Annotated in this window: 35 protein-coding genes (1 of these 35 running past the window's edge); 24 read left to right on the top strand and 11 right to left on the bottom strand. The window is 58.6% G+C overall.

The genetic code is table 11. The annotated features are described in order from the left end of the window. Positions 1–72: 72 nt before the first annotated feature. Complete coding sequence (locus PY649_RS17090; protein ID WP_285869760.1) at positions 73–1,680, bottom strand: fumarate hydratase; 1,608 nt, start codon at positions 1,678–1,680, stop codon at positions 73–75. Between the two features lie 235 nt (positions 1,681–1,915). Between PY649_RS17090 and PY649_RS17085 the strand changes: the two genes are divergently transcribed. Further along, positions 1,916–2,152 carry a hypothetical protein gene (locus PY649_RS17085; RefSeq protein WP_285869759.1) on the top strand — a complete coding sequence of 79 codons (237 nt, stop codon included), beginning with the start codon at positions 1,916–1,918 and terminating at the stop codon, positions 2,150–2,152. A 58-nt stretch (positions 2,153–2,210) separates the two neighbouring features. On the opposite strand, the gene fumC is transcribed toward PY649_RS17085, so the two are convergent. After that, complete coding sequence (fumC, locus tag PY649_RS17080) at positions 2,211–3,602, bottom strand: class II fumarate hydratase (protein WP_285869758.1); 1,392 nt, start codon at positions 3,600–3,602, stop codon at positions 2,211–2,213. A gap of 418 nt (positions 3,603–4,020) precedes the next feature. Here fumC and PY649_RS17075 point away from each other — a divergent pair, with 418 nt between their 5' ends. After that, positions 4,021–5,919 carry a L,D-transpeptidase family protein gene (locus tag PY649_RS17075; RefSeq protein ID WP_285869757.1) on the top strand — a complete coding sequence of 633 codons (1,899 nt, stop codon included), beginning with the start codon at positions 4,021–4,023 and terminating at the stop codon, positions 5,917–5,919. Positions 5,920–6,052: 133 nt separating this feature from the next. On the opposite strand, the gene PY649_RS17070 is transcribed toward PY649_RS17075, so the two are convergent. Together PY649_RS17070 and PY649_RS17065 are read right to left on the bottom strand one after the other, a co-directional pair. Then, positions 6,053–7,222, bottom strand: a complete 1,170-nt coding sequence (locus PY649_RS17070) for a retroviral-like aspartic protease family protein (RefSeq protein WP_285869756.1) — start codon at positions 7,220–7,222, stop codon at positions 6,053–6,055. A 186-nt stretch (positions 7,223–7,408) separates the two neighbouring features. Beyond that, a complete protein-coding gene (locus tag PY649_RS17065) occupies positions 7,409–8,083 on the bottom strand; it encodes an HAD family hydrolase (RefSeq protein ID WP_285869755.1) in 675 nt (224 codons plus the stop codon). A 196-nt stretch (positions 8,084–8,279) separates the two neighbouring features. Here PY649_RS17065 and rpiA point away from each other — a divergent pair, with 196 nt between their 5' ends. The 5 genes from rpiA to PY649_RS17040 all read left to right on the top strand — a co-directional run bounded on the left by rpiA (position 8,280) and on the right by PY649_RS17040 (position 13,257). Next, a complete protein-coding gene (gene rpiA, locus PY649_RS17060; protein WP_285869754.1) occupies positions 8,280–8,981 on the top strand; it encodes a ribose-5-phosphate isomerase RpiA in 702 nt (233 codons plus the stop codon). Between the two features lie 13 nt (positions 8,982–8,994). Next, on the top strand, positions 8,995–9,582 hold the full coding sequence (locus PY649_RS17055; protein ID WP_285869753.1) for a DUF2059 domain-containing protein: 588 nt from the start codon (positions 8,995–8,997) through the stop codon (positions 9,580–9,582). Positions 9,583–9,765: 183 nt separating this feature from the next. Next, positions 9,766–11,151 carry a glutathione-disulfide reductase gene (gor, locus tag PY649_RS17050; RefSeq protein ID WP_285869752.1) on the top strand — a complete coding sequence of 462 codons (1,386 nt, stop codon included), beginning with the start codon at positions 9,766–9,768 and terminating at the stop codon, positions 11,149–11,151. Between the two features lie 145 nt (positions 11,152–11,296). Then, positions 11,297–12,670 (top strand): class II 3-deoxy-7-phosphoheptulonate synthase, encoded by a 1,374-nt coding sequence (locus PY649_RS17045; protein WP_285869751.1) that lies wholly within the window; start codon positions 11,297–11,299, stop codon positions 12,668–12,670. Positions 12,671–12,831: 161 nt separating this feature from the next. After that, a complete protein-coding gene (locus tag PY649_RS17040; protein WP_285869750.1) occupies positions 12,832–13,257 on the top strand; it encodes a GFA family protein in 426 nt (141 codons plus the stop codon). Positions 13,258–13,327: 70 nt separating this feature from the next. On the opposite strand, the gene PY649_RS17035 is transcribed toward PY649_RS17040, so the two are convergent. After that, the gene (locus PY649_RS17035) at positions 13,328–13,519 is read right to left on the bottom strand and encodes a hypothetical protein (protein ID WP_285869749.1); all 192 of its coding nucleotides are present in this window, start codon (positions 13,517–13,519) and stop codon (positions 13,328–13,330) included. Between the two features lie 98 nt (positions 13,520–13,617). On the opposite strand from PY649_RS17035, the gene PY649_RS17030 reads away from it, so the two are divergent. Further along, positions 13,618–14,208, top strand: a complete 591-nt coding sequence (locus PY649_RS17030; protein WP_285869748.1) for an IMPACT family protein — start codon at positions 13,618–13,620, stop codon at positions 14,206–14,208. A 1-nt stretch (position 14,209) separates the two neighbouring features. On the opposite strand, the gene PY649_RS17025 is transcribed toward PY649_RS17030, so the two are convergent. Both PY649_RS17025 and PY649_RS17020 read right to left on the bottom strand, forming a co-directional pair. Further along, a complete protein-coding gene (locus PY649_RS17025; RefSeq protein WP_285869747.1) occupies positions 14,210–14,758 on the bottom strand; it encodes a DUF1003 domain-containing protein in 549 nt (182 codons plus the stop codon). Between the two features lie 81 nt (positions 14,759–14,839). Then, positions 14,840–16,768: an LTA synthase family protein gene (locus tag PY649_RS17020; protein WP_285869746.1), complete on the bottom strand. Its 1,929-nt coding sequence runs from the start codon at positions 16,766–16,768 to the stop codon at positions 14,840–14,842. A gap of 188 nt (positions 16,769–16,956) precedes the next feature. On the opposite strand from PY649_RS17020, the gene PY649_RS17015 reads away from it, so the two are divergent. The 3 genes from PY649_RS17015 to PY649_RS17005 all read left to right on the top strand — a co-directional run bounded on the left by PY649_RS17015 (position 16,957) and on the right by PY649_RS17005 (position 21,418). Next, positions 16,957–18,636 (top strand): NAD+ synthase, encoded by a 1,680-nt coding sequence (locus tag PY649_RS17015; RefSeq protein ID WP_285869745.1) that lies wholly within the window; start codon positions 16,957–16,959, stop codon positions 18,634–18,636. A 30-nt stretch (positions 18,637–18,666) separates the two neighbouring features. Beyond that, positions 18,667–19,494: a TolB family protein gene (locus PY649_RS17010; RefSeq protein WP_285869744.1), complete on the top strand. Its 828-nt coding sequence runs from the start codon at positions 18,667–18,669 to the stop codon at positions 19,492–19,494. A gap of 166 nt (positions 19,495–19,660) precedes the next feature. Then, entirely contained in the window at positions 19,661–21,418 is a 1,758-nt protein-coding gene (locus PY649_RS17005; RefSeq protein ID WP_285869743.1) for an ankyrin repeat domain-containing protein, read from the top strand. Here the strand turns inward: PY649_RS17005 and PY649_RS17000 are convergent. Further along, a complete protein-coding gene (locus tag PY649_RS17000) occupies positions 21,378–22,139 on the bottom strand; it encodes a hypothetical protein (RefSeq protein WP_285869742.1) in 762 nt (253 codons plus the stop codon). The two genes, PY649_RS17005 and PY649_RS17000, sit on opposite strands and share 41 nt — an antisense overlap. Before the next feature lie 265 nt (positions 22,140–22,404). After that, on the bottom strand, positions 22,405–24,717 hold the full coding sequence (locus PY649_RS16995) for an NADP-dependent malic enzyme (RefSeq protein ID WP_285869741.1): 2,313 nt from the start codon (positions 24,715–24,717) through the stop codon (positions 22,405–22,407). A gap of 231 nt (positions 24,718–24,948) precedes the next feature. On the opposite strand from PY649_RS16995, the gene PY649_RS16990 reads away from it, so the two are divergent. From PY649_RS16990 to PY649_RS16960, 7 genes are all read left to right on the top strand, one after another. Next, positions 24,949–25,704, top strand: a complete 756-nt coding sequence (locus PY649_RS16990; RefSeq protein ID WP_285869740.1) for a glycerophosphodiester phosphodiesterase — start codon at positions 24,949–24,951, stop codon at positions 25,702–25,704. A 112-nt stretch (positions 25,705–25,816) separates the two neighbouring features. After that, positions 25,817–26,623 (top strand): UDP-2,3-diacylglucosamine diphosphatase, encoded by an 807-nt coding sequence (locus tag PY649_RS16985; RefSeq protein WP_285869739.1) that lies wholly within the window; start codon positions 25,817–25,819, stop codon positions 26,621–26,623. 168 nt (positions 26,624–26,791) lie between these two features. Next, positions 26,792–28,012, top strand: coding sequence for an MFS transporter (locus tag PY649_RS16980; protein WP_285869738.1), 1,221 nt, complete (start codon positions 26,792–26,794; stop codon positions 28,010–28,012). A 153-nt stretch (positions 28,013–28,165) separates the two neighbouring features. Continuing rightward, positions 28,166–29,326 carry an ABC transporter permease gene (locus PY649_RS16975; RefSeq protein ID WP_285869737.1) on the top strand — a complete coding sequence of 387 codons (1,161 nt, stop codon included), beginning with the start codon at positions 28,166–28,168 and terminating at the stop codon, positions 29,324–29,326. A 12-nt stretch (positions 29,327–29,338) separates the two neighbouring features. Next, positions 29,339–30,202, top strand: a complete 864-nt coding sequence (locus PY649_RS16970; RefSeq protein WP_285869736.1) for an ABC transporter ATP-binding protein — start codon at positions 29,339–29,341, stop codon at positions 30,200–30,202. An 8-nt stretch (positions 30,203–30,210) separates the two neighbouring features. Then, positions 30,211–31,581: an MlaD family protein gene (locus PY649_RS16965; RefSeq protein ID WP_285869735.1), complete on the top strand. Its 1,371-nt coding sequence runs from the start codon at positions 30,211–30,213 to the stop codon at positions 31,579–31,581. 38 nt (positions 31,582–31,619) lie between these two features. Continuing rightward, positions 31,620–32,237, top strand: a complete 618-nt coding sequence (locus PY649_RS16960; protein WP_285869769.1) for an ABC-type transport auxiliary lipoprotein family protein — start codon at positions 31,620–31,622, stop codon at positions 32,235–32,237. Positions 32,238–32,346: 109 nt separating this feature from the next. Here PY649_RS16960 and PY649_RS16955 read toward each other — a convergent pair whose 3' ends face one another. Continuing rightward, on the bottom strand, positions 32,347–32,745 hold the full coding sequence (locus tag PY649_RS16955; RefSeq protein ID WP_285869734.1) for an SRPBCC family protein: 399 nt from the start codon (positions 32,743–32,745) through the stop codon (positions 32,347–32,349). Positions 32,746–33,042: 297 nt separating this feature from the next. Between PY649_RS16955 and gnd the strand changes: the two genes are divergently transcribed. Beyond that, a complete protein-coding gene (gene gnd, locus PY649_RS16950) occupies positions 33,043–34,470 on the top strand; it encodes an NADP-dependent phosphogluconate dehydrogenase (protein ID WP_285869733.1) in 1,428 nt (475 codons plus the stop codon). A gap of 56 nt (positions 34,471–34,526) precedes the next feature. On the opposite strand, the gene PY649_RS16945 is transcribed toward gnd, so the two are convergent. Beyond that, a complete protein-coding gene (locus PY649_RS16945; protein WP_285869732.1) occupies positions 34,527–35,564 on the bottom strand; it encodes a LacI family transcriptional regulator in 1,038 nt (345 codons plus the stop codon). 460 nt (positions 35,565–36,024) lie between these two features. Here PY649_RS16945 and PY649_RS16940 point away from each other — a divergent pair, with 460 nt between their 5' ends. From PY649_RS16940 to PY649_RS16920, 5 genes are all read left to right on the top strand, one after another. Further along, positions 36,025–37,260, top strand: a complete 1,236-nt coding sequence (locus tag PY649_RS16940) for an ABC transporter substrate-binding protein (RefSeq protein ID WP_285869731.1) — start codon at positions 36,025–36,027, stop codon at positions 37,258–37,260. A gap of 215 nt (positions 37,261–37,475) precedes the next feature. Beyond that, the gene (locus PY649_RS16935) at positions 37,476–38,381 is read left to right on the top strand and encodes a carbohydrate ABC transporter permease (protein ID WP_285869729.1); all 906 of its coding nucleotides are present in this window, start codon (positions 37,476–37,478) and stop codon (positions 38,379–38,381) included. Further along, positions 38,374–39,315: a carbohydrate ABC transporter permease gene (locus PY649_RS16930; RefSeq protein ID WP_285869728.1), complete on the top strand. Its 942-nt coding sequence runs from the start codon at positions 38,374–38,376 to the stop codon at positions 39,313–39,315. The genes PY649_RS16935 and PY649_RS16930 overlap by 8 nt, the downstream gene beginning before the upstream one ends. Before the next feature lie 3 nt (positions 39,316–39,318). Next, on the top strand, positions 39,319–40,410 hold the full coding sequence (locus PY649_RS16925; protein WP_285869726.1) for an ABC transporter ATP-binding protein: 1,092 nt from the start codon (positions 39,319–39,321) through the stop codon (positions 40,408–40,410). Positions 40,411–40,466: 56 nt separating this feature from the next. After that, positions 40,467–41,083, top strand: the start of a protein-coding gene (locus tag PY649_RS16920; RefSeq protein WP_285869725.1) for a beta-mannosidase. The gene runs 1,846 nt beyond the window's last position; only the first 617 of its 2,463 coding nucleotides appear in the window; the start codon lies at positions 40,467–40,469; its stop codon lies off the right edge, out of view.

Raw genomic sequence — 41,083 nt, 5'->3', positions numbered from 1 at the left:
AATTTCATTATAATAAACACTTACAAGGAAGGCGCCAAGGCGCCTTCCTTTTGTCTGTTCTGGCGACAAAGTTCAGCCGAGATTGAGTTCCTGGAAGAAGTCGTTGCCCTTGTCGTCGATGACGATGAAGGCAGGGAAGTCTTCGACTTCGATTTTCCAGACCGCTTCCATGCCGAATTCCTGATATTCCAACACTTCGACCTTTTTGATGCAGTCCTGAGCGAGGCGCGCGGCCGGGCCGCCGATCGAGCCAAGATAGAAGCCGCCATGTGCCTTGCAGGCCTCGCGCACCGCACGCGAGCGATTGCCCTTGGCGAGCATCACCATCGAGCCTCCGAAGGACTGGAACTGGTCAACGTAGCTGTCCATGCGTCCAGCCGTCGTCGGGCCGAACGAGCCGGAGGCGTAGCCGGCCGGCGTCTTGGCCGGGCCGGCATAGTAGACGGGATGGTTTTTCAGATAATCCGGCATGCCCTGACCTTTTTCCAGGCGGTCGCGGATTTTTGCATGCGCCAGGTCGCGGGCGACGATGATGGTGCCGGTCAGCGACAGCCGGGTCTTGACCGGATGCCGGGACAGTTCCGCCAGGATGTCGGCCATCGGCCGGTTGAGGTCGACACGGATCACCGATTCGGAAAGCTTGGCCTCGTCGATTTCGGGCATGTATTTCGACGGATTGGTTTCAAGCTGCTCGATGAAGATGCCGTCGCGGGTGATTTTGCCCTTGGCCTGCCGATCGGCGGAACAGGAGACTCCAAGGCCGATCGGCAGCGAAGCGCCATGGCGAGGCAGGCGGATGACGCGGACATCATGGCAGAAATATTTGCCGCCGAACTGCGCGCCGACACCGAGGCTCTGCGTAAGCTTGTGGATTTCCTTTTCCATCTCGATATCGCGGAAGGCATGCCCGTTTTCGGAGCCCTCCGTGGGAAGACAGTCGAGATAACGCGTCGAGGCGAGCTTGACGGTCTTGAGGTTCATCTCCGCTGAGGTGCCGCCGACGACGATCGCCAGATGGTAGGGAGGACAGGCCGCCGTGCCCAGTGTCAGGATCTTCTCCTTGAGGAAATCCAGCATGCGGTCATGGGTGAGTAGCGACGGCGTACCCTGATAGAGGAAGGTCTTGTTGGCCGAGCCGCCGCCCTTGGCGACGAAGAGGAATTCGTAGGCGTCGGTGCCTTCCTCATAGATGTCGATTTGGGCTGGGAGATTGTTCTTGGTGTTCTTTTCCTCGAACATCTTGATGGGCGCGAGCTGCGAGTAGCGCAGGTTTTTCTTTTCGTAGGCGTCGAGCACACCCTTTGCCAGAGCCGCGCTATCGCCGCCTTCGGTCCAGACGCGGCGGCCTTTCTTGCCCATGATGATCGCCGTGCCGGTATCCTGGCACATGGGCAGCACTCCGCCTGCGGCGATATTGGCATTTTTCAGCAGGTCGTAGGCGACGAAGCGGTCGTTATCGGTCGCCTCCGGGTCCTCGAGGATGGAAGCAAGCTGCTGCAGATGACCGGGGCGAAGCAGGTGGTTGATATCGGCAAAGGCCGTCTCCGCAAGCAGTCGGATGCCCTCGGGATCGACGGTCAGGATGTCCTGGCCCTTGAACGTATCAACGGAAACATAGTCGCCGGAGATTTTGCGGTAGGGGGTGGCGTCGTCGCCGAGGGGAAAGAGATCGTCAGCCATGCGGGACCTTTCAATGCCTTGATGTGGCGGGAGAGACGTTTGCGAACGGTCTAAATCCGGCAAGGTCCAAATGCAATTGGCTGGATGTCACAACTGAATTTCAAGAGATGTGATTGTCAATGTCCTGTAGACAATTGGTGCTCAAAACCGCTCTTGAGAGAACGACCAGCAAGGAGCACATTTCAACCATACAGGCAGGGCAGGTGCCCAAACAGCCCTGGGACAGGTTGAGATCATGGATATCTCCCACAATCATCATCACCACATCTCTCCGCTAGCGGTTGCCGCAGCGGTCGTCGGAGTGAGCATGCTGGCACTCAGTCACAATGGCTATTTGCAGCATGCTTTTCACAAGGAAATCATGGCGTCGATCAACCCGGCTGACGTCCTGACCGCCGCCGACATGATCCCGGAACATCCGAGCGACCGCGCACCGCTGCACTACAAGCCGATCACCGCGTCGGTACACTAATCATTACAGACAAAGCACTTCCGGCAGATACCGGAAGTGCTTTCTTACTGGGCCGAATTCACTTCGGCCCGATCATCGTCTCCGGTCGAACGATGGCGTCATAATCTTCCGCCGAAACCAGACCGCTCGCCAAAGCCTCTTCCTTCAAGGTCGTACCGTTCTTGTGCGCCGTCTTGGCGATCTTCGCGGCATTGTCGTAGCCGATTTTCGGGGCCAGCGCCGTCACGAGCATCAGTGAGCGCTCCAGACCAGCCTTGATATTGTCCTCGCGTGCCTCGATGCCGACGACGCAATTGTCGGTGAAAGAGACGGCTGCGTCGCCGAGCAATTGTACCGACTGCAGGAAGTTATAGGCCATCATCGGATTGTAGACGTTCAGTTCGAAATGACCCTGGCTGTCGGCGAAAGTCAGTGCGGCGTTGTTGCCGAAGATGTGGATGCAAACCTGCGTCATGGCTTCGCATTGGGTCGGATTGACCTTCCCCGGCATGATCGACGAACCCGGTTCGTTTTCCGGCAGGGCCAGCTCACCAAGGCCGGACCGGGGACCGGAGCCGAGCAGGCGGATATCATTGGCAATCTTGAAGAGAGCGGCGGCCGCGGCATTGATGGCGCCATGGCTGAAGACCATGGAGTCATGGGCGGCCAGCGCCTCGAACTTGTTCGGCGCGGTGACGAAGGGCAGGCCGGTGATCCCGGCGATTTCGTGGGCCACCTTTTCCGCAAAGCCGATCGGCGCGTTTAGGCCGGTTCCGACGGCTGTGCCGCCCTGGGCGAGTTCGCAAAGGCCCGGCAGCGTCAGTTCGATGCGCTTGATAGCCGAGGCGACCTGCGCGGCGTAGCCGGAAAACTCCTGGCCGAGGGTCAACGGCGTGGCATCCTGGGTATGGGTGCGGCCGATCTTGATGATATGGGCGAAGTCGGCAACTTTCTTTTCCAGCGCCGCGTGCAGATGTTTGAGGCTCGGCAGCAGGTGATGAACGATCTGCTCGGCGCAGGCGATGTGCATTGCCGTCGGGTAGGTGTCGTTCGACGACTGGCTCATATTGACGTGGTCGTTCGGATGCACCGGCTTCTTGGAGCCCATGACGCCGCCTAGCATTTCGATCGCCCGGTTCGAGATCACCTCATTGGCATTCATGTTCGACTGCGTGCCGGAGCCCGTCTGCCAGACGACCAGCGGGAAATGCTCATTGAGCTTGCCGTCAATGACTTCCTGGGCCGCCTCGACGATCACTTTTCCGAGAGCAGGGTCCAACTGACCAAGTTCCATGTTGGCACGCGCCGCCGCCTGCTTGACGATACCGAGGGCGCGTACGATCGATAGCGGCTGCTTTTCCCAGCCGATCTTGAAGTTGCCCAGCGAGCGCTGCGCTTGTGCGCCCCAATAGCGGTCGCTTGCTACTTCGATCGGGCCAAAAGTGTCGGTTTCAGTGCGGGTGGCGGTCATTCTGTCTGATCCTGCTTTTCCGTTGAAAAGGATAGCCGTCATATAGGTCCGAACGACGCTCAAGAAAACAGCGAACGAGGGATTTTATGAGTATTCTCATCATGTTTTCCGGACGGTAAGGAGGGCCGTGTTCTTTTTAACACGCTCGATAGATATTCTTCAGAGCGTCTTTATTGCCACTCAAAAACCGCGCGAAACTTCAATAAAAAATTAACTAATAATTTCATAATTTTGTTCGAACTAAACCGCGAAGGATGCTTCCGCTTTGTCACACAAAGTTGAGGCATTGAACGAAAGGCGGGGTCTGGCCGTTTTAATTCTAATGGTTAAACGGTGTTTTGAACATCGTGGCCGAGTTGAACTGAAAACAGCGCCGTCTGCCTCGAGGCTACCGCATGACACGGGGACTGATTAGAGAATGAAACTTGTCACTAAAGCCGCAGCATCCGTCCTGGCGCTTTCCTGCGGCATCTCCGCCGCGGGCGCGACCTCCGCAAATGCCATGACCCTCATGGACTTCATTCGCGGTGGCCAGGGGCGCCAGGAGAGCACGCAAGTCTACGCTCCGCTCAACGCGAGTCGCGGTCAGCCGGGCGTTAGCTCCGCTGCGCCGGTGCAGACAAAAGAACCGCTCCCCACGGTTAGCGCGCCCAAATATTACACCTACAAGCCCGAGCCGATGCGTCTCGTGGCGTCCAACCGCTTCGCCGACCCGGTGGTGACCGGGGCTGTTGCGGATGCGTCGACGACGCCGGTTGCCGTCGATACCAGCGCTTCGCAGCGCCGCTTTCTGACCGACGCTCGTGTGATGGCGACGAATGACATCGCCAAGGCGCTCGAGGCCTATTATGCGGACCAGAGCAAGCCGCTCGTCTGGGTTGCCGACAATGTCATCGATGACAAGGCGAAGGCAGCCATGGCTGTTCTGGCCGATGCCGGCTCCGTCGGCCTCGACCCGGCCGACTATGCGGTTCAGGCCCCGAGCTTCGATCCCGCAAGTGTCGATCCGACCATGCGCGACCGCGCCTTGATGCAATTCGAGCTTGCACTTTCCAGCAAGGTACTGATGTTCGTTCAGGATACGGTCCGCGGCCGTCTCGACCCGAACAAGATCTCCGGGTATCACGATTTCAAGCGCAAGGACGTCAACCTGACGCCGGTTCTCGGCCTGCTGCAGGCGAGCCCGGATGTTGCCGCCTATCTCAATAGCCGCAGCCCTTCGAACCAGGAGTTCATGGAACTGAAGGCCGAGCTTGCGAAGCTTCGCGGCGAAAGCAGCGATAGCGCCCATATCTCCATCGCGTTGGATGGCACCCTGAAGCCCGGCGGCAGCTCGCCGGAGATGGCCAATATTGTCAAGGCCATTGAGCAACGCGGTTCGGATGCGCTGAAGGTCAAGAACGCCGTGACGCTTGCTGGCTACACCGGCACGCCGGACTATACGCCGGACCTCGTCTCGCTGGTCGAAGACTTCCAGAAAGAAAAAGGCCTGACGTCTGACGGCGTCATCGGCCAATCTTCGGTTCGCGCCATGGTCGGCGAGAATAACGACGCGAAGATCCAGAAGCTGGTCATCGCCATGGAGCAGTTGCGCTGGCTGCCGGACGAACTTGGCCCGCGCTACGTCTTGATTAACCAGCCGGCCTTCATGGTCTACTATCACAACAACAACCAGGAACAGCTGTCGATGCGTGTCGTCGTCGGCGGCAAGCAGCATCAGACGTTCTTCTTCGAGAACCAGATCCAGACCGTTGAATTCAATCCGTTCTGGGGTGTTCCGCAGTCGATCATCATCAACGAAATGCTGCCCAAGCTGCGTGCCGATCCGAACTATCTCGACCGCATGGGTTATCAGGTTGAGGTCGGCGGCCATGCTGTGGCGTCGTCCAGTGTCGACTGGTATGGCTCGACCAAGAATGTCTCCGTCCGCCAGCCGCCGAGCAGCGACAATGCGCTGGGTGAGCTGAAGATCCTCTTCCCGAACTCGCATGCGATCTACATGCACGACACGCCGCAAAAGAGCTTCTTCAAGAAGGATATGCGCGCGCTGAGCCACGGTTGCGTCCGCCTTGCCGACCCGCGCGCCATGGCAGCTGCCGTGCTGAACACCACAGTCGACGATGTCGCAAAGCAGATCGCCACCGGCCAGAACAAGGCCGTGCCCGTGCCGCAGAAATTTCCGATCTACATCGCCTATTTCACCGCCTGGCCGAACAAGGATGGCGTCGTGCAGTATTTCAACGATGTCTACGATCGCGATGCGGCAACGCAGAAGGCGCTCGACGCGACGACCAAGGCGCGGTCGGCACAAATCTGATTTGGGATGAGACTAAGAATACCAGGAGGCGGTCCATTGGGCCCCTTCTTTGTCATTTCAGCGCAGCCTAAGCGCGATGGAGGCCGAAAGTCTCGTTTGGCATCGATCATAGATGGCCGCCCACGCGCCGGCTCTATTCCTTCGTCTCGATCCGCCATTCGTGAGTGCCAAAGGTGACGTCAAAGCGGGAGAGGAATGAGCGGCCAAGCAATCCGTCGATGGCGCTGCCAAGTGCCATATCATCGTTAAGGATGACGGTGGCGACGTCGTTGGCTTCGACCCGTCCAACTTTCACCGTGGCCGCAGACGCTCGCGTGCCCTGAGAGACACCGTTGGCCGTCTGCAGCAAAATGTCGTTGGCAGAATCGACTGGCAGCTTGGCGCGGGAAGCGAATGCCTTAGTGACACTGACGAATCCGGCGCCTGTATCGACCACGAAATTGCCGCTGACACCATTGATCGATACTTTAGCAACAATGACGTCCTTGCCTTGCGTCGGGAAACGATCGCTGCCCGCGGCATAGGTGGATGTACATTTCCCTTGTGCGGCGTAGTTCTTGATGATCCCGCGCACGACGGAGGTATCGTTTCGATCCGGATTGATTGATATCCAACTCTGCAGCGGTGTGAGCGCCGCGCAATAGTCGCCAAGCGCACGGTAGCTGTCGGAAATGCCCTGATAGGTGAGGCTATTCAAGTTCGCCACGTTGTCCGTGAGGCCGATAACTGAATAGTAGTCGCCGATAGCATCGCGATATTTCTTTGCTCCTTGCCGGATCTGCGCTCGTAGGAAATGGTAATCCGGCACTCCCGGCGTCATCGCAATCAAGTCATCGGCGACCTTCTGCGCTTGGTCGAACTCGCTCAGGTTAAGAAGAATGCTGGCTGCACTCTGAAGGGCAACATTGGAGGGGGTGCACTTATTGGAAAATGCCACAAGTGCCGTCGCAGCCTCATGGCGATAGCCTTGCGCTTGCAGCTCCATGCCAAATTTGTAGAGCGCATTCCAATCACATGGCTCGCGACGCAGCATGTCAAGATAAGTGGACATCGGGTTACGGCCGGCAACCACATTCGGCAGTGGTTCGATATCGTATTGCTTATAGATCGCGAGTAACGCCGGATCGGGCTTGGCTGCAACCATCTTTTCGACGTAACCGATGATGCGATCGCCATAGATGTAAAACGCAATGCCAGCGCAGAGCGCGATGCAAATCGTAACTGTGCGGAAGATGGGTGCGAAAAGCCCTTTACGAGAAGGCAGTCTACCGGCATTGCGGTCTTCGGGGTCTGCTATGAGCAAGCGTGCACTCCGCTGTCGAGATGCGTTGTACGCTTCATCTTCGACGCAGACAAAACCGGACTATATGCTACGAGCCGGCCAATCGTTTCGTTTGAGTTGAGGCGTGCTCAAGTTGTGGCGCAGGAGCGCGAATCGCGCAAGTGCCGCTACAACCTTTCCAGCAAATTACCCTGGTACAGTCCGGTTCTACGCAGCCAGCAAGTCGCGGACGAGCGCTGGTGTGAGCTCGTCATAGTGGGTGATGACCCGGTTCGGGCCGAGGGTATCGACGCTGACGTCCGAATAGCCGAAGGGGACGGCGATGGAAGGGACGCCGGCATTGCGGGCAACCAGAATGTCGTTGATGCTGTCGCCGATCATCACGGTGCGGCGGAGGTCACCGCCGGCGCGTTCCACGGTGCCGATCAGGTGCTCCGCATTTGGCTTGCGAACGGTGAAGGTATCGCCGCCGGTGATCGCCTCGAAATAGTGGGTGAGCCCGAGCCGCTCCAGAAGGATGCGTGCGAGCGACTCCATCTTGTTAGTGCAGACAGCGAACTTGTAGCCTTGTGCCCTCAGGGCGTCCAATGCCGCAAGCAGACCCGGATAGGGCTGCGTCAGGCCGGGCATCGTCTCGATGTAGTGTGCGATGAATCGCTGCAGCAATGTCGGCAGTTCCTCCGACTTCAGAATATAGCCTCGAAGCTTGCAGGCGCGTTCGATCATGACCTGGGCGCCGTTGCCGACAAGATAGGTGAGGTCGCTGTAATTAACCGGCGCCAGTTCCAATGCGGCAATCGTATGGTTGAGGCTTTCGACGAGATCCGCATGAGTATCGAGCAGCGTGCCGTCGAGATCGAATACGACAAGGGGAGATTTCACGAGGAATCGACCTTTGGGTAAGAAGGATAAGCAGGTCTTTCGAGTTAGAAGATCGGGCCGGCAATTGCAACCGAAGGCTCCGCAAGCTTGTTCGAATATGGCCGCTGATTTCTATGCGGAGCCGTTATTTTGGCTTTCGTTTGCCAGGAGAGCCGTGTAAACAGCACACCAACGCAATAATGGGAGCAGGTGGCGCATGGACGCCCGCCAAATGAAGATCGAAGCTGCAAGGGCGGCTCTGACCGATGTCGAGAGCGGCATGCGGCTCGGCATCGGCACGGGCAGCACGGCGGAAGAGTTCGTTCGGTTGCTCGCAGAAAAAGTTGCGGCGGGGCTTGCGATCGAGGGCGTTCCGACCTCCGAACGTACGGCCAGGCTCTGTGTCGAGCTCGGCGTGCCGCTGAAGTCGCTCGATGAGCTTCCCGAGCTTGATCTCACCATCGACGGTGCCGACGAGGTGGACGGTGCCCTACGTCTGATCAAAGGCGGAGGGGGTGCGTTGTTGCGCGAAAAGATCGTAGCGGCTTCGTCGGCTCGGATGATCGTCATTGCCGACGAGAGCAAGGTCGTCGAGATGCTTGGCGCTTTTCCGCTGCCGATCGAGGTCAATCCGTTTGGCCTCGTTTCGACGCGAATCCTGATCGAAAAGGCGGCATCCCGTCTTGGTCTTGCCGGCGCACTCAACCTGCGCCAGTCGGGTGATGGCAACTTCATGACCGACGGTGGACATTTCATTATCGACGCATCTTTTGGCCGCATTCCTGATGCAGAGGCGCTGTCGATTGAGCTGCATTCGATTCCCGGTGTTGTCGAACACGGGCTCTTCATCAATATGGCGACACTTGCGATCATTGCCGGCCCTGCCGGCGCGCGCACGTTGCAGGCGAACAATACATAGGAGCACTGAACTCATGATCAAAATAACGGGTCTTGGCCGTTTTGCCGCTGCGACCATCGTTCTTTCAGGCATCGCGCTCGGTTCCGCCAGCGCTCAGGAAGTCACGGAAGATCAGATCAAGGCTGCGCGGGCTGCTATCAACGCGCTCGGCATCACGAACCAGTTCGACAACATCCTGCCGAATCTCGCCGAACAGTTAAAGAGCACGATGATCCAGGCGAACCCGAACTTCGGTGATGCCATCAATTCGTCCGTCGACGCAACCGCACTTGCCCTGGCGCCGCGCCGCGCCGACCTCGAGCGGGAAGCCGCTGTGACCTACGCGAAGGCTTTCACCGCCGACGAGTTGAAGGCGATCGCCGATTTCTACAACTCGCCCGCCGGCAAGAAGCTTCTCAAGGATGGCCCGATTGCAACGCGTGAGCTCTACAAGGCCGCTGATATCTGGGGGCAGGGCATCTCGCGCGATCTCGCCAACCAAAGCAGCGACGCTCTGCAGAAGGTCGTAAAGGCCCCGATCGCTCCCGTGCCGGCCGACACCACCGACAACGCTCAGCCGGCAACGGCGGCTCCGGCACAGAAGCCGGCAGCGAAGAAGTAAGCTCGATCCCGTCCATGATTTGATCCGAAAATCGGTTCACGTTTTCGGGATCATGGACCAGGCACTCGAATTCCAAAGCCCGGATATCGTTCCGGGCTTTTCTTTTTACGCTTCGAAATCCTATATCAGTGCCGACCCTTTTTCGGCGCGTCGCGCGCAGCTTCATTTCCATAGGAGTATCCGATGCCTTCCTTTGATTTCGATCTTTTCGTCATTGGCGGCGGTTCGGGGGGCGTGCGCGGCGCGCGCGTCGCCGCATCGCTCGGCAAGAAGGTCGGCATCGCCGAAGAATATCGTTATGGCGGCACCTGCGTCATCCGCGGCTGTGTTCCGAAGAAGCTCTTCGTCTACGCCTCGCAATACAGCGAGCATTTTGAGGATGCAGCCGGCTTCGGCTGGACGGTCGGCGAAAGCACATTCGACTGGAAGAAGCTGATCGAGGCGAAGGACAAGGAAATCGCCCGTCTGGAAGGGCTCTATCGCAAGGGACTCGACAACGCCAAGGCGGATATTTTCGATACCCGCGCCGAGCTGGTCGATGCTCATACGATCCGCCTGCTGAAGACCGGCAGAACCGTTACCGCCGAAACGATTGTCGTCGCCACCGGCGGCACGCCGAACCTGCATGCGGCGCTGCCCGGCCACGAGCTCTGCATCTCGTCCAACGAAGCTTTTCACCTGGAAGAACTGCCGAAATCGATCCTGATTGCCGGCGGCGGCTACATCGCCGTGGAATTCGCCAATATCTTCCACGGGCTCGGTGTCGAGACGACATTGATCTATCGCGGCGCCGAGATCCTGTCGCGCTTCGACCAGGATCTGCGCAAGGGCCTGCATGAGGCAATGGAGGCCAAGGGTATTCGCATCCTCTGCCATGACATCATCGAAAGCGTAACGAAGATGGACGACGGCCTGAGCGTTCGGACAAAGAATGATAAGGTGCTGAACGTGGACACAGTGATGCTGGCACTTGGCCGCACGCCGAATACCAAGAATATCGGCCTGGAAGCTGCAGGCGTGGCGGTCAACGAACTCGGCGCTATCGTCGTCGACGAATATTCGCGCACCTCGGTGCCGAACATCTATGCGCTTGGCGATGTCACCGATCGGGTACAGTTGACGCCGGTGGCGATCCATGAGGCCATGTGCTTCATCGAAACTGTCTACAAGAACAATCCGACCCGCCCGGATCACGAATTGATCCCGACTGCCGTCTTCTCGCAGCCGGAGATCGGCACGGTGGGCTTGACCGAAGAGGACGCCGCCAAGCGCTATCCGGAACTCGAAGTCTATCGTGCCCAGTTCCGGCCGATGAAGGCGACGCTATCAGGCCGTAACGAGAGGACGATGATGAAGCTGATCGTCAATGCTGCCGATCGCAAGGTTATCGGCGCGCACATTCTCGGCCATGATGCCGGCGAGATGGCGCAATTGCTTGGCATTCCCGTGAAGGCCGGCTGCACCAAGGAAGATTTCGATCGCACCATGGCGGTTCATCCCACGGCCTCCGAGGAGCTGGTGACGATGTATACGCCAAGCTATCGCATCCGTAACGGCGAGCGGGTATAGGAATAGGCTAGTAATTCTGCCGCGCATAAAAGACCTTCCGAACAGATGGTCCGCCTTTGCAAGAGGCGGGCAAAGGTTTATAAGCGCGCGTTATTTGTGACGGCAGGCACTTGGCGAAGACCGGGTGCGGAAACAGGTGAGTGAGATGGCAGAGAATTGGACACCGAGCAGTTGGCGGCAAAAACCGATCCAGCAGGTGCCGGAATATCCGGATCAGGCAGCGCTGGCAGCCACGGAAGCACAGCTTGCAAGCTATCCGCCGCTCGTTTTTGCCGGTGAAGCTCGCCGTCTGAAGGCGCATCTTGCCAATGTCGCCGAAGGCAACGGCTTCCTGCTGCAGGGCGGCGACTGCGCCGAAAGCTTCGCGGAGCATGGCGCCGACACGATACGCGATTTCTTCCGCGCTTTCCTGCAGATGGCTGTCGTTCTGACGTTCGGTGCGCAGCTTCCTGTCGTAAAGGTCGGCCGTATCGCCGGTCAGTTCGCCAAACCGCGCTCTTCGGCCATCGAGACGCAGGACGGCGTGACGCTGCCGAGCTATCGCGGCGACATCATCAATGGCATCGAGTTCACTCAGGAAGCGCGTATCCCCAATCCGGAACGCCAGCTGATGGCCTACCGCCAGTCGGCCGCTACGCTCAATCTCCTGCGCGCCTTCGCCATGGGCGGCTATGCCAACCTCGAGAACGTGCACAAGTGGATGCTCGGTTTCGTCAAGGACAGCCCGCAGGGCGAGCGCTATCGCAAGCTCGCGGACCGCATCAGCGAGACTATGGATTTCATGAAGGCGATCGGCATTACCGCCGAGAGCAATCCGAGCCTGCGCGAAACCGATTTCTTCACCAGCCATGAAGCGCTGCTACTCGGCTATGAGGAAGCCTTCACGCGCGTCGACTCCACGTCGGGCGACTGGTACGCCACCTCTGGCCACATGATCTGGATCGGCGACCGCACGCGCCAGGCCGACCACGCCCATGTCGAGTATTTCCGCGGCATCAAAAATCCGCTTGGCCTGAAGTGTGGCCCTTCGCTGCAGGCTGACGATCTGCTGAACCTCATCGATATCCTGAACCCCACCAACGAAGCCGGTCGCCTGACGCTGATCTGCCGTTTCGGCCACGACAAGGTTGCCGACAATCTGCCGCGCCTCATTCGGGCGGTCGAGCGCGAAGGCCGCAAGGTTGTCTGGTCCTGCGATCCGATGCATGGCAACACGATCACGCTCAACAACTATAAGACCCGGCCGTTCGAGCGCATCCTGTCGGAAGTCGAAAGCTTCTTCCAGATTCACCGCGCCGAGGGCACGCATCCGGGCGGCATCCATATCGAGATGACGGGCAAGGATGTCACTGAATGCACGGGCGGCGCCCGCGCTGTCACGGCCGACGATCTGCAGGATCGCTACCACACCCATTGCGATCCGCGCCTCAACGCCGATCAGGCTCTGGAGCTTGCCTTTCTGCTCGCCGAACGCATGAAGGGCGGCCGTGACGAGAAGCGTCTGCGCGCGCACGGCTGATAGCGAGCATATCAAGACATCATTTGCGAACGGGCCGGCTCATGCTGGCCCGTTGTTCTTTTCCGCTTTCGCAATCAATCTCGCTGAAACCTGCTTCATTTCTTTGCATTTGACGCCAGCGGCATCGTCGTCGAACTTGCCATGAAAAGAGGGGAGACAGCATGAATAGCGAACATACCGGCGCTTGCCTCTGCGGCAGTGTGCGTTTCAAGACACATGGCCCTTTGCGGGAGGTTGTCGCCTGTCATTGCTCGCAGTGCCGCAAGCAGACCGGGCTTTACTACGCCGCGACCAATGTTTCGCTTGGCAATATCACGATCGAAGGCGAGGATGCGATCACCTGGTATCGTGCCAGTTCCTTTGCCCGTCGCGGTTTCTGTCGAACCTGTGGTTCAGCGCTTTTCTGGGTGGCTGATAGCGCAGAGGAAATCTCGATTATGGCGGGTCTCTTCGACCGGCCGAGCGACCTGAAGCTTGCCTACCATATCTACTGCGCCGACAAGGGCGATTTTTACGAAATCACCGATGAGCTGCCGCAGTACCAACAGGGCCGTCCAGGACTGCTGACAGCCGGGCCTTCGGATTAGATTTTTGTCGATAGGCGCCAAGCCTGCAAGCTCTTCCGTTAACACGGCCTAGAGAAGTGGGACGATCCGATCATCGCGCGATGTACAGGAACGCGCTGACAATAGAGACGCCGCCAACCGGGGCTAGAAATAGCAGCAGGAGTTCAAGTCCAAGCGCCCACATCAGCAACTTCTGCTGCCCTGGTGTCAAACGCGGAGGCTTCTTCTCCGGCTTCCGGGGGCTCTCTCTTCTTTCATAGAACCCGTTCAAATCGCGATACATTTTCGCCTCCATCGTTTATGGAGAAACTACGGTTGCTGCACTTGGTTCCTGCGATAGCGTTGGATGCGAGCACCGCACGTCATGCCGCTGGGATCAAGATGTTTCGCCTGGAAGAACAGTGCAGCTTCGAACAGATCGTCAAGAAGAGTAGGTTTTGCGCGGTCGCAATCCCCGTCGACTCCGAGGAGACAGCGAAACTGGCTCTTCAAACCATCGCTGCAGCTACAGGTGCCAATCACAATTGCTGGGCCTGGCGCATAGGACAAGCTTACCGCTTTTCGGATGATGGTGAGCCGAGCGGTACGGCCGGAAAGCCAATATTGGCGGCAATCGATGGGCAATCAGTCGATTGTGCGCTTTTGGTCGTTTCCAGGTGGTTCGGCGGAATGCTGCTCGGGACGGGAGGTCTCGTGCGAGCATACGGCGGCACCGCTGCAGCCTGCCTGAAGGCAGCGAAGCTCACCGCCTTTACGCTAATGATTGCCGGACAAGCGAAAATTCAGTTTGGTGATTTGGCGCTCGTGAGGGCACGCCTCGCCTCGCTCGATCAGGTTCGCATAGTCGAGCAACGCTACACTGACGAAGGTTGCGATGCGACAATCCAACTGCCCCAAGAGGATGTCCGAGCCGTCGCACAACTCATAAATGACCTTACCAATGGGCGCTCGGCGCTTCGTTTGGACGATTGACCTAGACGATCGGGCTCTCGCCGGTCTTGTCTTCGAGCCTCCTGCTCAGCCTTGCGAATTCCTCGCGCAGGGCCGAAAGCTCCGTCAGAACATGCAGGTCGATCTTCTGATGCAAGGAGAGCACTTCCAGTTCGGCCTTGAGATTGACTTCGTAGTCTTTTGCCGCCTCGAAACGGTCGCGCTCAGCCTGGCGGTTCTGCGACATCATAATGATCGGGGCCTGGATCGCAGCGAGCATGGAGAGGACGAGGTTGAGGAAGATAAAAGGATAGGGGTCGAAAGCGCGCGTGACGAGCACGATGGTGTTGACCACGCACCAGACCACGAGAAAAGCAAGGAACGCCAATATGAACGACCAGGAGCCGCCGACGCGGGCGATGCTGTCTGCGAGGCGTTCGCCCCTGGATGCCTCCGCCGAGAAGGCGGCGTTGATGTCGGTGGAAACGATTTTCCGCTCATGCGCCTTTTTCAGCACGCGCTTTTCGATATCGCCGAGCTCGTCGGCCGTCTTGTCGAAATGCTGATGAACGAAATTGGGCAAATTATACATGGGAACACTCCGAAGACTTGATCGCTTTCGGCGCAAGTATTCGATTGCCCGATGGAAATGCAATGCGAAAAGGGCGGCTGCCTAACTGTTCTGGTCGATGAGCCGGGCACGCGACGGGAAGAATCGGTCGAGACCGTATTCCCGTCCGAACATCGTGTCATGCTGCAGATAGCGATAGTCGCGCACTAGCGGATCGAGATTTTGCTCCTTCCGTGCCCAATCCGGAAAGGCCAGGCCGTCGCGCGCCGCCAACTGGTAACGATCGACGATGGTGTATTTCTTCTGCACGCGGCCGAGAAAGCCGGTGTAGAAGGGGTGCTCGTAACCGGCGGTCTTCAGGATGTGATAGGGCAGTTGCGACGGGCTGATTGTGCCGATATCCCTGCGCACGCCCTTCTTGTTCGACCAGATGACCAGCGGCGTTTCATGCTCCTGCCTCATCACGTCGAGCGGCGCTTTTCGTGTTGCCACCTGTTCGGGCATATATCCGGTATCCGGATAGACCGCGCCGAGTGGCGGCAGATGATCGCCCCAGAGAACGATGATCGTTTCGCGGTCGCGCTTCGAAGCCCAGTCCATCAGCATTTTCAAGCTCTGGTCGGCTTCCCGAACACCCTGGGTATAAGTCGCGAGCGTGTCGCGATCGGCGTCGCTGAGATCGCCTTGGATGTCGACGGTATTCTCCACGTAACGATGCGGTTCGTAGGGACCATGGCCTTGCAGGGTGACGGCGAAGAAGAAGAACGGCCGCTCCATGGCGTCGCCCTCGCGCATGATCTCCTTCATCAGCGAGTCGTCGGAGGCGAAAAGGCCACGCTTCTCCATTGGCGCCATGGTCTCCTCGGTGAGGAATTCCTCGAAACCGAAAGCCTTGTAGACTTCGTTGCGGTTCCAGAACCAGCCGCTGAACGGGTGGATGGCCCGCGCCGCATAGCCTTCGCCGCGGAAGAAGGTAGCGAGCGACGGCATCGGCCGGCGCACATATTGCTGGTAGGGAATGCTGCCGTACGGCAGGAAGGCATTGGAGAAGCCGGTCAGCGCTTCGAACTCGACATTGGCGGTCATGCCGCCGAATTCGGGGGAGAATACATGGCCCGATTGTGCTGTTCGGATATTCGGCATCGGATCGGGCCTGAGGCTCAGCTGGGAAAGTCTGGTCGGGTCCCAGAAAGACTCGCTCATCAGCATGATGACGTCGGGCTTTTCGCGTGGGCTGGAAAGATAGCCATAGTTGCGGGCGGGTATGGCGTCGATCGCATTTTGGCCGTAACCCGCTGGCGCTTTGACATCGGCCATCGGCACATTCAGCAAGAAGGCCATGATGAAGCCGTTGTAGCCGTAGTTTTCCTTCTGGTCCCAGACGATGGGGATGATACCCAGTTTTTCCCGGATCAGCGAATTTTCCGTTGGATCCATCTGCGAGCCAAAGACGGCCATCAGCGGCAGGCAGATGGACAGCCGTGCGATCCTCGCATTGTGCGAAAGCGGTGCCGCATGCCGCCAGACATAGCGCCAGAGAAAGGTGAGGGCGGTGATCGAGGCAACAATGCCGACGGCGACCGCAACCGCGGTCCATGGCCGCTCGCGCAGCATAACCGGCATAAGCTCCATAATCTGACGGGCGAAAAGGAAATCCGAGGGGTAAAGCGGATCGGAGAGATAATGTTGTTTCTGATTGGAAATGAGGGCCGGGATCAGGGCCAGGGGGGCGACAATCAATGTCGATTGATGCGCGCGGCCGAAGATTGCGTCGAGCACCAGCATCAACAGCATGATGACGCCGACCGTCGTGAATGCGGGACGGATCGGTGAAATGAAGTAGCCTGCAATATCCGTCAGTTCGCCGCGCGCACTCCACTCGACGGCGACAACGGTCAGGAGCGCAAGCAGGAAAGTCAGGCTAAGGCTGAGAAGCTGACGTAAAGCCGTCGATTGTTGTCTCGCCGTTGCAAGCTTTTGCAGAATGGCGGACCTGCCTGCCGACGCAGAACCTGGTATTAAGGCAACCACCGGCCTCTCCGAATGTTATAGATCGTTCACATAAGTGTCGCTCCCTTGTCATGAATGCGGGATGAATCGCAAGACTTGCTTAGTATTTTGCTTGAGAAAATGCCGCCTATGCGAGTACCGCGCTCTTTGGCGCGCGAAGACAGCCGAAGGCTGTTGCGGAACAGGATTGCGCTCGCTAAATATATGGCATGACAGAACAAAGCCCCATCACTCACACCATCCGCATCGCCGTCGCTCAGCTTAATCCGACGGTCGGCGATGTTGCCGGGAACCTTGCCAAGGCGCGGGAAGCGCGGGCTGAGGCGGCGCGCGAAGGCGCGCAGCTTGTGTTCCTGACGGAGCTGTTCATCTCCGGCTACCCGCCGGAGGATCTGGTGCTGAAACCGGCCTTTATCCGGGCCTGCTGGAAGGCCGTGGAAAAGCTGGCCGCCGATACCGCCGATGGCGGACCGGGCGTGATCGTCGGCTTTCCGCGCCAGGACGAGACAGGCCGCTACAATTCGGTCGCTGTGCTTGATGGCGGCAAGGTCATCTTCGTCAGGGACAAGGTCGATCTGCCAAACTACGGCGAGTTCGACGAGAAGCGGGTCTTCGACGAAGGTACCATCGCGGGCCCGGTTAACTTTCGGGGTGTCCGGATCGGCATTCCGATCTGCGAGGAGATCTGGAACGATCTCGGCATCTGCGAAACGCTGGCAGAAGCCGGGGCGGAAATTCTTCTGGTTCCGAATGGCTCGCCTTACTACCGCGGCAAGGTCGACGTCCGTCATCAGGTCGCGCTCCGCCAAGTGATCGAGTCCGGCCTGCCGCTCATCTATGCAGCCCAGGTCGGCGGGCAGGACGAGCTCGTTTTTGACGGCGCAAGCTTCGGCTTCAACGCCGACAAAACTCTGGCATTCCAGATGAGCCAGTTCGAAACCGCTTTGGCGGTGACCACCTGGAAGAAGAACAGCAGCGGTTGGCACTGCGCCGAAGGGCCGATGGCGCATATCCCGGAAGCTGAAGAGGCCGACTACCGTGCCTGCCTGCTGGGCTTTCGCGACTATGTGAATAAGAACGGTTTCAAATCGGTCGTGCTCGGACTTTCCGGCGGCATCGACTCGGCGATCTGCGCTGCGATCGCCGTCGATGCGCTCGGCGAAGAACGGGTGCGCACCGTCATGCTGCCGTATCGTTATACTTCCGAGGATTCGCTGAAAGATGCCGCCGATTGTGCCAAGGCGCTCGGCTGCCGCTACGACATCGTGCCGATCGAGGAGCCGGTGACCGGCTTCACCTCTGCACTTTCGGATCTGTTCGAAGGCACGGATAGCGGCATTACCGAGGAAAACCTCCAGAGCCGTGCCCGCGGAACCATCCTGATGGCGATCTCCAACAAGTTCGGCTCGATGGTCGTGACGACCGGCAACAAGTCGGAAATGTCGGTCGGCTATGCGACGCTCTATGGCGACATGAACGGCGGCTTCAATCCGATCAAGGACCTCTACAAGATGCAGGTCTATGCGCTGTCGCGCTGGCGCAATCTGCATGTGCCGCCGGGTGCGCTTGGTCCATCGGGCGAAGTGATCCCTTCCAACATCATCGACAAGGCGCCGTCAGCCGAGCTGCGGCCGAACCAGACGGACCAGGATTCGCTGCCGCCCTATCCGGTGCTCGACGATATCCTGGAATGCCTGGTAGAAAAGGAAATGGCCGTCGAGGAGATTGTCGCACGCGGGCACGATGTCGCGACCGTCCATCGCGTCGAGCATCTGCTTTATCTCGCCGAATACAAGCGCCGCCAGTCGGCACCGGGCGTGAAGATCACCAAGAAGAATTTCGGTCGTGATCGGCGCTATCCGATCACCAATCGGTTCCGCGATCGTTGATCGCGGCGCCGTACGGCGAGTGGAGATGCAATGCGCAGTTCGGTCGAGATCTACAATATCCGCACCGGTGAAAATCGCGTGGTCTGGCAGACCGAGCGGCTGGTCGAGGCGCCGAATTTTTCGCCGGATGGGCGGTATCTGTTGCTAAACGGCGACGGATTGCTTTATCGGCTACCGCTCGACGGCAAGGCGGAGGCCGTTCAGGTTGACACCGGATTTGCACGGCTCTGCAACAACGACCATGGCATATCGCCCGACGGCTCGCTGATTGCCATTTCCGACAAGACGGAACACGGCAAGTCCTGCATTTATGTTTTGCCCGCTGAAGGTGGAACGCCACGGCAAGTGACGCGCAATCTGCCATCCTATTGGCATGGGTGGTCACCCGATGGCCGGCGGTTTTCCTATTGCGGTATTCGCGATAACATCTTCGATATCTACACGATTTCGATCGATGGCGGCGAAGAGACGCGGCTGACGCATGGCGAGGGCCGCAATGACGGGCCTGACTATTCCGCCGACGGACAATGGATCTATTTCAACTCCAGCCGCACCGGCCTGATGCAGATCTGGCGCATCCATCCCGACGGCACCGGGCTACAGCAGATCACCAACGACAATTACGGCAACTGGTTTGCCCATCCGTCGCCGAAGAACGACAAGGTCGTACTGATCTCCTACGACCCCGATGTCTTCGACCATCCGCGCGATCTCCATGTCCGGCTGCGGCTGATGGATATGGATGGCGGCAATCTTGCGACGCTGTTCGAACTTTTCGGCGGGCAGGGCACGATCAATGTGCCGAACTGGGCGCCCAATGGCGATGAGTTCGCCTATGTCCGTTACGAGCCGGTTTGATCTCTCTGGACAGGTCAGGGCGCTCACTATAAATTTTGGATCGTTCGCAGGGCGCATCCGATCCGCGGGAAGGGCAAGGCCCACCTGATGCATAGCAAGTAAGACTGCCACACCTCTTTTCAGTCTGTGGGCGCGGATACCGGACGTGAATGAAAGGAGGTCTATCGTGACCACGCGCTCCCTGGCGGGCAATGCCACCGTCGATTCCCTAAAAAAACAGGCCAAGGCTTTTTTGAAAGCCGTTCATTCCGGCGATTTATCGGCGCGCAGCCGTGTCGCGTTGTACTTCGCCGATGCCGCCGAAATTGGGCTTCAAGACATCCAGCTTGTCCTTGCCCGCGAATATGGCTTTTCAAGCTGGACGAAACTCAAGACACATCTGGAAAGCGCCAACCGCAGGCAAACTGCCCCGGATCAGCTTGCCAACCAATTCCTATCGCTGGCAACGGTCTCCTACTTTGGCCATATTCCGGCCGATCCCGCACGCTTCGATGAGGCGTTGCAATTGCTGGAGGCTAATCCTGAGATCGCCGGGGACAGCATTTACATTGCCGCGGCGCTTGGCGATGCCGCCGGCGTGGCGCGCTGGCTCGATCGGCAGCCGCAGCTTCTCGATCGGAAAGGCGGGCCTTATGATTGGGCGCCCTTGCTCTATGCCGCCTATGCTCGCCTGCCTGACTGCTCCAGTTTGCCGGCGGCGCGGGCTTTGATCGAGCGTGGGGCCGATCCCAACGCCTTCTTCCTCGACGGCGGTCAATATCGCTTCACGGCGTTGACCGGCGTTTTCGGAGAGGGCGAAGCCGGAAAGGTCCGGCAGCCACCGCATCCCGACTGCGAAGTTTTCGCACGTCTATTGCTCGAGGCCGGCGCCGAAGTGAACGACAGCCAGGCGCTTTATAATCGCATGTTCGAGCCGGACAATTCCTGCCTAGAATTGCTGCTTGAATATGGGCTTTCCGCCGCCGACAAGAACAATTGGCTCGTGCGCGAAGACGGTCGGCTAGTGGCGAATTCGCGGACGGTGTTCGATTATCAACTGGCTTGGGCCTGTGAGAAGCGCATGGCCGCGCGTGTCAGGCTGCTGGTCGAACACGGGGCCGACGTCAACGACCAGGTCAATGGCCGAACGCCTTTCGAATGGGCGCGGATCGGTGGCAGCAAGGAACTGGCGATGTACCTCGTACGGAAGGGGGCTGTTGCCGTCCGTCTGAAACAGGAGGATTGGCTTTACCTTCAGATCATGACCGGTGAAATATCGGTCGACCAGATGAGACTGACGGTGCCGGAACTTGACATCCCCGCAGCCATGCATCGAGCCCATCCCGCGATGCTGCACGAAGCTGCGGGGGACAATGTCTTCGACCCCGTCCGCCGCATGCTCGCCCTTGGCCTCGACGTCAACGCCATGACCAGCCGCACGCCACTGCATGAGGCCGCTCTGCATGGCCATATCGATATGGCGAAGCTGCTGATCGAACACGGTGCCGACACCACCATCCGAGATCCCTATCACTATTCGCCGCCGGTCGGTTGGGCGGAGTATAACGGCAAGGAGGAAATGGTCGAATTCCTGAAGACGCAGCCACTCGATATCTTTGCCGCTGCTGCCTTTGGCCAAGTTGAGCAATTGGTCGCACATCTGGATGCGCATCCTGATCAGATGAACATTCGCTTCGGCGATTTCCGTCCACACGGACAGGCGAGCGCAGATCGCGACTGGTTGACGCCGCTCGGCTTTGCGATCCTCAATGCTCAGGTGGATTCAGTTCGCCTTCTGCTGGAGCGCGGCGCCGATCGTGCGGTGAGAGATGCGTCCGCCCGTTCGTATAGGGATTTGGCGCAGGAGACGGGTGACGAGGCGATTATCTCACTGCTCAAAGCGTCTATTGCGCAGGCTGTGGACCAGGCGCCTTCGGATGCTTGAGATCGAGGCTGCCCTGGTCGGGAGCGAGGAATTGCGGTCCGACCTGACGCACCTTGTTTGTTGCGGGATCGTAGGGCCGATCCGGTGGCAGTTGCTTTGGCTGAACCTGACTGATCGATGGCGCGGAGGTCACCGGTGCCTGACGGGGCGGTAACGTTGTATCGGGTAGAGGCCTCGGCGTCTCGATTGTTGTGATAGAGCTTTCCGGTTGCATCAGCGACCGTTGTTCAGCCGCATAGGGGTCCGGCTTCAATCTGGTATTGATGACGGTGTCGGGCTCAGCGGAAGCCGGGATGCTGCAGCCATTCCGCTGCATGGCAGTCAGCAATTGCCGGCGCTGCGCACCCTCGGCGTCGACGCGGGTCAAGCTCAGCTCGCGCTCATCCATCAGCGAACCAAGGTCCTGCTGCATCCGATCAAGCGACCTCTGCATCTCATCGCAGGCGCCGTTATCCCCCGAGCCGGAGCCGAAGATCACCACGCTGCTATCGAGAGTGCAACCCTGATTGCGCATATCGCTCCTGAGTTGCCGGATCATAACATTTTGTCGGACGATGGCGCGTGAAAGCTGCCGCGTCTCGGCGCTGGCACCGATGACTTCGGTGACATTGGCATATCGGCCGCGCAATTCATCGCAAATGGTATTCGTCTGCGCAAAGGCGGGCGCCGTCGCCAACAGGGACAGCAAAAGACAGGAGGAAAAATTTCTGCCGCAGTTCACAATCTTGCTCTTCGAAAGCGGTTCGACCCAGGGAACGATACTGCACGGAGCTTAACAACGTTCCTATCAGAAATGTGCTTTTGAGGTGCAGCTTTTGCGAACTGACCGAAGATGGAGCGTGGGCCAGCCCATCTTTAAGGCTGCCTTGTGAGATCTCCGGCCGAGAAGTGCCGGCGCATCGGTAATTTCGAGATGACCGACCGGCTGGTCACCAACGGCTTCATGACGACCGCCCCGAGGGCGGCCGTCGAAAGCGGGTGTTCGCTCAATTCGGCTGAGAGGCCTCGACCACCGCAAGGGCCGCCATGTTGACGACGCCGCGCGACGTGACGGAGGGCGACAGGATGTGGGCGGGAAGCGCCGTACCGAGCAGGATCGGGCCGACATGCAGACCGTCGGTCATGGTCTTGACCACGCCGAGGGTGATGTTGGCCGCATCGAGGTTCGGGAAGACGAGCAGGTTCGCTTCGCCGGAAAGCGTGCTGTCCGGCATGACATGACGGCGCAGGCTTTCGGAGATGGCGCTGTCGCCATGCATTTCGCCGTCGACTTCCAGCTCCGGTGCCATCTCGCGGACAAGCGCCAGGGCATTGCGCATCTTGGTCGCGCTTTCCGATTCCCGCGAGCCGAAGTTCGAGTGCGAAACGAGGGCCACCCGTGGCGAGATGCCGAAGCGTTTGATCTCTTCGGCTGCCAGCACCGCCGACTCGGCGACTTCCTCGGCAGTCGGGTTAAAGGTGACATAGGTGTCGGTGTAGAAGGTCGCGCCGCGCTGCGAGATCAGCAGGCTTAGCGCCGAGAAGTCGCGGACATCCGGGCGCTTGCCGATGATCTGGCGAACGACGCGCAGGTGGCGCTCATAACGGCCTTCGAGACCGCAGATCAGCGCGTCTGCCTCACCGCGCTTCAGCGCCAACGCGCCGATGACGGTAGCGTTGGTACGCACGATCGTTCGCGCCGCCTCCGGAATGACACCGCTACGGCCGACCATTGAGAAATAGAGATCGACATATTCGCGGAAGCGCGGATCGTCTTCCGGATTGATGACGGCGAAATCCGTATTCGGCCGGATCTTCAGGCCGTAGCGCTTGAGACGTGTCTCGATGACGGAGGGACGGCCGATCAGGATCGGAGCGGCGGTACCCTCTTCAAGAAGAACCTGGGCGGCGCGCAGCACGCGCTCATCTTCGCCTTCGGAGAAGACGACGCGCTTGCGTTCCGCAATCTTCGCCGCCGCGAAGATCGGCTTCATGATGAAGCCGGAGCGGAACACGAAGCGGTTGAGCTCGTCCATATAAGCGTCGAAATCGGGGATCGGGCGGAGTGCCACGCCGCTTTCCGCTGCAGCTTTCGCAACGGCGGGGGCAATTCGCAGGATCAGGCGCGGGTCGAAGGGCGAGGGGATCAGGTAGTTAGGCCCGAAGACCGGCGTTTCGCCGGTATAGGCGCGAGCAGCGACATCGGAAGGCTCTTCGCGGGCGAGAGCAGCGATGGCGCGCACGGCGGCCATCTTCATTTCTTCATTGATCGTCTTGGCGCCGCAATCGAGCGCGCCGCGGAAGATGTAGGGGAAACAGAGGACGTTGTTGACCTGGTTCGGGAAATCCGAACGGCCGGTGCAGATCATGGCGTCGGGGCGGGCAGCGCGAGCGAGATCCGGCATGATTTCCGGCGTCGGGTTGGCAAGCGCCATGATCAGCGGCTTTTCCGCCATCTGCTCGAGAAGCTCGGGCTTCAGCACGCCGGCGGCGGACAGGCCGAGGAAGACGTCGGCGCCCGGAATGGATTCGGCAAGCTCGCGCTTGTCGCTGTCCTGGGCATAGACCGACTTCCATTCGTCCATCAGGACGTTGCGGTCCTTGTAGACCAGGCCTTCGATATCGTGGACCCAGATGTTCTCGCGTTTGGCGCCGAGGATGACCAGCAGGTTGAGGCAGGCGAGCGCCGCCGCACCGGCGCCCGAGGCGACGATCTTGACGTCCTCGATCTTCTTTCCGGCCAGTTCCAGCCCGTTCAGGATGGCGGCGGCGACGATGATGGCAGTGCCGTGCTGGTCGTCGTGGAAGACCGGGATTTCCATCTTTTCGCGGAGACGGCGCTCGACGTCGAAGCATTCGGGTGCCTTGATGTCTTCCAGATTGATGCCGCCGAAGGTCGGCTCCAGCGCCGATATCGTGCTGACCATTTCATCGACGGTGGGTGCGGCGACTTCGATATCGAAGACATCGATGCCCGCGAATTTCTTGAACAGGACGGCCTTGCCTTCCATCACCGGCTTCGAGGCAAGCGGGCCGATATTGCCGAGGCCGAGCACGGCTGAACCGTTGGATATGACCGCAACTAGATTGCCGCGAGAGGTGTAATCGAAGGCCGTTTCCGGATTGTCTCGAATGGCGAGGCAAGGTGCGGCAACGCCCGGAGAATAGGCGAGCGCCAGGTCACGCTGGTTGCCGAGCGGTTTCGTCGCCTGGATTTCGAGCTTGCCGGGACGGGGATAGCGATGAAAGAAGAGAGCCTGTTCGTCGAGATTGCCGCTCGCCATGTTCTTGGCTGTCTTCGATGTATCGTGCGTATCCATTACGCCCTCCGTTCCTGCTTGCGATCGCATTTGAGTCACCTGCATACATCAATCCCTCAGGGTGCACAGTATGCAATTGACGCAGAGGAAAGGTTTTTTGCGGCGGCTTTTTCACAATTGTTTTTCCTATCCGGAAACTGTGACTTTCGGATCCAATGGTAAGCGAAGGGCGCATGCGTCACACGGGGTTCACGGCGCGGGCCTATGAGAGCGACAAACAGAGGAACCCCCATGACCCTCATTGCTTCCCATCGCGGCGGCACGCATCTTTGGCCTGAAAACACCCGGCTTGCCTTTTCCGAAACCGCCAAACTTGATGTCGATCTGGTCGAATTCGACGTGCACCAGACGCAGGACAACAAGCTCGTTATCCATCACGACGCGCTGATCGACCGCATGACGGACGGCAAGGGCGCGATCGCCGATTTCAGCTATCACGAACTGATGCGGCATATCGTCATCGGCAGTGGCGGCGATACGATCCCGACGCTTGCCGAAACCATCGACATCTTCGGACCGTCTGCGGTCGATCTTCGGCTGGAGATCAAGACGAGGGTGGACGGCAAGCCTTACGAGGGCATGGAAAGCCGTATTGCGGACGAGTTGTTGGCAACCGACATGCTGAAGCGCTCGATGGTGACGAGTTTCGCGCTCTCGCGCCTGGAAGCTTTCGGCGTCGCACTCGATGAGCGCGGCCTGAATGTAGGCGAACTCCTCGGCTTCATTTTTCTCTGTTCGCCGCTGACGGTCGCGCAGATCGGCTGGAGAGGGGTCATTGCCGCGCTTGGCCAGTCTGGCATTCGCGAGATTGCCTTGCATGCCGACACCATCGATGCCGATGTGATGGAGCTGTTCCGGAAAGACGGTGTGAAGGTGCATGGCTGGGCGGCTCATACCAGCGAAGCGGCGAAGGCGATGTTCCGCTTCGGTGTCGCCAGTTTTACAACCGATCGGCCCGATCTCGCTATAGCTGCAAAGCGCGGCTGATCTCCCACGGTAAGCGCCTCCACACAGAATTTGTCATCATCCTGAAACACGAGTCTGATTTTGGAATAGCCAACGTAGGTAGGGCACGAACATAAAGTTCGTGAATGAAAACATGGATGTCAGGCGATTTCGAACGCTGTTCATTTCCGATGTGCACCTAGGCTCGAAAGCGGCCAAGGCGGACTATCTTCTCGATTTTCTGCGCTATCACGAAGCCGACACTATCTTCCTTGTCGGCGATATCGTTGACGGCTGGCGCCTGAAGCGCAATTGGTACTGGCCGCAGGATTGCAACGACGTTGTGCAGAAACTGCTGCGCAAGGCGCGCAAGGGAACGCGTATCGTTTATATCCCGGGCAATCACGACGAATTCCTGCGCGATTTCCCCGGCATGCACTTCGGCGGCATCGAAGTCGCCGAGCGCGCGGTCCACGAGACCGCTGACGGGAAGAAATATCTTGTTCTGCATGGCGACGAATTCGACGTCGTCGTCCGCAACGCGCGTCTGCTCGCCTATCTCGGCGATTGGGCATACGATATGGCGATCCTCATAAACATCGGCCTTGCCGCGGTTCGCCGCCGCCTGAACATGCCCTATTGGTCGTTCTCGGCCTGGGCGAAGCTTCAGGTCAAGCATGCCGTCAATTTCATCGGCGAGTTCCAGCGCGTCGTGGCTGAAGAGGCCAGGCGCAACGATGCCGACGGCGTCATCTGCGGCCATATCCATCATGCCGTGATCGAGAATCTCGACGGTATCCGCTACATCAATACCGGTGATTGGGTCGAAAGCTGTACGGCGATCGCCGAACACGAAGATGGTACATTCGAGCTGATCACTTGGCAGTCGATTGCCGAAGCACAGCCCGCCGGCGCAGCCGTCGAGGATCTGCCGAAGGCGCTTGGGGCACAGGCGGCGTAATTATTGCGCCGCTTCACAGTTCCGATAACGGCTCGTCACAATTCTTGATCGTTGCAACCTGACTACGGTCTAATATTTTCTCCGAAACGTTTCGGCAGGGCTATTTCTCGCCATAGTCGTAATCACGATAGGGTGATAGGGAAAAATCAGTTTCCCTTCAGGTCTGTGATGATTCCCGCGACAAAATCTCTGCAGGGCGAGGGTGCGCCTCCATATTTTCGTTTGCGCAGCGCCTTGTCCTATTGTGCTCCGTTGCTCGTCAACGGCGTTGCTCTACCGTTTTTCCCTGTTTGGCTGGCTGGATTGAATTTCGGCGATCGCGAGATCGGTCTTATTCTCGCCGTGCCAATGGTGGTGCGCGTTCTCGTCGTACCCATTGTCGGCATGCTTGCCGATCGCGTGGAGGAACGGGCGAATGTGCTGTTCTGGTCGGGCGCGCTGTCACTGCTGACGGCGATCGCGCTCTACTGGACGAGCGATTTCTGGCCGGTGTTGCTGGTCTACAGCATTCAGGGGGCGACATACGCACCTTACGTACCGATCGTGGAATCGATAGCAGTTTCCGGTGTGCGGCGCTGGGGCTTCGATTACGGCTCGATGCGTGTCTGGGGATCGATTGCCTTCATATTCTCAACGCTTATCGGCGGTCAGATGATCGGCAAATGGGGCGGCACCATGGTTCTGCCCACCATGGTCGGGGGCTTCGTCCTGACAACGATGATGGCGTTCTTCTGTCCGCGCATCGGGCCGACACGCCGGCGCAACCAGCCGATCAACCTGCAGGCGCCGACGGGCAGCGGGCTGCGCTCACCGCAGTTGTTGATCAGCATGATCGGTGTGTCGGTGCAGCAGTCGAGCCATGCCGTGATGTATACATTCGCGTCGATCTATTGGCGGGACCTCGGTTTTTCCGGCACGCAGATCGCCGTCCTCTGGAGCATAGGGGTCGCGGCGGAGGTCATGGTTTTCTTCATGTCGAGAATGCTGAACCGCCGCTTCAGTGCCTGGACGCTGATTTTCTTTGGCTCGAGCATGTGTGTCCTGCGCTGGATCCTGTTTCCGATCAATCTCGGTTTTATCGGCTACTTCGTCCTGCAATGTTTCCACTCCTGCACCTATGCCTGCGTCCATACCGGCATCCAGCGCCGCATTGTCGCTTCGGTCCAGGAAACCCAGGAGGCGTCGGCTCAGGGTGCCTATTTCTTCTATAACGGCATGTTTCTCGGGCTGATGACCCTGGCGTCAGGCTATCTGTATGCGTGGCTCGGTCTTTCCAGCTATTATATAATGGCGGGTGTCGCCGCATTTGGCCTTGCGATGGTGATCTACGCCCGCAATCTTCAGCCCAGCGGTTCCGCGTTCGGCAGAAGAGCCGGTGAGGCATCCTGAGGCCTGAAACGAATTCATTTGGATATCAAGATTCTATAGCATATTTTGACATCGGCGCGGCATAGAAATCGGCTATGCACTCAGTGTATTAACCATTAGCGTCGAGCCGGGATTTTCCGAGTCGGCGATTGTGCCGCAAGACCTGAAAGACGCATGAGTTTGAACGCAGCTGAACAGACAACCGATGCACCGAGGATCGATGACGGGCCCGATGGCAGCGGGCGTCGCTATCGGCTGGAAGGCAATTGGCGCAGCGCAAATGTGCATGGGGTGCTGCGGCACCTCGACCAGCTGACGAAACAGCGCGGCGAAGGTCAGCTGGTGATCGATCTTTCCGATCTCTCGGACGTCGATACTGCCGGCGCGCTGCTGATCCGTCGCCTGAAGGAGAGCCAGGAAGCGCACGGCGTCAGCGTCAGGATCGAAGGTTCCACCCCCCATATCGACGAGCTGCTTACCGCCTTTACCGAAGAACCGAACGGAGAGGCGGTGGAGCCCAGGCCAAAGAAATCCTTGGCCGAACGGATTTTCGCGCCGATCGGTGAGAGTGTCTACGATATCTGGGGCAACCTCGTCGCGGCCATGTATATTCTCGGTTCGGCGGTGCGCGGCGCGCAGCTCAAGTTCGGGCGTGGCAGCGGCGTTTCGCCGGCTTCGATCGTCAATCAGATCGACCATATGGCCGTGCGCGCCGTGCCGATCATCTTGCTGATGTCTTTTCTGATCGGCGCGATCATCGCACAGCAGGGCGCATTCCAGCTTCGCTATTTCGGCGCCGAAATCTTCGTCGTCGATCTCGTCGGTATCCTGCAACTGCGTGAAATCGGAGTGCTCCTGACCGCCATCATGATCGCCGGCCGTTCGGGCAGTGCCATTACCGCCGAAATCGGCTCGATGAAGATGCGCGAAGAAGTCGATGCTCTGAAGGTCATGGGCCTGAACCCGATCGGCGTTCTGATTTTCCCGCGGCTGGTGGCACTGACCGTTGCGTTGCCGCTGCTGACCATCCTTGCCAATTTCGCCTCGCTTGGCGGTGCTGCGGTGGTCGCCTGGGCCTATTCGGGCATCACCTTCGCCACCTTCGTTTCACGTTTGCACGAAGCGATCAGTCTCTCCACTGTCATCTCGGGCATGATCAAGGCGCCGTTCATGGCGCTGGTCATCGGCATAGTCGCTGCGGTCGAAGGGCTGAAGGTCGGCGGCAGCGCCGAATCGCTCGGCCAGCATGTGACCCAGTCCGTCGTGAAGTCAATTTTCGTCGTCATCCTGATGGACGGGCTGTTTGCCATGTTCTACGCAGCGATCGATTTCTGAGGGTTGGCAAGGATGAGCGCGCTTCACTCGGAAATCCCGTTGGATAAGGATGAGCAGGGCAGAGATATCGTACTCTCCGCAAAGGATGTCACCGTCGCTTTCGGACCGAAAGTGGTGCTCGACAAACTAAACCTCAATATCTATCGCGGTGAAATCCTGGGTTTCGTCGGCGCTTCCGGCGCGGGCAAGTCGGTGCTGCTGCGCACGGTGCTGCGGCTGCTGCCACGCCGTTCCGGCAAGATCGAGATCCTCGGAGAAGACTACGACAAGCTCTCCGAGCCGGAGCGCAACAAGCTCGATATGCGTCTGGGTGTGCTGTTCCAGCAGGGGGCTTTGTTTTCCTCGCTGACGGTGAAGGAGAACATCCAGGTACCGATGCGGGAATATCTCGATCTGCCGCAGGCCCTGATGGACGAGCTGGCGCATCTGAAGATCCGCATGGTCGGTCTGGCAGCCGACGCCGCCGACAAATATCCCTCTGAGCTTTCCGGCGGCATGATCAAACGCGCCGCCCTTGCCAGGGCTTTGGCGCTCGACCCCGATCTTGTTTTCCTGGACGAGCCGACCTCCGGCCTGGATCCGATCGGCGCAGCGGAATTCGACGAGCTGATTGCGAAGCTGCGCGACACGCTCGGCCTGACCGTTTATATGGTGACCCACGACCTCGACAGCCTTTTTTCCGTCTGCGATCGTATTGCCGTTCTCGGACATAAACGGGTATTGGTGGAGGGTACGGTTGAGGACATGCTCGCCTGCGACGACCCTTGGGTGCAGTCCTATTTCCGGGGCAAGCGTGCGCGATCGATCGTGCCGCGGGAGGACATCGGGAAACACAACGACGACAATGGCGCTGGCGCTGACAGCCGCAAGAAGTAACTGGAACAATGGAAACCAAAGCCAACTACACGATCGTCGGGTTCTTCACGCTGCTGGTCATCGCGGCCGCCTTCGGCTTCGTCTACTGGATGGCGGAGTACGGTCGCGGCGGTCCGATGGCCGAGCTGGTCGTTCGCATTCCTGGCTCGGCAAACGGCCTGAGCGTCGGTTCGCCCGTTCGTTTCAATGGTATTCAGGTCGGCTCCGTGCAGGGGCTTTCGATCGATGCCGACGATCCGAACTATTCGCTGGCCTTCACCCAGGTTCGCGCCGATGCGCCGGTCTATACTTCCACTAGGGCCATTCTGGAAATTCAGGGCCTGACCGGCGCGGCCTATATCGAGCTTTCCGGCGGCCGCAACGGTGACGAGAATATTCTCAAGCGTTCGATCGAAACCGGCAAGCGAGCGGTACTTCTTGCCGACCAGTCGAGCGTAACGAACCTGCTCAACACGGCCGACAAGATTCTGAACCGGGCCAACGACACCATCGGCGACATCCAAGGCTTCGTCTCGGATTCACGCGGACCGCTGACCGATACGGTGCGCAATGCCCAGAAGTTCTCCAAGGCGCTGGCTGACAATTCCGACAATATCGACAAGTTCCTCGCCAGCGTCGGGCAGCTCTCCGACACCATAAAGAGCGTATCGCCACGCGTCGAATCGACGCTGGATGCGATCGAGAAGCTGGTGCGTGCGGTCGATGCCACCAAGATCAACGATGTCGTCAACAATGCCGATAAGATCACCGCCAATGTGGCCGACGCGACGACCGATCTTAAGGCGACCATTGCAAGCTTCAAGCAGACTGCTGAGACCTACACCGCCTTCGGCCAGAAAGCGCAAAAGACCCTGGACCGCGTCGATGCGATCGTCGCGCAGATCGATCCTAACAAGGTGAAGGGTTCGATGGACGATATCGCCGCGGTGACCAAGGACGCCAGAGCGGCCGTCACATCCATCCGCGATGTCGCCAATACGGTAGCGGCCCGCCAGCAGGATATCGATCAGACGATCGCCAATGCCAAGGATATTTCCGCCAAGCTGAACTCTGCCTCCAGCAAGGTCGACGGCATTCTCGCCAAGGTCGACTCGCTGCTCGGCTCGGGTGACACGAAGTCGCTGTTTGCAGAAGCCAGGGACACGCTCCAGTCCTACAAAACGTTGGCGGATGATATCAATGCCCGGATCGGACCGATTGCCGACAATCTGCAGAGATTTTCGAGTAGTGGTCTGCGCGATCTACAGACTCTCATCAATGACATGAGAGGTACGGTTGGCAATCTCAATAATACAATCACTAATTTTGACCGCAATCCGCAGCGCCTGATCTTCGGCGGCGATACCGTCAAGCAATATGATGGCCGGGCGCGGCGTTGATGAAAAGCGATTTTTGGGCTGCAAGGGACAGGCAGAATATGGTCGGTTGCGTTTCTCGTGAGCGTTATCAGGTGTATCGAAAGGCAGCGATCATTCTGCCACTGCTTTCAGCCTTGCTTAGCGGCTGCGGTTCAGCCGCCGTCAACGACACATATGATCTTTCCGCCTCGGTCAAGGCGACCGGTCCGTCACTTAAAAGCCGACAGATCCTGATCCCGCCGCCGACAGCGCTGCAGGCGCTCGACAGCAACCAGATCGTCGTCCGCGTTTCGCCCTCCGAGATCCAATATCTCGGCAAGTCGCAGTGGAGCGACAGGCTGAGCCGGATGGTGCAGTCGAAGCTGGTCGAAGCCTTCGAAAATACCGGCAAGCTTGGCGGCGTCGGCGTGCCCGGGCAGGGGCTTGCGATCGACTATCAGATCGTCACCGATATCCGATCCTTTGAGATCGAATCGACGGCAGGTCGCAGGTCCGCCGTCGTTGAAATTTCGGTGAAAATCCTCAATGACAAATCAGGCACGGTCAAAGCGCAGAACGTCTTCCGCAAGGTTGTGCCGGTCAGCGGCGGCAGCAACCCCGATTTGGTGAGGGGGCTCGATACGGCCTTTGCCGGCGTGACGGCGGAAATCGTCGATTGGACGCTGCGGTCGCTATAGAGCGGTTCAGTTTTTCACAGGATCTCGGAACCGCTCTGTCTTTTTGTTTTTTCGCAATTCCGGACGGAAAACCGCTACGCACTTTTCCTGGAATTGCTTTGGCGATTCCCTATCGTTCCATCAGGGATTTCAACGTGCTGAGATCCTTCAGCACATGCGCCGCGTCAGCGGCGAATTGCTCGTCGGTCATGCCGGGCAGCTTCAGCAGTGTGAACATGACCTCGCAACCATTGCCATTCGGTGCGACCCGAAGCGCGTTATAGACCTTCAAGCCGGATTCGATCGTCACCGTGTGATCGATGACGCCGAATTCGTTGCGAGGCGTGAAGCTGACGCGGACGGTGCCCAGAATGCCCTTGGCAACCCAATCCTCGCCATCCTGCTCCAATCCGGATGCGAGGCCGGAGGCCCAGAGCGGCATGTTTTCCGGACGGCCGGCAAAGCCATAAACTTCCTTCCAATGGCGATCGATGGAGATGTGAACGATCTTTGCGGTCATGGTCGACATGGATGCCTCCTGCTGTATATTCGTGTTTGATGAACTGCCGGGTGGATCATGGCGAACCGAGCGGAAAAGCCGAGTATCTTGAAAGATGCTGCGGTATTCTTGCACGGTCCTGCAATGGAGACGATTCGGGGCTGTCGAAGGCTTGCCGTTTCACGCCCGGAGTGCAACAACATCGGTCTAACACATAACCCGAAAATCGGAGTCGATTTTCGGGTTATGTGTCATTTCAAAGTGTTACTGCGTTTTTGTCCGTCCCGGGGGCGCGCGGCGCAGTAAGCGGTTCATTGGAGGATTGTCGTGGAAAAGGCAGAAATCGGACTGATCGGTCTCGCTGTCATGGGATCGAATCTGGCGCTCAACATTGCCGAAAAGGGCAATAAAATTGCAGTATTCAACCGTACGCCGCAGGTGACGGATGAATTCTACGCGAATGCAGGTGCGCTGAAGGACAAGATCATTCCCTGCAAAACGATCGAGGAATTCGTCGAAGCGATCCGCCCGCCGCGGCCGATCGTCATCATGATCAAGGCCGGCGAGCCGGTCGACCAGCAGATGGCGGCGTTGCAGCCGTATCTTGACAAGGGCGACATCATGATCGACGCCGGCAATGCCAATTTCCGCGATACGATCTCGCGTTTCGACCGTCTGAAGGACACCGGCCTGACCTTTATCGGCATGGGTGTCTCGGGTGGTGAGGAAGGTGCGCGCCATGGCCCGTCGATCATGGTCGGCGGCACCGAAGAGTCCTACAAGCGCGTCGAGAAAGTGCTGACGTCGATTGCCGCCAGGTACAAGGACGATCCGTGCGTCGCCTGGCTTGGCAATGACGGCGCGGGTCATTTCGTCAAGACCATCCATAACGGCATCGAATATGCCGACATGCAGATGATCGCCGAGATCTACGGCATCCTGCGCGACGGCCTCGGCAAGAACGCGGCTGAGATCAGCAGCATCTTCGGCGAATGGAACAAGGGCCGGCTGAACTCCTACCTGATCGAGATCACTGAAAAGGTTCTGGCTGCCAAGGACCCGGCAACGGGCAGCGCCATGCCTGACGTCATCCTCGACAAGGCCGGCCAGAAGGGCACTGGCAAGTGGTCGGCGATCGAAGCGCAGAACATGGGCATTCCGGCAACCGCAATCGAAGCCGCCGTCGCTGCCCGCAGCCTGTCGGCGATCAAGGGCCAGCGCGAAGCTGCTGAAAAGATTTTTGGCACACCGGACTACAAATTCCCGATCGGCTTTGGTCCGGAGCTCTTGAAGGATCTGGAGCTGGCGCTGTTTGCCGCGAAGATTGGTGCCTATGCACAGGGCTTTGCCGTCATGGCCGAAGCCTCGAAGGAGTTCAACTGGTCGCTGCCGATGCCAGTCATCGCCAAGATCTGGCGCGCCGGCTGCATCATCCGCTCGCAGTTCCTTGATGAGATCACCAGCGCCTTCACAAAGACGCCGGATGCCGCCAACCTCATCGTGACCCCGGCATTCGCCGAGATGGTCAAAGAATCGATCCCGTCGCTGCGCCGCATCGTTTCGGCCGCCACGGCTTCCGGCCTGCCGGTTCCGGCTCTGGCTTCGGCGCTGACTTATTTCGACGCCTATCGCCAGGCTCGTGGTACTGCCAACCTGATCCAGGCTCAGCGCGATTTCTTTGGAGCTCACGGTTTCGACCGTGTGGACGGCAAGGATATTCACCACGGCCCTTGGGGCAGCGGCGCGAACGCCTAACCTTCCAACCGCTTCTTGGAAAACGAGGCCCGCCGGCTAATCCGGCGGGTTTTTCTTTATGGCGCGTTCTTCGGCCAGACGGGCATGCTGAGGCCCTGCAGCAGTTCAGGTTCCACGCCGTCGATGCGGGCAATTACCGCCTTGGCCAGTTCTCGGCCGGCATGGCGTACGTCCTCATAGATCGTAATGATTTCAGGGCGGATCCAGTTCAGGACGTGGGTCGATTGCTTCGCCACCAAGTCGATATCGTGGCCGAGCCGGAAGCCGGCCGCCTCGATGCCGGCATTGACTGCTATGGCGCCGCCACCGCTTGAACACACGATGCCATCCGGTGCATGCGGCGAGCGCATCAGCGCTTCGACCATATCCCTGATATCGGTGAGCGGCGCGTCGATATTGGTGCGCAGCGGGATTTCCTCGGCGCCATAATCATGCAGCCCGGTCTGGAAGCCGATACGTGTATGCGAATAGAAGGAGAGTTTGCTTGGCGGCTGCAACAGCGCGATGCGCCGGCGACCCTTGGCGACCAGCGCATGCACGGCTTCGCGCGCAAAAGCCTCGTTGTCGAAGTCGTGGAAGGGATGGACGATGCCCATATCCGTGCGCCCGTGCGTGGCAAAGGGCAGGCCACGGTCATGCATGAGTTGGACGCGCGGATCGTCTGGCTCGGTACGCGATATGATGACGCCATCCGCCGATCCAGTGTCGAGGATATAGCGCACCGGCACCATCGGGTCCTTGCTATGCGAATGCGGGGTCACGACGAGATGGTACTGCGTATCGGCGAGCACTTCGGAAATGCCGAAGACCATTTGGCTGGTAAAGCCCATAATTTCCTCATCGATGCTGAGCACGAGGGAAATGACGTTGGTCTTGCCGGTTCTCAGGCGCACACCGGCTCGGTTCGGCTGATAGCCCAATTGACGGGCAACCATGCGCACCCGCTCCTTGGTCTCGGCGCCAATATCCGGGGCATCCTTCAAGGCTCGTGAAACGGTGGTTATTCCGAGTCCCGTCATGAAGGCGATCGTCTTGAGCGTTGGCCGCTCTTGCGTGGGCTGCGTAACGCTGGCGGAAACTTTCTTGCTGTCCATTTCGTAAATGCTGCCTCCCGGCCGCCTCCCGCGACCAATCTGCTTATATTGCCTGCAGCGGCGCCGCAAGCATATGCGCAAATCTGATCACGCCCGTAGTCTCGGAAAACTGCAACGATACAGTAAAAAAGTCGAGCGTTTTTTCTGACGCTATTGGAGCGGTGATACCCAGGAGTTGAATTCACAGGGCTCGAAGAAACTATTTGCAAAAACTACACGCGGTTCGATGAGCGCGAGGGCATATTTCCTGAATAATGATTTTATATCAATAATATATCACTATATTGCTGCCGCGAAGGAGGGCCATGAACCGTTATCCGCATTGCATTATTCGGAGAAATAAATGTAATCGAAAGTTGTTTTATCGTGCACTGAGAAAAATTTCGCGAGCAGGCGGTTGCGCGCCGAAAATGATTCGACTACGTTTTTACGGCAACGTTTCAGTGAGGGAGGAAATCTCATGAATATTCGTTTGATGGCTGCTGCGCTGGCTGCTTCCGTCGTGCTGCCACTTGGTGCGGCCAAGGCAACTGACCTGGAGGTAACCCATTGGTGGACGTCCGGTAGTGAAGCAGCCGCAGTGGCCGAATTGGCAAAGGCGTTCGACGCAACCGGTAATCACTGGGTCGATGGTGCGATCGCCGGCTCGGGCGGTACTGCGCGTCCGATCATGGTCAGCCGCATTACCGGTGGTGATCCCATGGGCGCTACCCAGTTCAACCATGGCCGTCAGGCCGAGGAGCTCGTGCAGGCCGGTCTCATGCGTGACCTGACCGATGTCGCCACGCAAGAGCATTGGAAGGACATCATTCGCCCGTCCAGCCTGCTCGATTCCTGCACGATCGACGGCAAGATCTATTGCGCCCCGGTCAATATCCATTCCTGGCAGTGGCTTTGGCTCTCGAATGCCGCCTTCAAGAAGGCCGGCGTCGAGGTTCCGAAGAATTGGGATGAGTTCGTCGCCGCCGCTCCCGCGCTGGAGAAGGCCGGCATCGTTCCGCTCGCTGTCGGTGGTCAGCCGTGGCAGGCGGCGGGCGCCTTTGACGTCTTGATGGTCGCCATCGCCGGCAAGGACACCTTCCAGAAAGTTTTTGCCGAGAAGGATGCGAAAGTGGCCGCCGGACCGGAAATCGCGAAGGTCTTCAAGGCTGCCGACGATGCCCGCAGGATGTCCAAGGGCTCTAACGTTCAGGATTGGAACCAAGCGACCAACCTGGTCATCACCGGCAAGGCCGGCGGCCAGATCATGGGCGACTGGGCACAGGGCGAATTCGCCTTGGCAGGCCAGAAAGCCGGCACGGACTACACCTGCCTTCCGGGTCTCGGTGTCAACGAAGTCATCTCGACTGGCGGTGACGCTTTCTACTTCCCGCTGCTGAAAGATGAGGCGAAGTCGAAGGCTCAGGAAGCTCTTGCGAAGACGATTCTCGATCCGAAGACTCAGATTGCCTTCAATCTGAAGAAGGGCTCGCTGCCAGTGCGTGGCGACGTGGACCTCAGCTCCGCCAACGACTGCATGAAGAAGGGCCTGGAGATCCTGAAGAAGGGTAACGTGATCGAGGGGACAGACCAGCTTCTTTCTGCCGACAGCCAGAAGCAAAAGGAGGACCTGTTCTCCGAATTCTTCGCCAATCCTTCGATGACGCCGGAAGCGGCACAGAAGCGCTTCGTCGGCATCATCGCCGCGGCTGATTGATCTCAATCGTCTCGCTGTCGTGATATCGGACCCCATTGCGGGTCCGGTCTCATGGCCGGGATACATCTTGTGATCCGGCTAACTACAGCGCCCTTAGAGGCGGCGAACCTGCAGGAATGTGATGTTCGACCGCGGACAAGGACCGAGCGACAGGAACTGCGGCCGTTGATCCGGTTCCTGATCACCGAAGCAGCCGCGCTTCAGAAGGAGGTACAATGACGGGTCACGCGAAAGCCGGCCGGCCAAATCAATTTCTGCGCAATCTGAATTCGAAGATTGCATCCATTCCGATGATCCTTACGGCTGTCGTCATCTTTTTGGGCGGCACGATCTGGACGGTCGTTTATTCCTTCACCAATTCGAAGCTGCTGCCACGCCTCAGCTTCGTAGGACTTGATCAGTACTACCGCCTATGGGCGGCGCCTCGGTGGATCGTATCCATTGAAAATCTGGCCATTTACGGCATCTTTTCGATGATCTTCAGTCTCGTCATCGGCTTTGTGCTGGCTGCGCTGATGGACCAGAAGATCCGGTTCGAAAACACCTTCCGCACGATTTTCCTTTATCCTTTCGCCCTTTCTTTCATCGTCACCGGTCTCGTGTGGCAGTGGCTGCTCAATCCCGAATTCGGCATTCAGTCGGTGGTGCGTTCGCTCGGCTGGACGACCTTCACTTTCGATCCGCTCTATACGCCGAGCATCGTGATTTACGGCGTGCTGATCGCGGCTCTCTGGCAGGGAACGGGCTTGGTGATGTGCTTGATGCTCGCCGGTCTTCGCGGCATCGATGAAGATATCTGGAAAGCAGCGCGCGTTGATGGGATCCCCATGTGGAAGACCTATCTGTTCATCGTCATTCCGATGATGCGCCCGGTCTTCATTACCACGCTGGTCATCATCGCTAGCGGTATCGTCAAGGTCTATGACCTCGTCGTCGCGCAAACGAGCGGTGGACCCGGCATCGCTTCTGAGGTCCCGGCGAAATACGTCTATGACTACATGTTCCAGGCGCAGAACCTCGGTCAGGGGTTTGCCGCCTCCACCATGATGCTGGTGACGGTCGCTATCGTCGTCATCCCTTGGGCCTATCTGGAATTTGGCGGAGGGCGTAAACGTGCCTGACAATCTTACGCTCAAGAATGCGAACGGCGGTGCCCCCTCGATTGGCAAGAAGCTGTCGGAGCCGCAGGGTGCCAAGCCGCGCCGCGTTATTTCCGGCCGTAACATCATGCTCTACGGCACGCTCTTCGTTGCCGCGGCCTACTATCTGTTGCCGCTCTATGTGATGATCGTCACCTCCCTGAAGGGAATGCCCGAAATCCGGCTCGGCAACATCTTCTCGCCGCCGCTGGAGATCACATTCGAACCATGGGCGAAGGCCTGGGCATCGGCTTGCACCGGTCTCAATTGCGACGGTCTTTCCCGCGGGTTCTGGAATTCCGTCCGCATCACCGTGCCGTCCACGATCTTCTCGATCGCAGTCGCTTCGGTCAACGGCTATGCGCTTGCCAACTGGCGGTTCAAGGGTGCGGATTTCTTCTTCGCGATCCTCATCATCGGCGCGTTCATCCCCTATCAGGTGATGATCTATCCGATCGTTATCGTCCTGCGCGACATCGGCATTTACGGCACGCTCACCGGACTTATCCTGGTGCATTGCATCTTCGGTATGCCGATCCTGACCTTGCTGTTCCGCAATTATTTCGCATCGCTGCCCGTAGAGCTTTTCAAGGCTGCGCGCATCGACGGCGCGGGTTTCTGGCAGATCTTCCTGCGCATCATGCTGCCCATGTCGCTGCCGATCTTCGTCGTCGCGATGATCCTGCAGATTACGGGTATCTGGAACGACTTCCTGTTCGGCGTAGTCTTCACCAGGCCGGAGTATTACCCGATGACTGTGCAACTCAACAATATCGTCAATTCTGTCCAGGGCGTGAAGGAATACAACGTCAACATGGCGGCAACGATCCTCACGGGTCTTGTGCCATTGGTTGTCTATTTCGTCTCCGGCCGGCTTTTCGTTCGCGGCATCGCCGCCGGCGCAGTGAAGGGGTGATTCATGACCAGCAGCGTTTCCATCAAAGACCTGTCGCTCGATTTCGGCTCGGTCACCGTTCTGAAGAACCTGAACCTTGAAATCAACGACGGCGAATTCCTCGTGCTGCTCGGCTCTTCCGGCTGCGGCAAGTCGACATTGCTCAATTGCATCGCCGGCCTGCTCGACATCACCGAAGGGAAGATCTTCATCAAGGGCAAGAATGTTACTTGGGAAGAGCCCAAGGACCGCGGCATCGGCATGGTGTTCCAGTCCTATGCGCTCTATCCGCAAATGACGGTCGAAAAGAACTTGTCCTTCGGGCTACGCGTCGCCAAGCTGCCGCAGGCGGAGATCGACAAGCGCATTGCGCGGGCGGCCGAGATCCTGCAGATCCAGCCGTTGCTGAAGCGTAAGCCGGCCGAGCTTTCCGGGGGCCAGCGCCAGCGCGTGGCGATCGGCCGTGCGCTGGTGCGTGACGTCGACGTATTCCTGTTCGACGAGCCGCTGTCGAATCTCGATGCCAAGCTGCGGTCGGAACTGCGCGTCGAAATCAAGCGGCTGCACCAGTCGCTGAAGAACACAATGATCTACGTGACCCACGATCAGATCGAGGCACTGACGCTCGCCGACCGCATCGCCATCATGAAGAACGGCATCATCCAGCAGCTCGACGATCCGACGACGATCTACAATGCGCCGCGCAATCTCTTCGTTGCCGGCTTCATCGGCTCGCCGTCGATGAATTTCCTGCATGGCGAGCTGGTGAACCGCGAGGGCAAAGTAGCGTTCGCCGCCAACGATGTGATTTTCTCGCTCGATGGCTATAATGCCGGCGCGCGGCTGGAACCAGGCCGCAAGGTCATTCTCGGAGTCCGGCCCGAGCACATCAAGGTGAACGAGGATCTAGGTCCCGGGACGGAAGTGCACAATGCGACGGTGGATATCGAAGAGCCGATGGGCGCCGACAACCTGCTTTGGCTCAAGCATGCCGGTCACATCATGTCGGTGCGCATCAATGGGGCGCGGCGTTTCAGCGCGGGTACGCCCGTGAAGCTCGGATTCGATATGTCGCTCGCTTCGCTCTTTGACGCGCAAACAGAACTCAGAATATGATCATATGAATGGAGGTGACTCTGTCGCCTCCATTTTGCAGCGGTGCGGGAGGTCCGATGTCGTCTTCATTCAATGGCAATATTTCAGTCGATCTGGCTGGTCAGTGGCGGCTTACTTCGCCGGACAGCGATCATTCTCTTTCCATGCCCGTGCCGGGCGATGTCCACACCGCGCTTCATGCAGGAAACGTCATTGCGGATCCCTATTTCGGCCGAAACGAAGAGATCGTCCAGTGGGTCGCAAAGCAGGATTGGCAAATCGAGCGCAGCTTCAATCTCGATGATGCAAGCGGCGACTGGTATCTCGATATCGACTACCTCGACACGGTGGCGAGCGTCTATGTCAACGACACGCTCGTGCTCGAAGGCAACAATTGTTTTCAGCGCTATCGGCCGGATGTCACCAAGGCTTTGAAGGCCGGCGAGAATACCATCCGCATCGTACTGCATTCCAGCATCAGGGCGGGCGCCGAACTTCAGGCAAAGCAGCCATTCTATATTCCCTACAGCACCGCCAATTCGCCGATCCCGAACGGCAACATGCTGCGCAAGCCGCAGTGCCATTTCGGCTGGGACTGGAACATCGCCGTCGCGCCACTCGGGCTCTACGGCACGATTGCGCTGAAGAAACTCGAAACCGCCCGCATCGAGAATGTGGTCACTCGCCAGCTTCA

The organism is Rhizobium mayense (assembly GCF_030272705.1).
GTDB classification, from domain to species: domain Bacteria; phylum Pseudomonadota; class Alphaproteobacteria; order Rhizobiales; family Rhizobiaceae; genus Rhizobium; species Rhizobium mayense.
This window is presented reverse-complemented; position numbering and strand designations above follow the sequence as displayed.

Excerpts from the sequence above, each read along its gene's own strand:
- PY649_RS17090 (WP_285869760.1), bottom strand. The coding sequence starts at position 1,680 with ATGGCTGACGATCTCTTTCCCCTCGGCGACGACGCCACCCCCTACCGC.
- PY649_RS17085 (WP_285869759.1), top strand. The coding sequence starts at position 1,916 with ATGGATATCTCCCACAATCATCATCACCACATCTCTCCGCTAGCGGTT.
- fumC (WP_285869758.1), bottom strand. The coding sequence starts at position 3,602 with ATGACCGCCACCCGCACTGAAACCGACACTTTTGGCCCGATCGAAGTA.
- PY649_RS17075 (WP_285869757.1), top strand. The coding sequence starts at position 4,021 with ATGAAACTTGTCACTAAAGCCGCAGCATCCGTCCTGGCGCTTTCCTGC.
- rpiA (WP_285869754.1), top strand. The coding sequence starts at position 8,280 with ATGGACGCCCGCCAAATGAAGATCGAAGCTGCAAGGGCGGCTCTGACC.
- PY649_RS17055 (WP_285869753.1), top strand. The coding sequence starts at position 8,995 with ATGATCAAAATAACGGGTCTTGGCCGTTTTGCCGCTGCGACCATCGTT.
- gor (WP_285869752.1), top strand. The coding sequence starts at position 9,766 with ATGCCTTCCTTTGATTTCGATCTTTTCGTCATTGGCGGCGGTTCGGGG.
- PY649_RS17045 (WP_285869751.1), top strand. The coding sequence starts at position 11,297 with ATGGCAGAGAATTGGACACCGAGCAGTTGGCGGCAAAAACCGATCCAG.
- PY649_RS17040 (WP_285869750.1), top strand. The coding sequence starts at position 12,832 with ATGAATAGCGAACATACCGGCGCTTGCCTCTGCGGCAGTGTGCGTTTC.
- PY649_RS17035 (WP_285869749.1), bottom strand. The coding sequence starts at position 13,519 with ATGTATCGCGATTTGAACGGGTTCTATGAAAGAAGAGAGAGCCCCCGG.
- PY649_RS17030 (WP_285869748.1), top strand. The coding sequence starts at position 13,618 with ATGTTTCGCCTGGAAGAACAGTGCAGCTTCGAACAGATCGTCAAGAAG.
- PY649_RS17025 (WP_285869747.1), bottom strand. The coding sequence starts at position 14,758 with ATGTATAATTTGCCCAATTTCGTTCATCAGCATTTCGACAAGACGGCC.
- PY649_RS17015 (WP_285869745.1), top strand. The coding sequence starts at position 16,957 with ATGACAGAACAAAGCCCCATCACTCACACCATCCGCATCGCCGTCGCT.
- PY649_RS17010 (WP_285869744.1), top strand. The coding sequence starts at position 18,667 with ATGCGCAGTTCGGTCGAGATCTACAATATCCGCACCGGTGAAAATCGC.
- PY649_RS16995 (WP_285869741.1), bottom strand. The coding sequence starts at position 24,717 with ATGGATACGCACGATACATCGAAGACAGCCAAGAACATGGCGAGCGGC.
- PY649_RS16990 (WP_285869740.1), top strand. The coding sequence starts at position 24,949 with ATGACCCTCATTGCTTCCCATCGCGGCGGCACGCATCTTTGGCCTGAA.
- PY649_RS16985 (WP_285869739.1), top strand. The coding sequence starts at position 25,817 with ATGGATGTCAGGCGATTTCGAACGCTGTTCATTTCCGATGTGCACCTA.
- PY649_RS16980 (WP_285869738.1), top strand. The coding sequence starts at position 26,792 with ATGATTCCCGCGACAAAATCTCTGCAGGGCGAGGGTGCGCCTCCATAT.
- PY649_RS16975 (WP_285869737.1), top strand. The coding sequence starts at position 28,166 with ATGAGTTTGAACGCAGCTGAACAGACAACCGATGCACCGAGGATCGAT.
- PY649_RS16970 (WP_285869736.1), top strand. The coding sequence starts at position 29,339 with ATGAGCGCGCTTCACTCGGAAATCCCGTTGGATAAGGATGAGCAGGGC.
- PY649_RS16965 (WP_285869735.1), top strand. The coding sequence starts at position 30,211 with ATGGAAACCAAAGCCAACTACACGATCGTCGGGTTCTTCACGCTGCTG.
- PY649_RS16960 (WP_285869769.1), top strand. The coding sequence starts at position 31,620 with ATGGTCGGTTGCGTTTCTCGTGAGCGTTATCAGGTGTATCGAAAGGCA.
- PY649_RS16955 (WP_285869734.1), bottom strand. The coding sequence starts at position 32,745 with ATGTCGACCATGACCGCAAAGATCGTTCACATCTCCATCGATCGCCAT.
- PY649_RS16945 (WP_285869732.1), bottom strand. The coding sequence starts at position 35,564 with ATGGACAGCAAGAAAGTTTCCGCCAGCGTTACGCAGCCCACGCAAGAG.
- PY649_RS16940 (WP_285869731.1), top strand. The coding sequence starts at position 36,025 with ATGAATATTCGTTTGATGGCTGCTGCGCTGGCTGCTTCCGTCGTGCTG.
- PY649_RS16935 (WP_285869729.1), top strand. The coding sequence starts at position 37,476 with ATGACGGGTCACGCGAAAGCCGGCCGGCCAAATCAATTTCTGCGCAAT.
- PY649_RS16925 (WP_285869726.1), top strand. The coding sequence starts at position 39,319 with ATGACCAGCAGCGTTTCCATCAAAGACCTGTCGCTCGATTTCGGCTCG.